General features: G+C 58.3%; 53 protein-coding genes and 5 pseudogenes (1 of these 58 only partly in view). 32 read left to right on the forward strand and 26 right to left on the reverse strand.

The annotated features are described in order from the left end of the window. Window positions 1-81: 81 nt before the first annotated feature. Window positions 82-285, reverse strand: a complete 204-nt coding sequence (locus XH85_RS10655) for a hypothetical protein (protein WP_420837874.1) — start codon at window positions 283-285, stop codon at window positions 82-84. A gap of 178 nt (window positions 286-463) precedes the next feature. On the opposite strand from XH85_RS10655, the gene XH85_RS10660 reads away from it, so the two are divergent. The 3 genes from XH85_RS10660 (at window position 464) to XH85_RS10675 (ending at window position 4,811) form a co-directional block, all read left to right on the forward strand. Next, window positions 464-1,204: a glycoside hydrolase family 12 protein gene (locus tag XH85_RS10660; protein ID WP_128931851.1), complete on the forward strand. Its 741-nt coding sequence runs from the start codon at window positions 464-466 to the stop codon at window positions 1,202-1,204. Between the two features lie 104 nt (window positions 1,205-1,308). Then, a complete protein-coding gene (locus XH85_RS10665; RefSeq protein ID WP_276485998.1) occupies window positions 1,309-2,514 on the forward strand; it encodes an MFS transporter in 1,206 nt (401 codons plus the stop codon). A gap of 1,601 nt (window positions 2,515-4,115) precedes the next feature. Next, window positions 4,116-4,811, forward strand: a complete 696-nt coding sequence (locus XH85_RS10675; protein ID WP_128931853.1) for a GntR family transcriptional regulator — start codon at window positions 4,116-4,118, stop codon at window positions 4,809-4,811. Here XH85_RS10675 and XH85_RS10680 read toward each other — a convergent pair. The 4 genes from XH85_RS10680 to XH85_RS44895 form a co-directional block, all read right to left on the reverse strand. Next, window positions 4,720-6,417 (reverse strand): ATP-binding cassette domain-containing protein, encoded by a 1,698-nt coding sequence (locus tag XH85_RS10680; RefSeq protein WP_128931854.1) that lies wholly within the window; start codon window positions 6,415-6,417, stop codon window positions 4,720-4,722. The two genes, XH85_RS10675 and XH85_RS10680, sit on opposite strands and share 92 nt — an antisense overlap. Further along, a complete protein-coding gene (locus XH85_RS10685) occupies window positions 6,404-8,035 on the reverse strand; it encodes an asparagine synthase-related protein (RefSeq protein ID WP_164940730.1) in 1,632 nt (543 codons plus the stop codon). Before XH85_RS10685 ends, XH85_RS10680 begins: the two co-directional genes overlap by 14 nt. A 20-nt stretch (window positions 8,036-8,055) precedes the next feature. Further along, entirely contained in the window at window positions 8,056-8,613 is a 558-nt protein-coding gene (locus XH85_RS10690; protein WP_128931856.1) for a lasso peptide biosynthesis B2 protein, read from the reverse strand. Window positions 8,614-8,685: 72 nt separating this feature from the next. After that, complete coding sequence (locus tag XH85_RS44895) at window positions 8,686-8,832, reverse strand: hypothetical protein (RefSeq protein ID WP_164940213.1); 147 nt, start codon at window positions 8,830-8,832, stop codon at window positions 8,686-8,688. A gap of 797 nt (window positions 8,833-9,629) precedes the next feature. Here XH85_RS44895 and XH85_RS10695 point away from each other — a divergent pair. After that, window positions 9,630-9,845 (forward strand): annotated as a pseudogene (locus XH85_RS10695) (IS256 family transposase); the annotation flags it as partial. Here the strand turns inward: XH85_RS10695 and XH85_RS10700 are convergent. Then, window positions 9,842-10,267, reverse strand: coding sequence for an SET domain-containing protein (locus tag XH85_RS10700; RefSeq protein WP_245473455.1), 426 nt, complete (start codon window positions 10,265-10,267; stop codon window positions 9,842-9,844). The pseudogene XH85_RS10695 and the gene XH85_RS10700 overlap by 4 nt on opposite strands. A 192-nt stretch (window positions 10,268-10,459) precedes the next feature. On the opposite strand from XH85_RS10700, the pseudogene XH85_RS46270 reads away from it, so the two are divergent. From XH85_RS46270 to XH85_RS10720, 3 genes and pseudogenes are all read left to right on the forward strand, one after another. After that, window positions 10,460-10,839, forward strand: a pseudogene (locus XH85_RS46270) (integrase core domain-containing protein); the annotation flags it as partial. 803 nt (window positions 10,840-11,642) lie between these two features. Next, window positions 11,643-11,954: a hypothetical protein gene (locus XH85_RS10715; RefSeq protein WP_128931858.1), complete on the forward strand. Its 312-nt coding sequence runs from the start codon at window positions 11,643-11,645 to the stop codon at window positions 11,952-11,954. Window positions 11,955-12,086: 132 nt separating this feature from the next. Further along, window positions 12,087-12,812, forward strand: a pseudogene (locus XH85_RS10720) (transposase); the annotation flags it as partial. A gap of 670 nt (window positions 12,813-13,482) precedes the next feature. Here the strand turns inward: XH85_RS10720 and XH85_RS10725 are convergent. Next, window positions 13,483-14,847, reverse strand: coding sequence for a hypothetical protein (locus XH85_RS10725; protein ID WP_128931859.1), 1,365 nt, complete (start codon window positions 14,845-14,847; stop codon window positions 13,483-13,485). 669 nt (window positions 14,848-15,516) lie between these two features. Then, window positions 15,517-15,903, reverse strand: a complete 387-nt coding sequence (locus XH85_RS10730) for a hypothetical protein (RefSeq protein WP_128931860.1) — start codon at window positions 15,901-15,903, stop codon at window positions 15,517-15,519. 422 nt (window positions 15,904-16,325) lie between these two features. On the opposite strand from XH85_RS10730, the gene XH85_RS47845 reads away from it, so the two are divergent. Then, window positions 16,326-16,733 carry a nucleotidyl transferase AbiEii/AbiGii toxin family protein gene (locus tag XH85_RS47845; RefSeq protein ID WP_128931862.1) on the forward strand — a complete coding sequence of 136 codons (408 nt, stop codon included), beginning with the start codon at window positions 16,326-16,328 and terminating at the stop codon, window positions 16,731-16,733. Window positions 16,734-16,927: 194 nt separating this feature from the next. On the opposite strand, the gene XH85_RS10745 is transcribed toward XH85_RS47845, so the two are convergent. Continuing rightward, on the reverse strand, window positions 16,928-17,161 hold the full coding sequence (locus tag XH85_RS10745; protein ID WP_128931863.1) for a hypothetical protein: 234 nt from the start codon (window positions 17,159-17,161) through the stop codon (window positions 16,928-16,930). 429 nt (window positions 17,162-17,590) lie between these two features. Here XH85_RS10745 and XH85_RS10755 point away from each other — a divergent pair, with 429 nt between their 5' ends. The 3 genes from XH85_RS10755 (at window position 17,591) to XH85_RS10765 (ending at window position 19,400) form a co-directional block, all read left to right on the forward strand. Beyond that, window positions 17,591-17,875 carry a hypothetical protein gene (locus XH85_RS10755; RefSeq protein ID WP_128931864.1) on the forward strand — a complete coding sequence of 95 codons (285 nt, stop codon included), beginning with the start codon at window positions 17,591-17,593 and terminating at the stop codon, window positions 17,873-17,875. 745 nt (window positions 17,876-18,620) lie between these two features. Next, on the forward strand, window positions 18,621-18,986 hold the full coding sequence (locus tag XH85_RS10760) for a hypothetical protein (RefSeq protein WP_128931865.1): 366 nt from the start codon (window positions 18,621-18,623) through the stop codon (window positions 18,984-18,986). Between the two features lie 15 nt (window positions 18,987-19,001). Then, window positions 19,002-19,400 carry a helix-turn-helix transcriptional regulator gene (locus XH85_RS10765; RefSeq protein WP_128931866.1) on the forward strand — a complete coding sequence of 133 codons (399 nt, stop codon included), beginning with the start codon at window positions 19,002-19,004 and terminating at the stop codon, window positions 19,398-19,400. A 510-nt stretch (window positions 19,401-19,910) separates the two neighbouring features. On the opposite strand, the gene XH85_RS10770 is transcribed toward XH85_RS10765, so the two are convergent. The 3 genes from XH85_RS10770 to XH85_RS10780 all read right to left on the reverse strand — a co-directional run bounded on the left by XH85_RS10770 (window position 19,911) and on the right by XH85_RS10780 (window position 21,501). Next, on the reverse strand, window positions 19,911-20,132 hold the full coding sequence (locus tag XH85_RS10770) for a hypothetical protein (RefSeq protein ID WP_128931867.1): 222 nt from the start codon (window positions 20,130-20,132) through the stop codon (window positions 19,911-19,913). Between the two features lie 46 nt (window positions 20,133-20,178). After that, complete coding sequence (locus XH85_RS10775) at window positions 20,179-21,216, reverse strand: hypothetical protein (protein ID WP_128931868.1); 1,038 nt, start codon at window positions 21,214-21,216, stop codon at window positions 20,179-20,181. Between the two features lie 81 nt (window positions 21,217-21,297). Further along, window positions 21,298-21,501 carry a DUF2188 domain-containing protein gene (locus XH85_RS10780; RefSeq protein WP_128931869.1) on the reverse strand — a complete coding sequence of 68 codons (204 nt, stop codon included), beginning with the start codon at window positions 21,499-21,501 and terminating at the stop codon, window positions 21,298-21,300. Window positions 21,502-21,778: 277 nt separating this feature from the next. Here XH85_RS10780 and XH85_RS10785 point away from each other — a divergent pair. From XH85_RS10785 to XH85_RS10825, 9 genes and pseudogenes are all read left to right on the forward strand, one after another. Next, a pseudogene (locus XH85_RS10785) lies at window positions 21,779-22,830 on the forward strand (methyl-accepting chemotaxis protein); the annotation flags it as partial. Window positions 22,831-23,406: 576 nt separating this feature from the next. After that, window positions 23,407-24,780 carry an ABC transporter substrate-binding protein gene (locus XH85_RS10790; protein ID WP_128931870.1) on the forward strand — a complete coding sequence of 458 codons (1,374 nt, stop codon included), beginning with the start codon at window positions 23,407-23,409 and terminating at the stop codon, window positions 24,778-24,780. 70 nt (window positions 24,781-24,850) lie between these two features. Beyond that, a complete protein-coding gene (locus tag XH85_RS10795) occupies window positions 24,851-25,813 on the forward strand; it encodes a carbohydrate ABC transporter permease (protein ID WP_128931871.1) in 963 nt (320 codons plus the stop codon). An 11-nt stretch (window positions 25,814-25,824) separates the two neighbouring features. Next, window positions 25,825-26,685 carry a carbohydrate ABC transporter permease gene (locus XH85_RS10800; RefSeq protein WP_128931872.1) on the forward strand — a complete coding sequence of 287 codons (861 nt, stop codon included), beginning with the start codon at window positions 25,825-25,827 and terminating at the stop codon, window positions 26,683-26,685. 14 nt (window positions 26,686-26,699) lie between these two features. Beyond that, window positions 26,700-27,623 (forward strand): ribokinase, encoded by a 924-nt coding sequence (locus tag XH85_RS10805; protein WP_245473956.1) that lies wholly within the window; start codon window positions 26,700-26,702, stop codon window positions 27,621-27,623. Next, window positions 27,620-28,390: an SDR family NAD(P)-dependent oxidoreductase gene (locus XH85_RS10810; RefSeq protein ID WP_128931874.1), complete on the forward strand. Its 771-nt coding sequence runs from the start codon at window positions 27,620-27,622 to the stop codon at window positions 28,388-28,390. Before XH85_RS10805 ends, XH85_RS10810 begins: the two co-directional genes overlap by 4 nt. Further along, complete coding sequence (locus XH85_RS10815; protein WP_128931875.1) at window positions 28,383-29,210, forward strand: HAD-IIA family hydrolase; 828 nt, start codon at window positions 28,383-28,385, stop codon at window positions 29,208-29,210. The genes XH85_RS10810 and XH85_RS10815 overlap by 8 nt, the downstream gene beginning before the upstream one ends. Then, on the forward strand, window positions 29,210-30,322 hold the full coding sequence (locus XH85_RS10820) for an ABC transporter ATP-binding protein (protein WP_128931876.1): 1,113 nt from the start codon (window positions 29,210-29,212) through the stop codon (window positions 30,320-30,322). Before XH85_RS10815 ends, XH85_RS10820 begins: the two co-directional genes overlap by 1 nt. Before the next feature lie 20 nt (window positions 30,323-30,342). After that, window positions 30,343-32,124: a phosphoenolpyruvate hydrolase family protein gene (locus XH85_RS10825; protein WP_245473958.1), complete on the forward strand. Its 1,782-nt coding sequence runs from the start codon at window positions 30,343-30,345 to the stop codon at window positions 32,122-32,124. A gap of 4 nt (window positions 32,125-32,128) precedes the next feature. On the opposite strand, the gene XH85_RS10830 is transcribed toward XH85_RS10825, so the two are convergent. After that, window positions 32,129-32,680: a hypothetical protein gene (locus tag XH85_RS10830; protein WP_245473960.1), complete on the reverse strand. Its 552-nt coding sequence runs from the start codon at window positions 32,678-32,680 to the stop codon at window positions 32,129-32,131. 822 nt (window positions 32,681-33,502) lie between these two features. Here XH85_RS10830 and XH85_RS10835 point away from each other — a divergent pair. The 10 genes from XH85_RS10835 to XH85_RS10880 all read left to right on the forward strand — a co-directional run bounded on the left by XH85_RS10835 (window position 33,503) and on the right by XH85_RS10880 (window position 40,044). Beyond that, the gene (locus tag XH85_RS10835; RefSeq protein WP_128931877.1) at window positions 33,503-33,955 is read left to right on the forward strand and encodes a hypothetical protein; all 453 of its coding nucleotides are present in this window, start codon (window positions 33,503-33,505) and stop codon (window positions 33,953-33,955) included. Window positions 33,956-34,205: 250 nt separating this feature from the next. Next, the gene (locus tag XH85_RS10840; RefSeq protein WP_128931878.1) at window positions 34,206-35,315 is read left to right on the forward strand and encodes a COG3904 family protein; all 1,110 of its coding nucleotides are present in this window, start codon (window positions 34,206-34,208) and stop codon (window positions 35,313-35,315) included. A 218-nt stretch (window positions 35,316-35,533) separates the two neighbouring features. Beyond that, entirely contained in the window at window positions 35,534-36,550 is a 1,017-nt protein-coding gene (locus tag XH85_RS10845) for a hypothetical protein (RefSeq protein ID WP_128931879.1), read from the forward strand. Next, entirely contained in the window at window positions 36,478-36,816 is a 339-nt protein-coding gene (locus XH85_RS10850) for a hypothetical protein (protein ID WP_128931880.1), read from the forward strand. The genes XH85_RS10845 and XH85_RS10850 overlap by 73 nt, the downstream gene beginning before the upstream one ends. 1 nt (window position 36,817) lies before the next feature. After that, the gene (locus XH85_RS10855) at window positions 36,818-37,081 is read left to right on the forward strand and encodes a hypothetical protein (protein WP_128931881.1); all 264 of its coding nucleotides are present in this window, start codon (window positions 36,818-36,820) and stop codon (window positions 37,079-37,081) included. Window positions 37,082-37,274: 193 nt separating this feature from the next. Continuing rightward, window positions 37,275-38,150 (forward strand): hypothetical protein, encoded by an 876-nt coding sequence (locus XH85_RS10860; protein ID WP_128931882.1) that lies wholly within the window; start codon window positions 37,275-37,277, stop codon window positions 38,148-38,150. A gap of 88 nt (window positions 38,151-38,238) precedes the next feature. Then, window positions 38,239-38,538: a DUF4376 domain-containing protein gene (locus XH85_RS10865; protein ID WP_276486008.1), complete on the forward strand. Its 300-nt coding sequence runs from the start codon at window positions 38,239-38,241 to the stop codon at window positions 38,536-38,538. A gap of 215 nt (window positions 38,539-38,753) precedes the next feature. Beyond that, entirely contained in the window at window positions 38,754-39,017 is a 264-nt protein-coding gene (locus XH85_RS10870) for a hypothetical protein (RefSeq protein WP_128931884.1), read from the forward strand. An 88-nt stretch (window positions 39,018-39,105) separates the two neighbouring features. Beyond that, window positions 39,106-39,450: a hypothetical protein gene (locus XH85_RS10875; protein WP_128931885.1), complete on the forward strand. Its 345-nt coding sequence runs from the start codon at window positions 39,106-39,108 to the stop codon at window positions 39,448-39,450. 102 nt (window positions 39,451-39,552) lie between these two features. After that, window positions 39,553-40,044, forward strand: coding sequence for a hypothetical protein (locus tag XH85_RS10880; protein WP_128931886.1), 492 nt, complete (start codon window positions 39,553-39,555; stop codon window positions 40,042-40,044). Here the strand turns inward: XH85_RS10880 and XH85_RS45805 are convergent. Further along, window positions 39,969-40,571 carry a hypothetical protein gene (locus XH85_RS45805; protein WP_208758102.1) on the reverse strand — a complete coding sequence of 201 codons (603 nt, stop codon included), beginning with the start codon at window positions 40,569-40,571 and terminating at the stop codon, window positions 39,969-39,971. The two genes, XH85_RS10880 and XH85_RS45805, sit on opposite strands and share 76 nt — an antisense overlap. A gap of 200 nt (window positions 40,572-40,771) precedes the next feature. Next, window positions 40,772-41,971: an IS256 family transposase gene (locus XH85_RS10890; protein ID WP_128931887.1), complete on the reverse strand. Its 1,200-nt coding sequence runs from the start codon at window positions 41,969-41,971 to the stop codon at window positions 40,772-40,774. 646 nt (window positions 41,972-42,617) lie between these two features. Here XH85_RS10890 and ltrA point away from each other — a divergent pair. Next, on the forward strand, window positions 42,618-43,928 hold the full coding sequence (gene ltrA, locus XH85_RS10895) for a group II intron reverse transcriptase/maturase (protein WP_245473963.1): 1,311 nt from the start codon (window positions 42,618-42,620) through the stop codon (window positions 43,926-43,928). 193 nt (window positions 43,929-44,121) lie between these two features. On the opposite strand, the gene XH85_RS46275 is transcribed toward ltrA, so the two are convergent. From XH85_RS46275 to XH85_RS10945, 11 genes and pseudogenes are all read right to left on the reverse strand, one after another. Next, window positions 44,122-44,445 carry a hypothetical protein gene (locus XH85_RS46275; RefSeq protein ID WP_245473461.1) on the reverse strand — a complete coding sequence of 108 codons (324 nt, stop codon included), beginning with the start codon at window positions 44,443-44,445 and terminating at the stop codon, window positions 44,122-44,124. A gap of 901 nt (window positions 44,446-45,346) precedes the next feature. Beyond that, window positions 45,347-45,844, reverse strand: a complete 498-nt coding sequence (locus tag XH85_RS10905; RefSeq protein ID WP_128931889.1) for a hypothetical protein — start codon at window positions 45,842-45,844, stop codon at window positions 45,347-45,349. 15 nt (window positions 45,845-45,859) lie between these two features. Further along, window positions 45,860-47,338: a hypothetical protein gene (locus tag XH85_RS10910; protein ID WP_128931890.1), complete on the reverse strand. Its 1,479-nt coding sequence runs from the start codon at window positions 47,336-47,338 to the stop codon at window positions 45,860-45,862. A 110-nt stretch (window positions 47,339-47,448) separates the two neighbouring features. Further along, window positions 47,449-47,934, reverse strand: coding sequence for a hypothetical protein (locus XH85_RS10915; RefSeq protein ID WP_128931891.1), 486 nt, complete (start codon window positions 47,932-47,934; stop codon window positions 47,449-47,451). A 3-nt stretch (window positions 47,935-47,937) separates the two neighbouring features. After that, window positions 47,938-50,469 (reverse strand): S8 family peptidase, encoded by a 2,532-nt coding sequence (locus XH85_RS10920; RefSeq protein WP_128931892.1) that lies wholly within the window; start codon window positions 50,467-50,469, stop codon window positions 47,938-47,940. Then, window positions 50,372-51,448: an AAA family ATPase gene (locus XH85_RS10925; RefSeq protein ID WP_128931893.1), complete on the reverse strand. Its 1,077-nt coding sequence runs from the start codon at window positions 51,446-51,448 to the stop codon at window positions 50,372-50,374. The genes XH85_RS10920 and XH85_RS10925 overlap by 98 nt, the downstream gene beginning before the upstream one ends. A gap of 1,249 nt (window positions 51,449-52,697) precedes the next feature. Continuing rightward, window positions 52,698-52,901 carry a Fic family protein gene (locus XH85_RS46280; RefSeq protein ID WP_338025663.1) on the reverse strand — a complete coding sequence of 68 codons (204 nt, stop codon included), beginning with the start codon at window positions 52,899-52,901 and terminating at the stop codon, window positions 52,698-52,700. After that, window positions 52,832-53,362 (reverse strand): Fic family protein, encoded by a 531-nt coding sequence (locus tag XH85_RS46285; protein WP_245473966.1) that lies wholly within the window; start codon window positions 53,360-53,362, stop codon window positions 52,832-52,834. The genes XH85_RS46280 and XH85_RS46285 overlap by 70 nt, the downstream gene beginning before the upstream one ends. Window positions 53,363-53,462: 100 nt before the next feature. After that, window positions 53,463-54,105, reverse strand: a pseudogene (locus tag XH85_RS10935) (DUF2130 domain-containing protein); the annotation flags it as partial. A gap of 1,586 nt (window positions 54,106-55,691) precedes the next feature. After that, on the reverse strand, window positions 55,692-56,255 hold the full coding sequence (locus XH85_RS10940) for a M48 family metalloprotease (RefSeq protein WP_128931894.1): 564 nt from the start codon (window positions 56,253-56,255) through the stop codon (window positions 55,692-55,694). A gap of 166 nt (window positions 56,256-56,421) precedes the next feature. Further along, window positions 56,422-57,324, reverse strand: coding sequence for a peptidoglycan-binding domain-containing protein (locus tag XH85_RS10945; RefSeq protein WP_128931895.1), 903 nt, complete (start codon window positions 57,322-57,324; stop codon window positions 56,422-56,424). 135 nt (window positions 57,325-57,459) lie between these two features. On the opposite strand from XH85_RS10945, the gene XH85_RS10950 reads away from it, so the two are divergent. After that, window positions 57,460-57,509 carry the start of a hypothetical protein gene (locus tag XH85_RS10950; protein WP_128931896.1) on the forward strand. 220 nt of this gene lie beyond the right edge of the window, so the window shows 50 of its 270 coding nt (coding positions 1-50); the start codon lies at window positions 57,460-57,462; its stop codon lies beyond the right edge, outside the window.

Consider the following 57,509-nt stretch of genomic DNA (forward strand, 5'->3'; position numbering starts at 1 on the left):
ATAAAGCTAACCCGGACGCCAACAAGAACGCCGGGTTCCAGCGTCTAACCCACTCCGTCGTGGCAGGCTCGACAGTGCGGTCTAATGTTCGGAGCAATCGGGGCAGATGTCGCCGATTGAGGCCAAAACGTCACGCAGCTCGGCGAGAGCCTCCTCGGGGGAGAATCTCTGCGGGTTATCGAAGCGGGTTAGACCGAAGGCGCGCTCGCGCGCATCTGGATCGGCTCGATCCTGCATCCAGCCGTGCTTCTCGGATTCACGAATGGCGCCGGCCTCCTTCAGCAAGCAGATCGCCTACCCACGGAGCGTGCGGATCGCGGGCCGACTTGCTTTCGTGCAGCACGATCGCGTCGCATTGATAGCTTGATCTGCGTTTTGAAGCCGTCGCGAGGCACGCGAACACTGGCACCACTTTTGCTCGCTTCTGGGGCGCTGACGGGCAGATCTCAGTTGGAGATTTAGAATGTCTGAGTTGTCGAAGCGGAACGTTGTTGCGCTGCCCTTTGTGGCCATGATTGGGTTATTCCCGGCATCCGCGAAAGCGCCGATCTGGAGTTCGAGCGATCGATACGGCACCTATTCGCTTGATGGCTATTCCTGGAATAACGACGTATATGGCCAAGGTGCTGGCCCTCAGACGATCTCTGTACATGCGGTCGATCGATGGAGTGTGTGGTCGAACCATCCTGATACCGGCGGCATCAAGAGCTATCCCCACGAGGCGTTCAATGTTGGTAAACGGCTGAGCGCGATCAAGACCCTGACTTCTCGCTTCGATCAGAGCGTCCCGGCTCGCGGCCGTTGGAACTTCGCGTACGACATTTGGGACAGCTCGAATGCCTATGAGATAATGCTCTGGACCAATTACACCGGGAATCCCGATGGAAGTGGCGATGTCAAGCCCATTTCTTACAACTACACTTCCACAGGGGGAGCCGCGATTCCAGTCTACATAGGCGTCGACGTGGGAGGGGCGACTTGGAATGTGTTTGAAGGCTGGAACAACCACAAGGTCATCTCGTTCCTGCGTACGTCCAAGGCCAACGCAGAGACCGTGGACATCAAGAGTATCCTGCTATGGATAAAGTCGAAAGGGTATTTCGGCGATATAGTCGTCGGCAGCGTCCAATATGGTGTTGAGATAACCTCAGCCCCAGGCGGCCTAAACTTCGACGTCAACCATTGGGCCGTGACCTCGAAGTGACTGCTTCGTGGCGCCATAGAACCCGAGCGCCGTATCTCCGCGCTCCGCGTAGTTCGCCGCTTCGGCAGTGTGGCTGACTCGCAATGCCTTTCCGAAGCGGCTTGATGCTGCGGCCCATAGCACAAACCCACTGCTGCGGTTCGATCGAGCAGTTCGTGTGTCGGGTTGCCTACATTGAGGTCTCGAATACGCTCCGAGTGGAGGGAAGGCAACCATATGAGAACGTCAGTCATTACCGCATATCCGCGGCACACTCCCTTCAACCGCGGGGGCCGCCGCGTCCTGCTCGGTGGCCAATTCCTTCGGCTTCACTTGTGGATCGATGGAGCCTCAATCGTCTCGGGCTGAGGCGTTCATGGATCCTGTTGACCCAAGTCGCCAGTACCATTGTGCTGGCAGCAATGGCATTCTTGAACCCGAAGACCGATTTCGCGTCGATTTTTCTGGTTTCTCTCGCGCTTGCAACCATTGCCGCCACACAGCGGATCGCAACTTTGGGCTACATAGCGGAAGCTCTCGATTCCGGCGAGCGGCCGCTCGGGGCCGCGTTGCTCGGTTGGGGCCGGGCTATCGGCCATGTGATCGGTGGGGCCGTCTGCCTCCAATTGGTCGAGATGGTTGGTTGGCGTCCAGCTTTGTTGGTTTTAGCGCTGCTGCTAGCCATTTTCGCTGGATGGGTGTTTGCGATTTCTGAACCGCTCCATCGTAGAGACCGATGGAGCTCGCCGCAGCGCCTGTCGATCTTCGGGGTCTTTCGTTACAATGGCCTGTGGACGACGGCCGCATTGATCGCACCCGGCGTTGTTGGGATCGCTGTGGCGTTCGCGACGGTGCAGTTACGGCTCGTTGACCTCGGCTTTGCCGCTGCAGACATCGGATGGATCGGAGCTCTCTCGAACGTATTGACGTATACGATCGTTGCGCCGCTGACCAGCGCCATCCTCGGCCGAATGGCGCCGCACCGGGGTTTGATCTGGGGCTGCGCAGTGATGGCCATCAGTTTTGGCACACTTGCGATGATCGACCGCTACGTCAGCGTTCGCGTGAGCGCCGTAGCGAGCGTTGGGATCGTATTCGCGGCACTCGCTGTTCAGCATGTTACATTCACGAACTGGTTTCTCGGGCTCGCCCGGCCGGGGAAGGCGGGAACAGATGTCACGTTCCTGACTTCAATGATGTCGGCATTCGCGTTAGTGGGCTTCGCAGCGAGCGGCTTTGTCGCGGCGAGATTAGGCTACGGGGTCACGCTGATATTGCCGGGCCTCGGCTATGCTTTATCAGCCTTGCTCGGTGCGGCATTGCTCCGCTAATCTGGCACCGAAGGACCTGGCGTCGGTTGGCTTCCCTGGGGCCAGTCGAACAAGCGTTGCTTCCACCTCGCGCAAGTCTTCTGGCTGATCCATAGCGCTGGTCGAGTGACCTCTCAGACCTCTTGAACGGCTGGTCAGAATGTCCGCTTTGCTGACCCGGTCATTAGAGAACATGTCCAATTCACTCGAATAGGAGCCACCGGTTCTTTCCAATTTTGGATTGGTGGCATTTATACCGTGGGCGTGGTTTTAGTGTCCAATCCGACGATGTGGGAGCGCTTTGGCGGATTCAGTGTGCACGCGCGTCTTGCTTCTGGGAAAGAGTCGTTCGGTGGATCGACCGTTGGGCGTTCCGCCGAAGCTGGCGGCGGTGATGCTGCGGGTAGGTAAGGATGATCTGCTCATCTTGCTTGACGACAAAGAACTGGAGTGAACTGCTCCGCAATCGGGACGGCGATCGCGCCAGCAACAAGATTGAGGGCGGCAGTTGCCCGGACTGAGCGGTTCGTTGAAATTGCTCCGTGGAGGAAAGGGGGGAGCCTACGGCGACCTGGCCCTGGCCGGGAAGCGATATCCGGCAACGGTCGAATCGGGAATCTGTGTCGCACTGTTTAATTTTTTCAAGTAGTGGGTCGCGAACTGGACCTTCTGGTAAGGGTGCAGCTTGGTGGCGTGCCTCTCTCGCGCGTTCCGCGATTTTGCTTGCCAGTTCCTCCGTTTCGCGATCCATCTGAACTGGCGGCACCTTCGGCAAATTTGTCGATTGCTCGGCCATAGCTTTCTGTGTCTCTGCGTGCCAGGTCAGGGCGCCCGCATCTTGATGCAGCCGAGGATGTTGGCAGCTTCGTTCCCCGCTTGAGAATCAACACCTTCTGGGTGTCGGAAAATTTTGAAGCCGTCATCGTCTGTCGCTCCTCCCAGCGGATTCGGCGGCGAAAACTCTAGCCAAAAATGGTCCAGTTTGACGGCCTCAGATCCCTTGAATCGCACGTAGCGTCAAGTTGTATCTCAGATGGGTGGGGACGGCCCCCGACCACGCCAAGGCTAGCCGAGTTAGTCCGCACATCGCCGAGGAGTCATTTGGAATATCTTCAGCATCTTCGGCGAGCGAGAAACTGAACTGGACTCCCGATTTTCGACCAGCGGATCGGGGGGCGGATGACGTTCCATTTTGATAACGGAGCAGGACCATGAAGAGGACCAGCGGAACTCAATCTCTCGATCGCGCCCGGCTCGCTAGTCATGATCAAGGAGGACCGCGAGTGCGGACGCAACATCGTGAAAAGCGAAACCAACATCTTGACGCCGACGTCGGCACCAGTGGCAGCGACGCGGCTTCTTGGGCGAGTTGCACAATGGCAGAAATGCCGCTCGATCATCGCCTCTACCCGTTCCGACCGCCTATTCCGCTTTGGACATACCCACCTCGTACTCGGCAGCAGAGCTTCGTGGCCCTGGCGGAGGGCCGCCACGGCGGCCTATCCTAGCAGCCATTTCGCCGCGGATCGGACCGCGCATGGCTTCCGGGGCGGCATGAGCTATGCCAAGAGGTGAGGCTCCCTTGGCCGCCTCAGTCGGGACGGTTGAACGGGCGAATAATCATGGCTTTTGAGACACAGCATCCAGTATTCCAGGCCTTGCGCGAGCGTCTATTACTGGGCCATTGGCTACCCGGCACAGCCTTGAAGCCTGCCGACATTGCCGACGAGCTTCGCGTCGGAATTTCGCCCGTACGAGAGGCTTTGATACGGTTGACTGAGCGCGATGTGGTGCAAAATGTCGACCACAAGGGGTTCAACGCCAGGCCGATCGACCCACATCAAGCCATCCTGTTCTGCAATATGCTGTCGCAAATGTATGTCGATAGCATCAGCGATTTCACCAAGGCGAAGCTGATTGACGAGGTGGCGGCAAGCTTCTGCGGTGAAATTAAGCCCATCTACGCAAGCAATGAGGATCCCGCCAAACTCTTCTTGAAAGTAGGCGAGTGCTATCGGCGCGCGTTGCTGGTCAAACAGCATCGCCACATTGCGGATCACGTCGCGGACGTCGTTTATGTCTACCTTTCACGCGCAATGGGAACACGTACGTACTACAGCGATTTGCTTGTCGAAAGCCAAAGTATTAGTGCGTTGATGGTCGAAGGGCAGCACAAAGGCGCAGCCCGTGCCATCCAGGACTTTTTCAGACGCCGGGTCACGGAAGTTATGCGAGCACAGGCGAGGCTCTCGCGGATGCCGACCACGACAAATCTAGCACGTAGTCACGTGGACTTATCACGCCCCGGCGGTGCGTGATTGCTATGATCGTCGTGTCCGACGCGAGTTGCCGAAGTTCGTCGAAGATTCCGCGCTCGGTCTGCTCGTCCAACCCGGAACTGGCCTCGTCGAGGAGCAACAGCCGGGGCCTTGCGATGAGTGCACGGGCGATCGCAAGGCGCTGCCTCTCGCCGCCGCTTAGCAATTGGCCCCGCTCGCCGACGCGGTAGTCCAAACCGTCCCGCAAGGAGGTCACCTTATCAGCCAGATGGACACATTCTAGGGCGTGGAACACGTCCGCATCGGAAAACGGGCGGCCCAGCAGAACGTTTTCGCGGATACTCAGATTCATCATCATAGGCTCTGGGGGCACGTAACCTACGTTCGCCAAGTAATCTTCCGGATCGATCGTGGCCAGGTCCAAAGAGCCAACGCGTACCAGGCCGCTGTAACCTTGATGCATTTTTAGCAGAAGTTGCATAAGCGTCGATTTGCCAGCGCCCGACCGTCCGATGATGAAGTTGATGACGCCGGGCTTGAACTCGCCCGTTATCCCCGAGAGAAGCGGCGAGGCGGCTCGCTCATAACCAAACGAAAGCGCGCTGATGGAAATGGTGAGTGAGCCCGATATCGGCATAGTACGCTTGAGCATAGCGGGTCGTGCCGCTGGGGCATGGGCATCAAGCAGCGCCTGCAGCGGCCGGGCCATGCCACGCGCAACGATGATGTCCCGAATTGACATGCCGATAAGCTCGAAGGGCCGGTTCAGTTGAACCAGGATCAGGCTCACCATGACGAGCCCACCTATCTCGCCTGACCGGTCATAGAGCCACAGCGAAAGCCCCAAGATCGAGGCATACTGAACGAACAAGAGGATCGCTTGCAAAGCGCCATAGCGCAACCGGGCACCATAGAACGAGAGCCAAGCTCGGCGCGTGGCGGCGGCCTGGCGCTCATACAACTCAGCTATCCAGGGTTGAGCGCGGAACACCCTGATCGAAATGATGTTTTCGATTGCATTTCCTAAAACGTTCGAGCCCTCGTTACTTGAGGCCTGCGCCTCAGCCTGATACACCTTTGTAACTCTATTGCTCTTCCACGTTATCAACACGAGGACGGCGCCGTAGGCTAGAACGAACAGCGCCACAAACCAATTTGCTGCTCCACCGACGGCAAGGAACGAGAACGCAACATCGGCGACCCCGCCCATCAGCACCATCAAATAGAGCTGGATGTAGATCTTATTGGACTGGTGCCAACTCTCTACCATTACCGAAATCTTGCTCGGATTGTTTTGAGCAAACAGCGATCCCTCGGCACTCACCAGAGCGGCCATGATCTTCTTGCTGGAGAGATTACGAACGTCCTGTTCCAACCTGTTCGACAGAACCGCCTTGACCTCCTGCAAGCACCGAGCAAGCGCGACCGTAACGGCAAACAGCAACAACAAACTGACCGTAAGAAGCGGCGGCGCGCTGGCCAGCCGGGCGACGGCCCGTGAGAACAAGAGCGGCCCGGCGACTGCGCTGGCAGACGCTGCAATGGTCGTGAGCAAGAAGCCGGCGACAAGAAGGCGGGAAGATTGCAGGCTCGTCTTGATGATGTCCCATTGGAGCGGGGGCAAGAGCGGCTTACCCCAGTTCATGAAGGTCCATCCAATCGGCAACACCGCAGAGACGAACGAGTGCAAACGCTGAGTCGTAAGACAAATTGTCGATAGCTGAACGGAGGAGATCGCGGGAGATCAAGCCTTGCCGATACAATGCACTACGCTCGACACGTGACACCAAGGCACCATATTCATACCGCATTAGCATGTCGCGCCCAGCACCTTTGCCAACCCGATGGTAGATCACGTTGGGCAAGTGTTCCCGGAAGGCCTCGCGCTCAAGTGCACGATCAATTCCGTTTGCGTGATGATGTCGGCGAGCCGTGACGAGACCTGCCTTGATGAGCGGCCAGAACACAAACGCCTTTCGCTCTTCTACCGCAATGTCTCGTAGCGCGATGCGATTGAGCTCCGCATGACGCATGCCGAAGAACTGAAACAGTCGCGTCGTCGGCAGGTGGCGTAGGGACCTGGCGCCTGGTACGAGCTCTGCACCGAAATCCGGCCGCACTGACGCGAGAGGCGACTGCGGCCGATGCTCACCGAGCATATGCCGGCGTAAGTCCCGGCCGCTCCGACCGGTAATCACCTCGCGAAGAACACGCCAGACAGACGCTCGAGCCTGAATCGCAAGGCCGGCGAGGTCGCGCAATGCCTCTTGTGGTGATCGGGATTCGGCAAGCAGCTCTCTGGCCATCGTCAAGCGGCGCATTCTGAGAAATAGTTGATCGCCTCCATCTCCTGTGAGCACCAGGCGCGATCCTGCAGCCTGCGCAGCCTCGTGAAGTTGAGCCGTTGTCGCGATCGTGGCCGCTAGCTTACAAGGTCGCGGCGTTGGAGCCAGCAATTCTGACGAAAGGTGGGTCATCGACGAGCGAGCATTCGTTTCGACATAGGTTGGCACGCCGCCCACCTGCTCGGCTAGCGCGGCAAAAAAGAAGCGTTCGTCACCATTGACGTCCGTCTCTGAGTAGCTGTTCAGGAGGGAAAGGGGCCTGCCTCGATGGAGGTCGGCCGCAGCCAGCGCCACTACCGACGAATCAAGGCCCCCGGAACATTCAATACTGAAAGCACCGCCATAGCTTCGCGTTTTGTGAGCGACGCTCGCCGAGATCAATTGGCGAAAGCTGGCCACGTCATCCTTGAAAGAGACCGCCGAGGTGTTGAGCCTGGCTACGGCGCCCGCCAGAAAATCGACTTGCCGAAAAGTCCCCCTTGAGACGATGAGCGCCGCGCCACTCAGTAGCTCAAAAATCCCACTCAACCCTGTTTCCGGGGTCAACCAGGACGCGTTGCATATCAGGCCAGTCAAATAGCCAACGTTGAAGGCGTGGCGTTGCGCCAAGGCGGCATCTGGCAGCTTCAGTCCTGCCCAGCACTCAATCTCATCATTTCTGACCTGGTAGAAGATGGAGATCTCTGAGAAGGGGGGGCGTACGATCGCGGTGCCACTTGGCGCGCGAACAATGAAAGCCGCATCGCCAGCGTACCGCTCCTGCAGCAAAGCGACAATCTCCGGCAGAGACGTGCTTTTGAAGTGTGTTGGTTCCAATTCAGTCGGCATGCCGGTCTCGGCGTCAACAATATCGTTGAGCACCGTGATTTCCACGCGGCCGTTTACAATGATGGTGGCAAGCTCCTTCGCTGAATCCAAGAGCCGGTCTACATTAAGTCTCATTTCTCGAATCTCAAGATGACGCTGTAGTCCTCCACAGCACGCTTCGCGTCGTTCAAAATGAGGTCGCCAGATTGCAGCCAGGCGTGGGCTTTGAAAGGTGGCTGCTTCACACCCACGAGGAGCTCGAGCGATGCGATGTAGGGATAGAAAAACAGATAGCCCCCTACGGAATCCTCAAGACAGCGCGGGCGGCGGAACCGAAGATTGCGCAGATGTTGGAATACGCTGGCGTAGTAATGGATTGTTTCGACTCCCATGGACACCGGTGCCGTACCCCGACGCGAGGCACGTAAAAAGTCGAGTTGACGAGCGATGGTCTGGCTGCGAATGAAGCGAGCAGCATGAGCCGCACGCGCATAGTGCCACACCAGATGGAGGGGTGGGAGAAAGGCTGGCGGTGAACTCAGGCAATCGCGCAACTTTGCCGTCGTCGCGGTTAGCCGTTCACGCTCCTCCGGACAAGCTGCAGATGTGCTCGCCATGCTGTAACGATTGGATTGCAGGTCGAGGCTGATCCAACGCCCGTTAGACCACGCATGAAATATATCGCTCACAGCAGCGATCCCTTGCCCACCGTCTCAAACTGATGGGATGGGCCTAAGCCCATCCCATCAAGACGGTCCGCGTCAATCGGACTCATCCACGAAATAATAATCGCCGGTCGTGTGTTCTGCGCGCCACGAGCCCCCAAAGCCTTTTGTGTGCTCGGTGGCGTCCCCGAGGTCCTGCACCGTGTCATTGATAGCGGTGTCATTGATAGCAATTGTATTCATCCACTTTCTCCAGAGTGACCGGCATATCGCCAGCGCGCGGAAGCTAGCATCGTGATATAGAATAGGGCTTTTATTTTTTGAGTATGATATCGATCGATTCAAAAAATAGTTTGACGTTGCGGAGAATGCGGGATTTGGGCGACGAGGCAATTAGGTGGCGCGTTTGCCGCCAGCGGCCGACGGGACGATGATGCAATCACCTATGATCATACGTACCCCGAGCCTTCCGGGATTAGTCCGAGGGGAAGGTTTCATCGCCGGGTTTCATCAATAGTCGCGTTTTACAGATTCCAACTGGCGTTTACCCCACGTCTCCCGCACCCTAAGGCTCGATCCAGGTTGAAGTTCGCTGGGCCTGACAACAATGACCAGAACATGAAGCGCAGCCGCTGTTCGGAATAGATGGGGTGTTCGGTCCTGATCGCCTGGCCTATTTGCCGAGTAGCCCCTTTTGCCTGGCGATCACGAACCCGTTCATTCGAAAGGGGGAAAGCCATGATCTACGTCGGCCTGGATGTTTCCCTTAACTCCTTGCGATATGCGAGGTCGACGGGACCGGAAAGGTTGCTCTGCACCTTCGATTGTGGGCACCTTGAGCCCTTGGACCAGTCAAGTTGAGCGGGTGGGCCTGGAAGCAGGACCGACTTCAGAATGGCTGACGCGAATTAATCGGACCGGGGCTTCCGGCCGTTAGTTTGAAAGCCCGCCTGGCAAGGCAGCGCTTTCAGCTATGCCGGTGAAGACCGAGGATCGCGCAGTTGGTAAGAACTGGTTGTTTCAAACCCGTCCATGTCAACGAGAGTGCGTTCGCGACCGTGCGCCACCACACAATGCGCGCCAAGGAATGTCTGTCGAACAAGATGGCGCTCGCTATGATCTTCAAGCTCGGGAGCTCGCCGAGAAAAGCTGGCGTCGTGTCAATGGCTACAACAAGTTGCCGAAACTCTCCCCCATGTAAATTCGCCCGCGGAATAGAAGTCGCCAGACCGCAAACTCAATCCGCTGCCGCCTAGCCTCTTGAGGCACCAACATTCGGCGATAGCTCTTTAACCCACGATAAGTCGCACCTTGGATCGAAAGACAAGTAATCGCAAGTCAGTTCTTCGCCCGGTTGTATGTCACGGGCTGTGAAAATTCGGCAATGATCGTCTTGGTATGTGTTTGGTTGACTGCTGTGATTCATGAAACGGGCGTTGTCAGCATTGTACTCTAGAACACCATCATCAACGTCGAGGTCTCTTGGATAGGCATGCTTGTCAAGTAAAGCTTGAAATGTTCGAGGTAAAGTTTCGTACTGTTCAGGTGTCACGGCAATGTCAACGATTGGGTTATGAATCCAAATCAATGCACCTTTAGGCAAAAGAGTAGCAGAGAAAAGTCCAATACCGCCAAACTGGTCTGGCTTCAAAATCGTTTCAACGATCAACACCGACATATCTCCCAAAGTCACTAGCACCTGTAAGCTAACCAACCGGAGCCGTGCGATCTCCTGCAAAAAATGGTGGGGTCGTTTAATCGCATCTCGTCACAACCTCGATTTTTCTTATCTGTGCATTCGTTTCGGTAGCGGCTGCTACGGATGAGGATCTCGGCTGTCGCTCCACGAGGAGATGCTGCAGAACAGGCGCCAGGGTTCGCCTTCCGCGGCACCGAGGTCGTGGAGGTGCTGGAAAGAGCCTGCAAGGAAGGGGATTGCGGGCAACGATCCGCGTCGATCAAGGCAGCGAGTTCGTGTCGCGATCTGGACCTATGGGTCTACCAATGCGGTATGACGCTGGATTTCTCCAGGCCCGGTAAGCCAACCGACAACGCGTTCATCGAAGACTTCAACGACGCTTCCGGACCGAATGCCTCAACACTCACTCGTTCCTCAGCCCTGCGGACGCCCAAGAAAAAGTGGCGACTTGGCGCAGATACGATAACGAAGAACGGCCCCATGGCGCGATCGGCAACAGACCGCCGATTTTGCTGCAAAACCACTCGGCGCATCCAGCCCGCCCAACGTGATCAAGGCGAAAAAAGCTCTAGTTCTGGATGGTCCCAAAGTGCGGTCTCACTGCAAAAACTCTGAGACTCTGACCGCTGTTGGATGAAAGGTGAGCGGCAGGTGCAGGACAATTTCGCGGCGTATTCAAAAAACGATGCGGCCAGGCGTGATCGATCTGCCGCTGGCCGCGCGGGTCCTGTAGCTCCTGGTGATCGCCCAGCGCAGTCTGGTGCTTAGCGGTCGACGGACAGAGCTTTGCAAAACGGCTGATGCTGATCAGTAAGCGAGGACACGCCAATGCGCTTTGTCCGACGCCCCAGCCGGTCGCAGGCCGATTGTCTCAAGGTCATCGGCAAACTCACCAAGCCCGGTTGGGGGCGGCGCATGAACGGCTATGCTCTCCCAGTGTCGAGACCACACAGCGGAGCTGAACGCAGGGTAAACTTAATTTCCCTGGATCGAAAGCTCACCTCAAGGGATCATGGCCAGCAGTTAATCGAGCCATCAACCAGTCCCTGCCTTACTTGTTCGGCCCGTTCCTTGGACAGCTTCTCGGCCAAGCTGTGGTCCTTTAACAGCGCCGGCCCCTTGCGTTCTCGATCATAAACCATCCAGCCGGTGGTCCCCCTTCGAACGAGGAACCTGGACTGTTCCGGAGATAATTCGTGGCTCAACAGTTCCTCCTACATTGACCCGTTACGAAATCGCATCGGGTGTCCCAAGGAAAGACGACACTCGTGTCACGAAAATAAGCCGTGCCCTTTATTCCTGAGTCGGGACACTGAAATTCCCACGCAACAAACGCACTGCACGCCCTGTGCCAATGGCCGAGGCATCTTTCGATGCGGCGTTCGTCTATCCCACCGCCGCAGAAGAGGCATGCAAACACCTCGTGAAATTGATCACCTCGCCCGAGGCCAGACGGGCCCATGACCCCGGCCGGCGTGACTGGATCGGCCGTGAAGGCTTGCACTATCTGCTAAGGCAGAAGATTGTTGCTGCGATCGTCAATCTAGGCCGGCAGGAAGTCCGAAACGCCTCGCCGGTTCGCGCCAGCGAGCCTTGGTCTACGACTTATCTCGGCATCAAGTGCGATGTGAAGTCGTTCACACATGATGATCGCGATATGAATTAGATGGAGGTAAGAGCTTCGATCGACTATCGCTGAAAGTTGGTGACGGCGACAATCGGAAAGGCGGCATATCGTGGGGTGCTTGACGCCTCCACTTCTTCACCGAAGGAGCGATATGCCGTATCCAAAGATAACATCATCAAGTTCCGCCAGGAACCGTCGCCGATAACTCACAGAAATCTTGCGTAGCGGGGCACGTATCTTTCTCGCGTAGGCGATCTAGGCTGAGGTCACGGACTTTCTCGGCAAGCATGCCGATCTGAAGCCCGTGGACGGCCACCAGCGCATCGTCCGGCAGGTCACCTGCCCGAGCAGCAGGTGATGAACAGTACCGGTCCGGTCGCTATCCGCTACTCGCGTCTGCGCGTCGCGAGGCGGACGCCTCCGAACCCGACCGTTTCCGGTTCTCACGTCGATCCTGCCACCCTACATGTTGTGTTCGAAGCGGATCGAGACACTGCTGCCGATCCTTACCTGAAGGGGATCTCGACTTGCGACTTCTCGGAAGGGCTGGCTGCGCTGCTTGGCAAGGATGCTGCCGGGTTGTCGGCCTCCGCGATCGGTCGCCTGAAGCATGGCTGCCTCGACGAGCACACGGCGTGGCAGAAGCACGATCTGTCGGCGAAACGCTACGTCTACATCTGGGCTGGTGGCATCCATCTCGAGGCCCGGCTCGAGAACGAAATGCAGTGCATCCTCGTGCTGATCGGCGCGACGCCGGAAAGCCGCAAGGAATTGGTCGGCTTCACCGATGGCGCCCGAGAGAGCGCGCATGACTGGCGCGGTCTGCTGCTTGATCTGAAGCGCTGTGGGCTCGACGTCCTTCGCGGCTCGTCCACCGCCGATGGCGCACTCGGGTTTCCGCGGAGGCGCTGAATGCAGATCTCAAGAGCTATAACCAGGACACGAGCGGTGGCGGCAACGTCGGGCAGCACGGGCTCAGCTGCGGAAGTCGTCGGTCGGCGCTGACGCGATGGAGATCGCGCTCGGTATCCCGACCATTGCTGATTCCGAAGATACGGCACTGACAGACTGGAGGCGGATCGACGACGCCGCTGCGCAGCGCGGCGTTGGCCAAAAGAGCTTTCTGCCGAAGGCCGCGACCAGGATGTGCATCTGGGCTAGTGGACGACCACACCCATCTGCAGCCAGCTAAGCTCAGCCGACGCGTGTTCAACGGGGCGCCGGAAGTAGCCTCTTTACTCCGAGGATGCTTCTCCTGACTCGGGACTTGAGGAGGCCCCGATTGATGGCAATGCTGTAAAACGCAACGGCAATAACACCGTAGGTGTTCTTCGCAGTTTTGGGGCCGCCGGCGCTTCGCAAAGATCAAAGGACGATGGCTGTGCGGCTCAACGAGGAGCCGCACAGCGATGATGCGCGCAAGTTAATCGGGCCGGGTAGCGCTCACCCGCACCGCTCTGAACCGCACCAAGCTCGCAAGAGTCGCTGGAGCAAGCTATGGTTCATTAACAAATCCAATACCGAAGCTATGTGGACGGGCTCCTATCTTGGGATTGCCCCTCGGCATCTACATTCTCGGGTGATGAATGAGCCGAACGTCGTTGGGCCCTCCCGGTCCCCGGACGGCGGTGTAGAGCTCGCCGCGAATGTCGTATTGCTTTATCGGCTGCGCCGCGTCCGGCAAGAGGCCCCAGCGGCCGAGCTTCGAGAGCATCGTGTCCGGGGCGGGTTGGGTGCCGTGCAAAAAACTCTCGGGAACGGCCCATGATGCAGCATAAACCTCGCGGGCCGCCGCGGACGTCCTCTCAGCCCTAGAGGACGCCGGAGCGGCTTGCTCCATCGAACGTCCAAGCAGCGCTGGTGAGGCTCGATTCGCAGGCTGCGCGCTGGGCTGCGGAACGTTTTCCGGTCGAGATGCCAGAGGAATGGCAGGGCCTGGCGCATTGAGTGGGGTGCTTGGTCTCATCGTCGCCGCGGGCACGAATAGCGCCGTGTAGCGGTCATTGTGAACGATAAAGCTGTTGGGTCGGCTGTCCTGGCTCGGCGGGATGCCGCTACCGTCAAGCGCAGCCGACGCGTGCTGGTCGCCCTGCCGGAAGTTGAAGGGACGAACGACCGCTCCTAAATTCAGGGTCTGCTGATGGCGCGCGGTTGGCTCGAGAGACGATGATGGGCCGGCGTCTTGCACCATCGCCCACAGCTGATCCTGATCGTAACCTTCCTCAGGAAGGACCAATGGCGAACTGTCCGCTGGCCCGAAAGGCGACGGTGCGCCGACGCTTTCCATCAGCACACGAGCCATTGAATTGCCCGGCTCGCTCAGCTGGCGCTCAATGGCATCCAGTTCCGGCTGGCTTAGCGTCCTCTGCCTCTTCGCAGGCCTCAACTGCTCGCTGTAATCCTCACCCATGAGGGGCGCGTGACTTGAAAGGGGGGCGCTCCCGGTCAGCTCGTTCGGAGTCGGCTGGTAGCCGTCGCTCCAGTTGAACTGACGAACGGCTTCTCGGGGATCCGGTGCTTGGTGGTCGTGCGCGGTTGGCTTGAGAGACGATGCTAGGACGGCTTCGCCGATCATCCCTCGGAGCGAATCCCGATCGTGACCTCCCGCACTCAGCTCGCTCGGCCAACTCGAAGCTTCCCGCGCGCTGTGCTGCGCAGCGACGTGCCCGACGCCTCTGGTGACTGCGTCTTCGGCATGAGGACCGCTGGCCCCAAATTCCAGCGCCTGGGTGAGTCTAAGGTCTTCGTCAGGCAGATGAGGATAGTAGTGATCTGGAGACACAGGAACCCCTGCGACGGCAGCGGTATCAAGCTGCGGGACTTCATGCAAGTACGGCTCAAACTCCGCTTGCTGCTGTTGCGGCTGTGGTACCGCGGCGTTGTGAGCAGCGAAATCCCGGTCGAATGGGTTGATCCTGTTAAATGGGTCCATATCCCCTCCGTTTGAGTCGGTTCGCAAATCCTGAGCAGATTCGCTCTCTGGTTCTCCCTCTATTAGGAACAGCTGTCGACAAGCTGACGTGCTTAGAGACTTGGGGGTGCGCCGGTTCACGCGGTAACCAGCAGGCGCCGTGGCGATCGCGCAGGAACGTCGTGGCATCGGCCCCACGGGGCTGGTCCAAGCGGCTCCTGCGGCCATTTGTTTTGTAATGTCCGGAAGTGTCCCAATTTCCAGAGAAACGATTTTGTGGGGCACTTAGGGGGCTGATAGCCGAACGACGGTGCAGCCGGTGCTGAGGCTATGGGCACGGTCTCCTAGGCACACCGGGCCCGCGTTGCTCAAGGCCGCCTCAGGTGGGCGCCGTTCTCTTGATCTAGTTCAAGCTATGCCTCCCTCTGCAGGCCACGCCTGCCGCGCCGCTGCCAAGGCGTTCGTGGTCGACGATTTCAAGACGGATCAGCTTCGGGCAGGGCGACCGAAACTGATACCGTAGTGGGCCATTACCGTGGTGGAAAAGCCGCCGCTCCTCATTGCCTCGACACTGGTTCGGGCGGGCCCCTAGTCGTCGGGCTTCAGAAGGGCAAATTCCACACGAAATAGAGAAGCACAGCAATGGCCCCCCAGAAAAGTATGCCGCGGAAGATGGAAGCGAGCGCCATGTTAATCGCCGTCTCGCCCAAGCCGCTGCGCCATGGCGATTCCATCGATCGCGTCTGCTAGCCCTTCTAAGAAAACCCGATACCACGCATCATCATCGGGAAGCTCCCATTCTCGTAGGCTGCCGACGTAACGGGTCAGAGCAATAACGCCCGCGATCGTGGTTGGCGCTGAACGGATGAGCACATTCGCATGCTCCGCGAGAGCATGGCTCCTTTGACTGCTGATTTCGTCGGCGGCATCAAACTCGGACCCCTTATCGAGCTTCGCCGATACGGACAAGGCCGCATCGTAATGCGCCGACAGCTCGCGATGACGCTCGATCACTACGAAGATAAGATCCCGATCGGCTGCAGCGGTCGACTGGGTGGAAATTTCCTGCGATGACAATGTTGGCCCCGAGCAAGTAGCAAGCCTATGTTAGCATCGCGGCCATGATGATAATCAGCGTAGAGGGTCCTTCATCTGCGGTATTTCTACTCGATCGGATTGGGCATTCAGACGAGGTCACCGGCTCCATTTGGAGGTCGAGGAGTTTCGGGGACGACGGCGCGCGCCTTTACTCGCGCCGGAAAACGGCTCCGCTCCAACTATTCCCGGCGTAAAGCTGCATATTTTGCGCGTATCAGAGGTTGTTATCCCGCATCGGCTGCGCTTGGATACGCTTCCACATTCGAAAGGGGCGGGCGAAATGATAAAGTTGATTGCAATAGTTGTCGGTCTGTTGCTGCTCGGCGTGATCGGACAAGCAAACGCACGCGGAGGACATGGAGGGCGCGTCAGCTACGGCGGCGGACATCACACTACCAGTCATGGCGGCAGCTATTTGGGCGGATCCGGCTCATCACACCGTGGCGGGACTTATCTCAATTCGAGAACTGGCAACCGTTACGGCACTCATCGATAACGAGCGAAGAGGCGGGACTCGAGGCGCAGCCATTCGATGGGACTTTTTACGCGTGGGCAACGATGGGAGCCGACGTTTCGGGCCGCCGCCGGTCCCCGCCGACGTCTTTCATTCTTATTCCGACATGGCTGAAGACGGCATCGAGGTACTGGCCTACGACTACGTTGAGGCCTTCGCAGAAAAGTTCAGGGCTTTGGCCGAGCGAACGCGCCCGCGCGATCTCTATGATGTCGCGAATCTTTATCGAAACGCCGATTGTCGAGCGGACAGAGTGTTGTCTCGATCAAGCGGCGTCCCCTTAGGGGCGCCATAAAATGATTTCAGGCTGATCGCCTGCCTCTTAGGGCGCGTGCCCAATACCGTTGTGAGGCAGACACTTATGGTGGCCGCCTCGCGACGTAACGAAAGGAATCGAATTAGAGGCTTTCACCCGTTCTGTCGACGTAAGATAATCTGGACTTCGGCATCGCGCTTGCCCAACTGCAAGCGCGTCGAGATCAGATATATTCACTCGACCTCATGGTATTCGGTCCGGTCGAAATCCGAGTCGAACAGCGCTGCTGCGGCGTCGTAGAGCACGACGGTATTGACAGTTGACTGCATGGCGTACCAGGCGCGCAATGCCTCGATCGCCGATGCATGGGCTCGCAACGATCGCGCCGAGGCTTGGCAATCGAGCACCTCCAGCTTGAGTGCCTCCCGCTTCGCGCCGCTCTCGAGGATATTCCGATCGACTGTCATTTCTCCGCCTTCACCGTCCTAGTTGGTCCGCCAGAATCTATGCGCTGCTACCAGCCTGCCAGTCTGCGCCGTATTGACGGATCATTTCGCGATGGGACCGTTTGATAAAGGCGCGCTCGACGCAAAAGCCGGCGGTGACTGAGCGGCTAGGGCTAGGCCGCGCGCGACGTAGTCAGCCAGCAAACTCCAAATTATGTTACTGCCGGCGACGTGACAAAAGTGAGTGCCATGACGGTGCTGCGAAATGCCTTAGCCATGGTTGTTCCCCCAGCCGATCGGCGAGGGATGTTAACATTGCAACCAAGACGTTCTGCGGCGTTTAACGGGCAGGATCCGTCGTATTTCTGCTGGATCAACTTGTGGTCGCGCGCGGTAGGCTGGTGAAGGAATATATGATGGCAACCAACCGCGTTTCGCAAAGGTGATATCATGGCGGGAAAACCAGACTATCTCAGCGGCCCGCTCGAAGATTGGGAGCCCGTGGATTCACCCCCGAAGGGGCTTGATTCTAGTACTCCGCCCCCCAAGCCAGACCATGTGGCGCAGGAATGGAGTAAAGTAGCCCGGAAATATGCCGCCGATTCCGGCCGGTCCGGCTCGTCCTCTGAACACTCCACGCTGGTGCGGGCGAAAAAGAAGGGATCCCGCGATACCGACGTGAATGCCAAGACCTTTGTCTTGTCTGGAAATAAGATCGTCGGCTCACAGGGTTGATGTTGCACCGCGGCATATCGCCGCCGCCTGAAACGGGGCGGCGGCTTTTTCATGCGAACTTCACGCGGACCGCGTCAGAAGTATCATTTCGGTAAGCCAGAGCGGTCTCAAAGACAGCCCAAAGACGCCAGAAAATATCAGTCGATCCGACTTACATCGGCGAGCTGGCTGTGGCCGCTGTCGTTTGGGCCGGCGGGTTGCAAGCAGACTGGCAGGGGCCGCTCTGCTCTCAAGCATGCTGCTGGGCATGATCTCTCGAGTATGGACGGCTCCGGGTTGGCAAGAAGAATCTTCACTTTGCAGCACTGGTCGGAGCAGCCATGTGTTCGGCCTGTTTACGCGGTACCCATGACCGCTGGCCATAATGCCCTCCGCGGATCAGGTCCCGGTCAATAGCACGCATTCGACGATGCTGTGGCCCAAGTGGGTTGTCCTGATCGCCGGATCGACCCGGCGCTGCACCGTCGCACTGGATCGATGCCAGGCGATGATGCGTCGGTCGAACTCCAGGATCTGGGGTACATCTGCACAAAGTTCCGGCCCCTTCAAGGGCATGACGGTCAGGGACAACTTTGGAACTGGAGGCGGTCCGGCCGGGAATTTTATCTTATCCAAGATAGACGCATTTTTTGAGGCGTCCTCTGGTTGCATCCTGCGAGGAGGTGTATTTTCTGGTTCCTCCCTGCAACCTCACACGAAGCTGCCGCGGCTGGATGGGGTTGACAATTCATAAGGAATTCCTTATATGCTGGTTTCGTTCGAAGATCCGCAATTGGGAGATGCGGCTGATGAATTGGAGCAGCTCGGGCATGATTTCGCCTGCGAGGTCCTGCTGTACCTTCAGAAGATTCACAGCGGATCGGTGGACGCAAGGAATTTGTCGCCCTTCTATACTTATAGGGGCGTTGAGATGTTCCAAATCTTCGGAGGAGACAAGTTCGCCATCTTCGCTGTCGAAATTGATGGTGATGGCGACGTGACGGTGACGCTGATGCTTGCGGCTGAGCATGGCGTGCTGATGTATGCTGGAGGGTCTTCCTGGAATGGCAACGACTATAGTGCCTTGAAGACCGGAATACTGAATGCGCGAGCTTCAGTTTGGTTTGTATGAAGAGTGGAGGCAGCAATGGTCAAACTCAAAGTCGAAAAAAGCAGCGAGCGTCGACCGCAAGCCGTTGCTGAGGTTAGCAGCAACGGGCGCGGTCGTTCGCTCGCTGACCTTGTGGAAAAAATCGAACATGCTGATCCAAACCTTTCAGCCGAAAAACAACTGTCGAGTGCGGCGATGCGTGCTGGTGAGCTAGTTCGAGCCATGCGCAAGGATGCCCGTCTCTCACAATCCCAATTGGCGGAAAAGTTGGGCGTAAGCCAGGCTCGGGTTAGCGAAATCGAATCGGGTGTCGGAATCCAGGGACCCACTTGGGATTTGATGGAGCGAATTTCAGTTGCATGCGGCAAAACGCTTGGGGTTGCTACGTCCAGCGATGATCTAGAACTCGCGGCTCACATGCCTATGACTATGTAGTCTGATCTGTCGATGAGAACCTGAAGTAGATGGGTTACTCGTGGTGGGACGCACTCAAAGATCTTCTGGGCGTCGCGAGTCCAATATTCATTGCAGTCCCCTGGCTGAAAGACTTCTGGCTGCGTCATCGGAGGTCGCGGGTCGAACAAGTCGAAGCAACCGGACGCCTGGGTCGGTTAAAGCAATCGATTGAAGGTGCAATCCGCCAAAAGATCGAATCCCCGAAAGTCGCAGACTTCGTGTGGACCATACTTGGTCTTGCGCTGATCCTCGCGAGCTTCTTGATCGCGTTTATTCGAGGTCTCAGTGATCTCCTCGGACAAGAGAGCTAAATCCCGCGATGGTGTCTTCGCATTGAGTGGGTGTGACCCTTCACTAGGACCCGGGAATCTCCCATGAGCTCACCACCGCGAGGTCTCCCGCCATCTGAATGGCCTCATTTCGGCGCCCTTTCAGGGGCTTAGCGGCCCCTGAAGGGCGTTGGAGGCCTGGATTTCGATGAAATGAATGTCATCGTCGAAGGCCGAATGGCGCGTCCGAACGAGAAGCAGATACCGGTCCTCCGGGATTGATCGAGACCACCGTCAACCCAGCGTGTAGCGTCGGCTTGGCGAGCGCGCAGGACGCCAATGAAATCGTGCGAAGGAAGATGAACGTGCGGCCGAAAACGGTTTCCTCGACCTCCGCATCTCCCAGCGGTATTTCCTGCGATCCCCTAAACCAATCGAACATGCGGATCGCTGCATCCTCGGATTTCGGCGGCCGCAGCAAAAAAGACCTAAGCCTTCGTCGCTTCAGGACCTTTCTCTACGAGGTGACGAATAAGGTTGGATAAAAAGAAATAAACGCTGACCAGACCCTGCCGGGCCTCGGCGACGGTAACCTCGGCATGCACACCCTTGGAGGCCAAGTCATTCAACCGACGAAAGAAGACCTCCAGATGATCGAGCTCAGCCGTCAGCAACTCACGCGCCGTCGAATCGCGCAGCTTGACTCGCATGAACTCTTGCAGCCGATTGAGGTACTGCTGGTCGCCCAATTTGCGCTCTTGCCCATCCACACACCGAACAGGCGCCTCGCTGACCACTGGCCAGAATAGATCCGCAGCGGCTTTCAAGGCGCGGCGCACTTCCGTCAGGAGCAGCGCGCTATCCTCGCTGTCACCGGGGGCCGCGAGCTGGTTGGCCTTCATCAGCTTCTGCAAAACGTCATCGGCCCGACCTTTGAAGTAGTTGTGGACCTCATTCTGCACGCCGTGAAGGAAGGATCCCTGCTGTTGCTCGGCCTTAAGCTGCTGCTCCATCGCGATCGCATAGTTCAGGCATCGAGACTTCAGCCGCGCCTTGATGGTGTGAAGCCCGGCGATGCGCTCGCGGAGGTCGGCCTTCTGCGGAAAGGCGGCAACCGTAAACGCTGCCACGTCATCAGGGGGCAAACCGGCAGGCGTCTTGAGATCGTCCAGGGCGCCCTGCCAACGCACGATTTCGGACTCGATCTCGCCAGCCGCCACCATCAAGACGTTTTCCGGCTCGTTCGTACCGGGGTCCGCGAACCGGTTGATCGAATGAACGTCGAGATACCGATCGAGCGATTTTTTGTAGAGGAACTTCTTGGTCTCATCATTCAGGTGCTTCGTTTCTTCATGAAGGACTCGAGCGATCTCACGCTTGTCTGGATAGAGCTCGCGAAGAAAAATCGCGGCATGGAGATAGTCTTTTGCGGTTCGCGCCACGCGCAGGCAGGCCATCACCGCGTTTTCGACACGGTCATGCTCGACATGGTCATGAATACGGGCGAGCGCTGCGGCAACATCCATGGCAATGACAATTGGCAGATGAATCGGCCCTATCACCGCATGGGCGATGGCGTTTGCGCGAACATGTCGAAGAGAAAGAAGCTAAAGCTTGCGCCACTTGTCGCGCCCGGGGCCAATGTCCCGCACGCGCTCAACGTGGATCGTGGCATGCGGATCGATGGCCCTGGCCCTGTCGATCGCCTGGCCTTGCGTGTCGGTGGTCGCGCTAGCGCGCTCTGCATTGGGCCGCAACACGTTGTAGCGACCATCCGGCCTCTGCTCGATGAAGAACTCGTTCTTGGCCATAAGGCCTCCTAAATATGAATTTCGCGCTAACGATGACGCACCTTGGGTATGCGCCAGTTATGTGTGCATGGTCCATCTTGCGATCAAGGGTAGTTGCGCAAATCACGCGGCCATGCCGGAACGCGAAGCGGTGGAATCAAGACCGCTCAGATGACGCTACTTGCTGATGGCGCTCATGAGGTGGAAGCGGGTCTATGGCTGCTGAGAGTGACGCTATGGGGACTTCTCATCGCTAGAGTGACGCTCGGGATTGTGATTGCGTCCCTGACCGCGCGCCATTGCAACTCCCATTCAGGCAATGACAGCCGCGATAGGCAGGCTGGCGGCTGGTGATACATCCACACTCGTGCCTGGGATTGGACGGCCTGACGAGATCGGCGAAATGGCAGATGCGGCCGAAGTCTTCAAGAGGGGCATGATCGAGGCTGATCATTTGCGAGCCGAGCAGGCGGAGGCCGAGGCTCGTGCACTTCATCAGCGCCGCACGGAGCTGCTGCAACTCGCGAGCCGCTTCGAGAGTGCGGTTGGAGAGATTGTACATAACTTCTCGTCGTCCTCAACCGAATTGGAGGCAGCCGCCAATACGCTCAGCAACACGGCCGAGGCGACGCAAAAGCTTTCTGCCCAGGTGTCTGTCGCCTCCGGGGAGGCTTCCGGCAATGTGCAAGCGGTCGCCTGCGCGACCGAGGAAATGAGTTCCTCGGTGACCGAAATAAGCCGGCAAGTTCAGGAAGCCGCTCTGATCGCGAGTGGCGCGGTTCGACAAGCCCATCAAACCAATGAGACCGCGTGAACGCGCTCTCGGCGGCGGCAACGCGCATCGGGGATGTCGTTGCGCTTATCAACAGTATTGCCGGGCGGACCAATCTGCTGGCTTTGAATGCCACGATCGAAGCGGCACGAGCGGGCGAGGCGGGCCGAGGGTTTGCTGTCGTGGCAAGCGAAGTCAAGGCGTTGGCAGAGCAGACGGCAAGGGCGACAGGCGAGATCGCCAACCAGATCGATGGCATCCAATCGGCAACGCAGCAATCTGTTTCGGCGATCAGGGATATTGGCCTCACTATCGGCAGGCTATCTGAAATATCGTCGGCAATTGCCTCTGCGGTTGAAGAGCAGGGCGCCGCCACGCGGGAAATTTCGCGCAACATCCAGCATGCAGCGCAAGGGACAGAGCAGGTCGCCCCAAGCATTGTTGACGTGTAGCGCGGGGCCAATGAAACTGGCGCGGCTTTAGGTCAGCTCCTTGCTTCAGCGCAAATCCTATCCAGCGACAGCTCGCGGCTGAGGACTGAAGTGGAGAAGTTTCTGCAGACTGTTCGCGCCGCCTGAGTCTTCTGTCGCTCAATGCAAATAGGCAAACGATTTTGGATCGATTGCGAAACAAAGCCGGCAGGTACTCCGAGGAAAGCAGATCTGGCAGTCTCACAAGCTGCGGGCACAACAATTATCGCTCCGCCGTTTGGCCGGCCGAGACAACAGATCGTCGGCACGATAGGAGATTGCGAAAGGTTGCGGCAATGCATCGCTATTCTGCAGCGAGCTCTCGTCTCTCTTGAAAGAACCACTCGAGAACAAGATCGCCGCATCTGCGACGAACGGCGAGATCAAATAGAACATTTGAACCAACTGCTGATACAAAAGCTCGAGCAGTTGGCCCGGATCGACAAGTCGTTGTGGGACTGGCTTCGCGGGGCCTGAGCATGTGCCTGCATTTGATCATCTCCCATCGTGGCTTCTTGAAACGGCTCCTGTGATGTTGTTGTCTTGACTTACCCAATGTTACCCAACTTCGATCTGAATGGGTGCATATGGGCGGAAAATGACGGTTAGCGTTCCCAATACTCGCGGCCCTGGAAGAAGAGGGGCACGTGAACTTGCGGGCCAAAGAGCCCAGAGGAGGGACTGATGCCAAGGACGCTAGCCGCTTTGCGCGGCCATTCGGCTCATTTCGCCAGAACCGCTCTGATTTGCTCAACTCTCTTGGCCGGTGCGGCCGCGGCCAAAGCGGAGGATATCAACTGGCGCCAGTTCGAGGGCGCTTCGATCGTGTGGGCTTATGATATCCATCCGTATGCTGACGCGGTTGCAGCACAGCTGCCCGAGTTCGAGAAGTTGACAGGTATCAAGGTGACGCCCGAGCTTTATCCGGACGACGCCTACTGGAATAAGCTGACCATCCAGCTAAGCACAAAGTCGCCCTCGTGGGACGTGGTCGGCACGGGGATTCAGCCGGCTTGGGATCTCGCGCCAGGTCAACTTCTTGAGCCGCTCGATCGTTATCTGAACGACCCCAAGCTCACCTCGGCAAGCTACGATTACAAGGACTTCTTCCCCGCACTACGTGACGCGCTGACATGGGAGATCAAGGGCGGGCAGATCGAGGCCGGCCGCGGTCAGGTGTGGGCCATCCCCCACGGTTTCGAAAACATCCAATTGTTCTACCGCAAGGACATTCTGGACAAGCACGGCATCAAGGTCCCGACGACTCCGCCGGAAATGTCCGCCGCTTGCGAAAAGCTGAAATCTGCCGATCCCGGGATCACACCTCTGGGCGTGCGGGGAGTGCGCTTTTGGAGCAGCATCCACACGGCCGCAATCTCGATCGCCAAGTCCTATGGTGTGCACGACTTCGTCGTCAAGGACGGCAAGTTGGAAACCGGTCTCGATTCGCGCGAGTCGATCGCCTTCCACAAGGACTATGTGGAGATGATCAAGAAGTGCGCTGCCCCGTCCTTTGCCAACGACAACTGGTACCAAGTGGTCGATGGTATCAATTCGGGTCGGACCGCGATGGCGATCGATTCCAACATGTTCGGGTTCTGGAACAACGTTGCGGGCAAGCCTGCTTCGGGAAAGATCGCATTCGCTCCCCCGCTGCGCGCTCCGAACGGCAAGAATTTCGAATCGAACATCTGGATCTGGTCCCTGGCCATGAATGCTGCCTCCCAGAAAAAGGGAGCGGCCTGGCTGTTCATTCAGTGGGCTACGTCAAAGCAGGTCGAGCTGAACGGCGCCGTCGCCGGGAAGCTCGTCAACTCTCCGCGTGCTTCGACCTGGAGCGACAAGGTTTGGCTCGACTATGCGGCTAAACCGGAATTCACGAACTTTGTGGATACCTTCAAAAGCGTGCAGGACAGGGCGGCGCTCGCCTTTACACCGCGCGTAGGGTTTGCCGAGGCCATGAACGCCTGGGCAGTCGCCATGCAGAAAATGGTCAATGGCGCGGACGTGAAGGCGACGTTGACCGACCTCGCCTCCGAGATCCGCTCTTCCATGTAAGGCGGTCGGGGGGGCCGCATAAGGGTTTGCCGGCCCCCACCACGCCCGAGTATCTTTTGAGAAGTGAGCGATGGACCTTCGAGGCACCGACGCAACCGTGACGTTACAATCATCGGCAGGCCAACTGGCACCATCCAAAAACGAGCAGGTGCAAAGCGTCGAGCAGCATGCGCTTGACTGGTGGAGCCTTGCTGCGATTGCGCCCGCCATCATCATCCTGCTTGGATTTCTCTTTCTGTTTTTCTATGGGGTCTTTCAATCGCTGACCGATCTCAAGTTTGGTCGTCCTCTGGTTCGCTTCATTGGATTCACCAACTATGAAGTGGCGATCAAGACCCAGGATTTCTGGAACAGCGTCCGGGCGACTATGGCGTATGCCTGCTCCGCGGTGCTCGCGGAAGCGTTGTTTGGGCTTGCGCTTGCCAAATTGTTCGCGAGTGGGGTGTTCCTTGCCCGGATGATGCGACCCGTCATTCTCCTTCCGTTGGTGCTGCCGCCAATGAGCGTCGCCTTGATGTGGACCACAATGATGGATCCGCAGAATGGGATCCTGAACTATTTGCTCTCGCTCATTGGGATCGGCCGGTTCGCATGGATTTCAGACGCCAGCACGGCGATGTTCTCGCTGGTTCTCATCGACATATGGACTTATACGCCATTTTTCGCGCTGATCATCTTCGCCGGCTTGCAGGGCATCAACGATGAGGTCAGAGAAGCTGCGCGGGTCAATGGGGCGAAGGGTTGGGCAACGTTCCTCCATATCGAGCTTCCGCTCATCGCGCCATACATCCTGATCGCCGCGATATTTCGGCTGATCGAATCGCTCAATCAGTTCGATATCGTCTTCGGAACAACGCAAGGAGGCCCGGGTGACAGTACCTCCGTGCTCTCGGTCCGTGCCTATATCACGGCCTTTCAAAATCTTGCCTTCGGGCGTGGTGCAGCACTCATGGTCGTCAACTGGTTGATCGTGCTTCTCGGGACTTTGGCCATGGTGAAATTGTGGCGCTCGGTCCGGCAGCGTGTAAGCTAGAGGAGGCTGAGTTGCGGCTAAATCGCTCAACGCCTGCAAGCGTGCTCCTCAATTTTCTGGTTATCGCCTGTACGCTGATCCTGACATTTCCGCTGGTCTGGATCGTGATGATGTCGCTGAAGCAGCAGGCGGAGGTCATGACCTGGCCGCCGCGCTTCATATTCAAGCCGACTTTCGAAAACTTCCGCGTTTTGTTCGATGCAGCCGAGGCCGGGGCAACAAGCTACGGGACCATCAAGGTTGATTTCCTGACGCCGGTCACCAACAGCGTTGTGATCTCGCTTGGCGCGGTGCTCGTATCGCTGATCGCGGGCGTGCCTGCGGGCTACGTCCTGGCGAGGCGTGATATCCCCATGAAGGAGGACATCGCATTCTTCATTCTGGGCTTCCGCTTCGCGCCGGCGCTCCTCGTCGTCATACCGCTGTTCAGCGTGTTCCAGACAGTCGCTCTTTATGACACCTATTTCGGTATGATCTGGGTCTATCAGGTCGTCACGCTGCCGATGATCATCTGGCTGAGCCGTTCATATATCGAGGACATCCCAAAGGACATTGAGGAGGCGGCCGCCATGGATGGTGCAAAACCATTCCGGGTTGTCTGGCATATCGTCCTTCCGCTTCTAAAGCCCGGCTTGATAGGCGCTTCGTTGCTCATTTTCCTGCTTGCGTGGCATAACTTCGCGCTCGGCCTGATCCTCAGTTCGACGAAAGCACCGGTCACCGTCGCCCTCCTCAAGCTGCTCAATCCGGGCGTTCAGTTCTATCCGGTCATGGCTGCGGGTCTGGTGGTGACCATGATTGTGCCGGTTGTGCTGATCATCCTTGGCCAGCGTCATCTCGAACGTGGTCTTACCTTCGGGGCCGTGAAATGAGCCCGAGGCCATTGATGTTCTTTGGAACGACCAATCTCGACCTCTGCTTCAACGTCGAGCGGCTTCCAACGCCCGGTGAAAGCCTGATGGGAAGCTTGAAGCGGCATGCGGGAGGCAAGGGCGCCAATCAGGCGGTCGCCGCCGCTCGATTGGGCCTTCGGCCGAGCTTTTACACCCGGCTTGGCGATGACGACGACGGTCGATCGTTGCTGCAAGCGCTGCGTGAGGCAGGTGTCGGTCTCGATGCGGTGGCGGTGTGCCCAGGGGAGATATCGGGTTCAGCTCTCGTCCTGGTCGGTGACGATGGCTCCAACATGATCGTCATAGACCCCGGAGCCAACGCAAATGTCACACCAAGCATGGTCGAAAAGGCCGCCGAATTCATTGAGCGGGACGCAATTGTCGTTGCCGAGATGGGCATGCCGGTTGGCGCGCTCAATCACCTCTTTGCAATGAAGAGCGTCAAAGGATTCGAGCTCATTTTCAACCCGGCCCCCGTGAGGGCCGGCCTATCGGCGGCGGCGTGGAGGAGTGTTGATTTCGTCACGCCAAACCAGACCGAGGCTTTCGAGCTCACCGGCGTCGAGGTGCACGACTTCGACAGCGCCGCTCATGCGGCCGGAAAGCTCCTTGATCTCGGCCCGAGAGCAACCCTGATCACGCTTGGCGCGCAGGGGGCCTACTACGCCGATGCCAACGCAACTTTTGCGCTCCGGGCATTTCCTGTGAAGGTCGTTGATACGACCGCCGCAGGCGATGCCTTCAATGGAGCCTTCGCAGCCTCTCTTGCTCAGCGGCTGCCGATACGGCAAGCGGTCAAGAAGGCCCTTGCAGTGGCAGCGCTGTGTGTAACGCGACGCGGCGCGCAAAGCGCAATGCCAAGCAGCGAAGCCGTCGACGAGTTTCTCGAATCTCAAACTATCCTGGAGTTGGAATGACCGAACAGTTCTCAGTTGCGGACAGGACCGTGCTCGTGACCGGTTCGGGTGGAGGCATTGGCTCAGCCATTGCCAATGCTTTCCGTCAAGGCGGTGCGAACGTCCTGGCCACCGACGCAAATGTGGAAAGCCTCCGGGACATTCTAACGCGCTTGCCGTACGGCAACGGCATCCTGCCGATGAGCATGGATGTGTCACGAGAAGACGATGTCGGCAGGGTGCTTGATGAGATCGCCAAGCGCTTCGGCAGGCTCGATGTCCTGATCAACAACGCCGGGATAAAATCGGCTGAGCCGCTTCTGACCGGAAATGCCGACAGAATCGAAAAAACCATCCAGATCAATTCCGTCGCGGTGCTGCGCTGTGCCAAGCTGGCGGTCGAGCGCTTCATGAAGAGCAAGGGCGGCCGCATCGTCAATGTCGGGTCCTCGTTGTCATCTCAAGGCGCGGTTTTCAACTACCAGGCTGGCGGCGCCGACTATTGCTTGTCAAAAGCCATCGTGCACGATGTGACAAAGCTGCTCGCTTACGAATGTGCTCCGCTCAAGATCAACGTCAACGCAATTGCACCCGGGATTATCGACACGCCCATGCACGGCCGCCCTAGGGAAGAGACCGAAGCGCGTCATAGTGGACGGATTCCACTGGGCCGGGTCGGATTGCCGGAGGATATCGCAGGGCTCGCGGTGTTCCTGGCTAGCCCCGCAGCCTCCTACATGACCGGGCAGATCGTCCATGTGAATGGCGGGATGCTGATGAATGGCTAGCACCGGCTCCAACATCAACTGGCCGCCAATAGAAGGGATTATCTCCGACCTGGATGGCGTCGTCTATCGTGGCAGCACCGCAATTGCGGATGCCATAGAAGCGTTCACGCGATGGCAGAAGGTCGGCGTGCCGTTCTGTTTTGTGACGAATAATTCGACGCATACTCCTGAGGACGTCGTCCGCAAGCTGAGAGGATTCGGGCTTGCGATCGCGCCGTCAGAGGTCGTGACAAGCGCCATCACGGCTGCAGAACTCATCCGAACGAATTATCCGCAGTTGACGCGAGTCTATGTCATCGGTGCTCCTTCGCTTGTCACGGCCATGCGCGATGTCGGGCTGGAGGTCACTGAGCGAACCCCCGAAGTTGTTGTCATGGGGCTTGACCGGGATATTACTCACGAGAAGATGCGAATTGCCGTTGAGGCGATCCTCAATGGCGCTGTCTTCATCGCAACCAATCCCGATCTTCTGTTGCCGACGGCCAGCGGGTTTGAACCTGGGGCTGGTGCGACGATTGCAGCTGTGGCTGCCGCGACGCAAGTACAGCCTTCGATCGTCGGAAAGCCGCAAGTGCCGATGATCGAGACAGCGCTCTCACGCCTCGGTACGAACCGCGCTTCGACGATTATGATCGGGGATCAGATTCCGACCGATATTCAGGCCGGAAAGAGGGCGGGGCTTGCCACGGTGCTTGTTACAACCGGTGTGCCAATGCGTCAGGATCCGTCCCTGATGGCCCCCGACTTCATCGTATCGAGCTTGCGCGACGTTGAGGTAAGTGCCGCTTGCGCGGCTCGCCCGCAACAGAGGAGGGCATAATGGCCGATGTTCGCCTGGAAGGTCTGAAGAAGACCTATGGGACGATCGAGATCCTGCGCAATATCGACCTTGCGATTGATCACGGCGAATTTGTCGTCTTCGTCGGTCCATCCGGGTCAGGCAAGTCCACGCTTTTGCGCATGATTGGCGGGCTCGAGCCCATCAGCGGTGGGCGGCTCCTCATCGACAATGAGCTCGTCAACGACATCGATGCTGCCGATCGCAACCTGGGTATGGTCTTTCAAAGCTACGCTCTCTATCCGCATATGACGGTCAGGGAGAATCTGGCCTTTCCTCTGCGCATGGCGAAAGCCTCGAAAGCGGAGATCGCTACCAAGATAGCCAAAACTGCGTCGCTCTTGCAGATCGACCATTTATTGGATCGCAAGCCTCGACAACTTTCAGGAGGGCAACGCCAGCGCGTCGCAATCGGGCGCGCCATCATGCGCGAACCAAAAGTTTTCCTGTTCGATGAGCCGCTCTCCAACCTCGACACCGACTTGCGCGTGCAAATGCGAGTTCAGATCGCCAAGCTCCACAAGCAGCTCGGAAATACTATGATCTATGTGACGCATGACCAGATCGAGGCGATGACCATGGCTGATAAGATCGTCGTGCTCAAGGACGGCAACATCGAACAGGTCGGCAGCCCGCACGATCTCTATCACAATCCAGCCTCGCGCTTTGTGGCAGGATTCATCGGCTCGCCCAAGATGAACTTCCTGGGCGGCAACGTCGAGGCAGCTCATGAACATGGCATGGACGTCCGGTTGGACGCCGGTCCCACGATCTCCGTTCCGGTCCAGCCGGACCAGATGCTGGTTGGCAAGCCGGTCACTGTTGGAATTCGCCCGGATGACTTCTCCTCGTCAGTGCCCCGGCAGCAGGAGATCTCGATTGAACTACGGGTCGAATTCGTCGAGCATCTCGGCAGCGTCACGTACATCTACGGTAATGCCGGAAACGAAGCCGTCGTCGCCAGGGCGCTACAATCCGGTTGGCCCAAAGGCGCCAGCAAGCTCATCCTCACCGCCGCTTCAGCCGATTGCCACTTGTTCATGAGCAATGGAAAGGCGGTACGGCGGTTGCACGGACCGGCGAGTTGGAGCTAGTCTTCACGTAGAGCCGTGCGATGATGCGCGGCTCAGGATCGACACAGGTGAAGGGAGCCGGTATCAGGCAGTTCTTCCGCAATTCCCGTTCGTTTGTCCTTGGTGCGGGGATCGGGTCGGGCATGACCGCCAGGGCCGCTGAGCGGGCTGGGGCCGATTTCGTGCTCGCGCTCAATGCGGGCCGTTTTCGTGCCATGGGCGGGGCCTCGCCCGCCTCCATTCTTCCAATCCGCAATAGTAACGAATTCGTGGCAAGCTTCGGACGGACCGAAATCCTGCCCAGCACGAAATTGCCAGTCTTCTTCGGCGCCTGTACCTTCGACCCCGAGCTCGATCTTGATCGTTGGCTCGATCGGATCATCAAATGGGGATTTGCCGGTGTGACCAACTTCCCATCGGTCATACACATCGACGATGAGCGCAGGTCATTGCTCGAGAAGTGTGGTCTTGGTTACTCCCGGGAAATCGAGCTCCTCGTGAAAGCTGCAAAACGCGGCCTGATGACGATTGCCTATACGCGCAGTCAATCCGAGGCGCGTCGAATGGTCGAAGCGGGCGCCGAGGCCATTTGCATCAACTTCAATCTAAACCGCGCGGTTGAAAGCGGAGCCGATCCGTCGATCAGCCTATCTGAACTTGCCGCGCGTACGAGCGCCGTTGCGCGCGTTGCTCAATCCGTCAACAAGAGCACCATCTGCCTGCTTGGGGGCGGCCCCATTACGAAGCCGGACGAACTCCTCGACATCTGTCGCGAGACCGGAATCCAGGGGTTCATCGGAGGCTCCTCGCTGGACCGCGTGCCTCTGGAGATGTCGGTCCTCGAGGTGACGTCGGGCTTCAAGACCATCCACCTGTTGCGCGAAAAGGTGGATCTGCTCGAAAGGAAGCTGCAGTTGAGTGGCTTCAGGCACGGCGTGATCGCGCAGTCCTCGGCAATGAAGCGCATCCTCGAGATCACCAAACGCGTTGCGGCGACCCCCCGCCCGGTCCTCATCTGGGGGGAAGCTGGCTCTGGCAAGCGTAGAATAGCAACCCTGGTTCACGCGTTTAGCGACCGCAGGCACGCCAAAACGGCGTTGTTTCATTGCCGCCCCGGTCCGGCGATGGATATGCTTGGCCCGTTGTTCGGTGCCGAGCGTCTTGAGAGCGGCAGACGCCAATTGTCGCTCCTGGAGGCGTCGAGTGACGGTGCCGTCGTGCTATTGCATGTCGACCAACTTTCGCGCGATGGACAGGAGCGCCTTGCCGATTACCTCGAGACAGGCGGATTTACCCCTCTGAACGGGGTAACTGTCATGCGTTCCAATGCCCGGATCATTGCGACAGCGACCGTGGCCCGAGGCGCTAGTCTTGAAACGGTTCTGTGCGCGCGGCTTCTCGACCTTTTTACCGGGCTGGATGTCCAATTACCTTCGCTACCCGACAGGCTTGAAGATCTGCCGCAACTCGTTCAACACTTCACCGTCGAAGCCAAAGGAGATTCCAGCGCCCAGACGCTCACGATAGAAAACTCTGCATTCCTTGCGCTCGCCGGCCACGATTGGCCAGGCAATTTGCGCGAGTTGCGGCAGGTCGTGAACCAGCTCGTGACCCTGCCATCAAGTCACATCACCGGTGAGGTGCTAAAGCCGTTGTTGGAGCCACCTTCAGGCGCACGGCCCGCGACCTCGCTGTCCGAGCGAGACTGGATTATCGAGGGCCTGAAGAGAAACCGGCTTCACCGCGGCAAGACTGCTCGCTCTCTCGGGCTTTCGCGCAAAACCCTCTACAACAAAATCAAGAAACTGCGGATCCTCGAATAAGGCCTCAGGCCCGTCGTAGCGGCTGCTTGGCCGTGGCGGCATGCTCTAGGGAGAACTTCGGTACCGACGACGATCCTTGAGAGCCAAGGCTTACGAGCCCGATGTCCGATCCAATCGGCAGCGCAAGCGCCTCGGGTCGCAGATAGACGGACCCATCCAGCTGCGAACCTAGCCGTTGCTCCGCTGCTGTCATCTTTGCCTCGTCCGCCGCGACAAACAGGACTTTGAACCCTCGGCTTGCAAACCACTCCATACGGCGAAGCTCGAGCTCCTGACCGCGATCGAGCGGCACCCCTGCCGATGTCCGTTCAATCATGCAGGCTGGCGGAAAGTTCGTCACTCCGGTTATCCTTGCATCTTCCAACAAATCACCAAGATCTTCCCAGCATGCAAACGGGTCGATCATGACGACCGCCGCATAGCAGGAAGGGGGCACTTTGGGCCCCGCTTGCAAGTCGCGCAGGAGACAGTCGTTCCAGTCGATGACGGGAAGCGTGGCCATGACCAGCATGGCGTTCTGTGGAAGGGTCCGCAGTGACGGCGCATAGATCGTCATCTGATCACCGCGAGACGAGGAGAGACTTGCGGCAAGGCGACCTAAGACATTGGCGCTCACGGTTTCTACCCAACCCTACCCAATTGATGCTTCCGCCGATCTTACACGTCGCTTCATCCAGGTCTAGACCACGACGTCAATCGTTATGGGAGCACCGTCCTGTTTTATTTGGCGCAGGAGCCAGGTTCGGCTGGGAAGGGATAGTCGTCGGCGCCGTTTCCTCCTGGCTGCTTAACTGGGCTCTACGCGCCCGTCCTGAGTGCCGGATGCGATTTGCTGCAGGGTACTGAGCGAGCTCCGCTCGCGGTGAAAGGGAGCCCGCGAAGCGTCTCGGGTAAAAAAAATTTGGGCGAGCTATCTGCGCCCTACGGATCCGCTAGCAGACCGGCTCGTCTGCTTCCTCCCTGACTGGCGCCGCTGCTGGAAAACTCCGGCAGCGGCATCTTTTTGACTCGGAGCGCGCCTCGCCGCGCGGTGGAACTGGTGTCGCGGGATTGGACGACTCGCGACCATGCGGGAGCCCAAATCCATCAAAGATCCGCCAGCTACGCTTGCCCCAGTCGGTTCAAATGGGGAGGCGGCTTCCTCCACACGGGTGGCGCTCAATCACCTCGTTGTACCTCATCGGGCGCCGTCATCGAGAGGGCCCCGGCAGGTTGCTCCATTGCGAGCGATCCTTTGCGGCAGGCCCCGGCACGCTCTTGGCTGGCTAAGGACCTCGGACCTCTACGGCCACGAATGCCGCTGCAAGAAAAATATAAGCTGATCAAAAATTTTTGGAGCCATGTAGGTCCGAGGTCTCGAAAGGTTCTGAAGGTCGGCGTGGACGGTGATATCCAACAAATCGTCGATGCAATACGACGCCACATGGACGACGTAGTGGTTCGCTTCGTCATACCCACCTCGTTAGAAAAGCGCTTCGAATGGCTCTGTGCGGGCGACAGCAAAGCAAAACAAGACTTTCTCAATCACTTCTTGGAGCACGAGAAGACGTTTGTGATCGAAGGCGCGAGGCAACGCATACCGGTTTTGCTCGAACATCTGCGCAGCAACACGGGCGCGAATACGCATAAGACCGCTGAAGTGTTGAAGATTGGGAACCATGAGCTTGAAGTAGCTGTCGACCGTAGCGCGTCGGGGGTGCGTTTGGAGGAGCCATACGTCGAGCATGCTTGGGCGAGGCCCTTGACGACGCTGGACACCGGAGCGTCGTACCAATGGGTATTTTGGGTGCTCGGTGCAATCTTCGTGCTCTTCCTCTTCGCCCGCCACTAAGCTGCTCACCGCGCCGGGGTAGAACGCTGCACTTGTCACCTCAGCGGCAGCACCAGCCTTTTAAGTCGATTATTTGAAGTCGCGGGGGCCGGCGAGGTTTGCGCTCCGCATCAGGACTGAAGGCAATTGCCTGTCTTGAAAGACGCTCTGAAGGCCATCCAAACGCGCCACGACCTTGAGTGAACTAGAAAGGCAGCGTATGTCCGCTACCGATCTTCAACTTTGAGCATCTGGATCTGGTTCAACGAAAATGATTAAGGTCGGAACGACGACGGCGATAATGCTCGCGATATTCTCCTTTGCCACGGCAGTTGCCTCTGCGGAGCCGATGAAGTTTCAGCCAGGCGGAAATGACACGCGCTGTCGCGAATGCGCCTTTATAGAAGCTTCGGGGGAGATTGCAGATGATACACCGCAAGCGTTTGAGCGCTTCCTTGGTGCGGCGCCTGACTACGTTCCGAAACGGATTCGGCTGAACTCTCTCGGTGGCAGTCTGCAGGCTGGAATTAGATTGGGTGAAATGTTTCGCGCACGCGGTTTTACAACAGAGGTGGGTTCCGACAGAGCCGATCCCGAAGGGATGCCATATTTTGGGGGCCGCGCATCGTTGAGAACTCCCGGCGTTTGCGCGTCTGCTTGCGCCTATGCATTCTTGGGTGGCATTGAGCGCGTTCTTGATGAGGGTTCGAAGCTCGGGGTCCATCGTTTCTATAGCAAAAATGCCCTAGCCCAGCCTGCTGAGAAGATTTTCTCCGGTCACGACCTCGACGATACACAAAGAATTACGGCTGCACTCGTTCTGTATCTCGTAAACATGGGCGTCGACGCAAAAGTGGTGGCCCTCGCCGCGACCGCTGGCCCCGATGAAATGTACTGGATTACACTTGAAGAAGCTCGTGATCTCCGCGTGACATATGAGCCTCGGGCGTGGAAGCCTTGGCGACTTGAGCCATTCCACGGAGGTGCAATTGCTATCTCCGAGACGAATGATGGCACGAAGCGGATGGTCGCATCGTGCACCCGCCGCCTCGGGCCACAAGTAGTGCTAACCAATTCTGATACTTCATCGGATGTCGCAAATTGGTTTGGGCAGTGTCGGACAAATCTCTTTGGCGGTGCCCATCCGGTGTTCGGCGCTCAAGTTGATCCTACTCACGTTCAGGTAATCAAAGGAAAAGAAGGCGGTGCCATTATAAGATTCCGTCTCTCAACCGCCGCGCCGAGTCTAACGTCTCCTGCGCTATTCAGCTTCGGTTCGCCAGCCTACCCATCTGCATGCATGTCTGATCAATATGAAGGAAGCAAAGCGAATTTTGAGCCGACAGTTCGCTTGGCTTTCGGCAACTGCTTCCAAGATTGATGCTATCTGGGGTGCGCCTCAGCAATGATGCCCGCAAGCCCTTTGCGTACAGGAAAGGTGGCCCCGATTGGGTGATGGCGTGCGGCAGCGGGTGTGAGGTCGGAGCCGAATGTGGACAGGGGGCAATTGATGGCGCCGTTGAAGACGGTAGTCGGGAGACATTGCCGCAATTGCAGTTTCGCGCAAGCGCCAAAAGCCGTGAGTGGCCGTTGCGATGAATGATGCTGAATTCAAACGCGCACGAGAGGCTGGCGAACAGGCACGCCGCGGCGAAGGCGTTCGTCCGCTACGGGCTCGCCGACGAAGCGGACTTCGAAAAGACCAAGACGGGCGAACTGAAGGGCCTGAAGGCCGGGAAGCACGTCAAGGACTGGAAGAAGGCGATGGCGAACCCGGATCAATGGGTCTGGGAAAACCTGATCCCGGAATTCGAGAAGCGCGGCGTCACCGACCCGGTCGAACAGATCGCCGAAGCGAGGAAGATGTTCCCCGGGACGTCGTCCGACCTTGTCGCCAAGCTGATTACGCGAAAGCAGTCGCTGCAAAACCACGCGACGCTGTATCAGCAGGCGCAGGGCCTGAAGGCGGCCGAAGGCAATCAGAAAGACCCCTTCGTCGCGCTCAACTCGCTGACGACCTCGCTGTCGAACTTCACGGGCGCGCTGACGTCGCCGGCGATGGAAAGCGCTGCCGGCGTCCTGTCCAGCATGGCGAGTTGGATAGGAAGATGGGCCGAAGCGCTTTCAAAGTTTAGTTCTGAAAACTCCACGGCTTCAAAAGTGATTGGCGGGGGCGCTCTCGCCGGAGGCCTGACCGCTGGCGCGATTGGCAGCGGTATGCTGGCGAAGAACCTCTTCAATGGCTTTGGGCTGGGGACGTCAGCTGTCGCGCTGGATGGATCCGCCGCGGCGCTCACGGCGGCCGCTGCGGAGTTGTCGGCGGCCGCCGGCGTCAGCGCGGCGGCCAAGGGCGCGGCCACACTACGGCGGCCGCTGGCGGGGCTGGAAGCGCCATCTGGACGGCAGGCGCCGCGGCCGCACCTTGGGCCGCGGTCGCAGCTGGGATCGCCGGCGGCCTCTGGGCCATGCACAAGGCGGTTGGGGATGCCGGCTATGACGGCCTTACCAGCGGCGAGCGGCTGCGGCTTCAGTGCGGCGGGTCCATGCGCGACGTCTATCGCCGCGCGTTCGGCTACGGCGACAACGCGCTGGCGCCAGAACTGTCACCGACCATGACTTACGGGACCGGCATCGCCGGGGACAAGGCCGGGTCGCAGCATGTCGACGTTTCCGGTCAAGTTACAGGCGACGGAAAGCTGGCGGTCGAAGTGAACGCCGGGTCGTCCTTGCTGGACGTCGTACGACGCGCCGAAGCGGCGATCCGGCTGGCTGGGACAATCAATTCGAGCGGCCCGGGATCGCTGGGCCATTCGTCGCCGGACGCATCGGCGCCGTCGCCGCGGCCGTCGACGGGAAGCACCGCGGCTGGCGGCGGATTTTGAGATGGCAGCACGTGACATCCTTGACGAAATCAGCCGCGTCACAGCGAGGTTGGCTGCCGCTGAAGCCCTCGTAGTGCAAGTCACCGCCCCGCTGTTGGAAGTCTTAGAGCCAGGACTGGGTCGCGAACTGATCGAATGCGTCAGGGCTGGCCTAAGCATGCCGACGCACGATGACTTTCAAGCGCTCGCTGTCGAGGAATATCTACAGCGCCTAGCGGACAGCATTGAAGCGCGGGTGCGTAAAAGGATCGCCGCCGTGCACTGAGCCAGACACTTCGCATCACTCGCGCCAAAATCTACATCATCTATGAGGGACATCATGACTAACACCGATCTTCTCGGCCCCGCCAGCGCTTCGGGCGCCGTCACCATCCGTCCGGGCGATACCCGGACCTTCGGCGTCGTCGACAGTTGGTTCAAGGATTGTAGCGACGCCGTCACGGATGACGGGACGGCCTATGAAGCGTCGTTCTTCAATGCGCTTCTGGCGAACGTCCGGTCGGTCGTTCGCGGCAACGGTCAGACCGCCGGCCGCGGTCGACATCGTCACGCAGAACAACGGGGCGGATGATCTGATCTGGCAGGCGTGCCAGCGACTTTATCAGCGCGCGCAACCGGCTTGGGCCGTCGACAGCAGTGTGACGGCAAACCAGATCATCGTCGCTCTAACGCCGGCGGCCGCCGAACTGAAGGCTGGCATGCGCGTCCGGGTGAAGATCGCCAACAACAACACCGGCGCCACGACGATGACGGTCAACGCGCTGAGCGCTCCTTGTAAAACCGCCGCCGGTCAGGACTTGCAGAAGGGAATGCTCGCTGTCGGCCAGATCGCGACCTTCGTCTTCGACGGCACGAACTGGCTGCTGACCTCAGTGTGGTCGGAGAAGGTCGTCTTCACCCCGATTGCGACGATCGGCGGCGCCGCGATCGGTTCGCTGGCGATGGGCGTATGGGGGACGCACACCCTTTCGTTGACGTCCTCCGCGAGCATGGCGCCGGTCATGAGCGGATCAAGTTTCCAGCTGCCGGACGGCAAATATATGTTTGTCGCGGGAAGTCTGGGCGTTCGGCACAACAACGTCGTGAACGCGACGCAAATCGCACAGGGCATTCGCCTGACGAAGAACGGCGTGTCCGTGCAGGCTGACCTTGAAAGCACCTATCTTCTTGCGGGACAGGACGCGACGACCTACCCGCAATTCTCTTGCGTTGCTTCGGTTGTCGCGGCGGACGTTCTGTCAGTTCAGAGTTACGCGGCCGTGACGTCGCCCGGCGACTTCAACGGCGCAAACAGCACCGGCGCAACACTGACGATTGTTCGCGTCGGAAACTAACCGCGCAATATCCTTCCTTTACGGACGCCGAAACGGCGTCCGCCGCTGTTCGCGCTTTGCCCGCCGCTGACGCTGACCTTGGCAGTGAGTGGCTTCGCTGTCGAAACCGGGCGGACGACGGAATGTCGATGCGACCGACCGCCAAAGCCAAGCGATGCTGAACGCAGCCTTCAACCTGGCGCCGCAAAGCCCAAAATTCTTCACCATGTGGAAGGGCGCCGACGGCAACTTCACGCAGCTGAACGCGGAACAGATCGTCGCCGTCGCCCAGGCGGTCGGCGCCTTCGTCGCGACTTGCTTTGCGGCGGAAGCCGCGGCTGCAAGCGGCATCAATTCCGGCGCCATCATCACGCGCGCGCAGGTCGACAGCGCCATCGTCGTTTCCTAAGGGGGTGCCCTTCTCATTTTGGAAAGAGAGATGCCTCCGACTTTGATCAGGCGCACGTTCGGACCAAGATCGCAGAGCGTTGAACCGGGACAATTCCCGTTTAGAAGCCGGGAATGCTCACTCTGGTGTCCCGGCATGGTCTTCTGCTAGCCTAAGGCGGATCGCCGTCAGTTGGCGCTGACGGCGATCCTAACCTGCAACAGATGGATGATATCATGTCGCAAGCTGCCTTTAGCTTACCCCAATTCTCCCCAATTGAACTACTCTCGGCCGACTACGAAGTAGCGATCGCAGAAAAGATAAGTGCCTACAAAAAGGCCGATCGGGCTCGCATAGCCGCCTATGACGTGGCCGAAGCTGGCTGTTCAGCCGCTTATGATGCCGCGGAAGGTGTCGCAGACATGATCCTTGCGCTTCCGGCAGGATCGTTGAAAGACCTCGCGATCAAGGCGCGCGTTCTACCTACCCACGGCTCCTGACCCGGCAGACTTGCTCCATTACCGGCCCGACGAACTTTCGCTCTTTGTGCAGGAAGTCCGCAACCTCGCGCGAATGTAGGAAGCAAGCATGACCACTGACCGCACCGACCGAATGAAAGCCCTAAGCAAGCTGGTGCTTGGCATCGTTCGCAGGTGCAGCGATCGTTGCAACGTCGATCGCGCGGGCGGCCGTTGCCGACTGTCGGAAGTCCGTCACAACGAATTCCGCCTAACGTACTCGCGATGTGATGACGACGACCAGACGTCCACGCTGGGCGTCCGGTTCGACGGGAAGACCTTCCTGCACGTTGAATGGACCGCGGAGAAAGTCTTACGCACGTCATACCGGCCGGGCGATTGGGAAGCGCTTCTGCTTCGCTATGACCGCGCGCCGGTTCTGGCCGGCTCAACTGGTAGGAAAGATGCTTGTTAACCTCTTCGATCGCCCATGCGGGGCAATGTGCAACATCTCTGCTACTATGCGGCACTACCATGGAATGAGCCGGGTACGCACAGCCGGCCCGGATAGGGGGGAATGGCAATGATACGGAATATTTTGGCCGCCACGTTGGCGAGCGTCATCATGCTCGGCTCGCCAGCTTCAGCGCAATCGGCGACCGCCGCGCCGGCAGAAAACAAATCAACGGAAATCGATTACAAGATCGTTGACCCCAGCGACCTTTTCATTGGCACTCGAAAGTACCTCGATAAGCCAATCCTGCTCCGTAAGATGCGCTGCTACTACGCGGACGTGGACGACTACCGATGTACGGCGAGCGGTCCGGTCTTCCTTGCCGTCTTCACGGCCACGGTTGAGCCTGCTTCCGCGCGAGCGTGGATAGAGAAGAACTGCGACCAGTTGAGGGGCGCGGTGACATCGGACAAATGCCTGTTCAACCCGCAATTCGTCTACGGAGCCAAGGACGTCAACGACGATATCGTCTCCGGATTTCAACAGCGGAAAGTGATCCACCCGCCGGCGGGCGTCACTATGATCCCCAGTAAAGCGATCAAGAGCGAGCGATAGCCTACTGGCACCGACGTGATCGAATTTTTTCGATTTGCCGTTCTGGCCATCCGCGCAGCGGCTGCTCGCTTGCGCGAGATGATCGCCTCCACCTTCTTCAGCGTCTGTGCAAACTCAGATCGGAGATATTGTTTGTGGTCGCGGTCTTTCGGCTCCGAGAGGAATGCGACCTTCACGAGGAAACGGTTCAATAGCGACGCAATTGCAAGATTGTCGGAATGTTGCGAGCGCAGGGCCGTGAGTTGCCGACGCATCTCCATGAGATCAAGAGCTTCGCGGTCTGGCTGCCTTTTCAAATGAAACTCGCGCGAGAGCCCTACAGTCCAATCGAAGCCGCCGCGACGAGTATATTGGCGCGACGGCTTCGCCAGTTGGGTGACCCGGACCAAGGGCAATGTCCGGCCGTGAGAAGCTAACGCTCCGTAGCTTCGCTGCAATCGCAGTCTGAAATTAAGCTTGATGTCACGATGGCGGGTTAATTCTGGAACAGCCGTGCTGTAGGCCGCCGAATGTCGCGGCACCGCCATTGCGGGGGTCGTGAATATAGCGAGATCGAACCAAAGCCATTCCGGGCCGCCTGCGGGGCTTGAGGGCTGACCTCAAAAAGGGTCGCGATCGCCAACCGGGGACGTCGTCAGACCTTGGTTGGAGAGCGTGTCAGATCGTGTCCCGTGGCGTGGTGTAGCTGAGTGCGGGTCACCACGTTCGCCGGCATGGGCCGGATCGGTCAGCTGGCGATTGCCGGGAAGCTGACGGCGGGATCATCGCCCAACGGGGCGATGGTTTCCAGTGTCATGTAGCGGCCGCGCTGAACCGCCCACTCGTCATTCTGCTCGAGCAGGATCGCACCGACGAGGCGGACGATGGCGTCTTCATTGGGGAAGATGCCGACCACTTCGGTTCGGCGCTTGATCTCGCCATTGACCCTTTCGAGCGGATTGGTCGAGTGCAGCTTGGCGCGGTGCGCGGCGGGGAAGCTCATGTAGGCGAGCACGTCGGTCTCGGCCTCGTCGAGGAAGGCGGCAAGCTTCGGCAGTTTGGGGCGGAGCTGGTCGGCGATGCGCCGCCATTGCGCCCGCGCCGCCTCCGCGTCGTCCTGGGCAAAGGCGGTGGCAATGAAGGCGGAGACGACGCGCCGTCCGCTCTTGCCGGCATGCGCCAGCGCGTTGCGCATGAAGTGCACGCGGCAGCGTTGCCAGGTGGCGTTGAGAACCTTGCCGACCGTGGCTTTGATCCCCTCATGGGCGTCGGAGACGACGAGCTTGACGCCGCGCAGACCGCGGCGGGCGAGCTTGCGCAGGAACGCGGTCCAGAACGTCTCGGCTTCGGAGGGACCAATATCCATGCCGAGCACCTCGCGCCGGCCGTCACTGTTGACCCCGACTGCGATGATCACTGCGACCGAGACGATCCGCCCGTTCTGGCGCACCTTCACGTAGGTGGCGTCGATCCACAGATAGGGCCAATCGCCCTCGATCGGGCGATTGAGGAAGGCCTTCACCTTGTCGTCGATCTCACTGCACAGCCGCGACACCTGACTCTTGGAGATGCCGCTCATGCCCATCGCCTGCACCAGATCGTCGACGGAACGGGTGGAGACGCCCTGCACATAAGCCTCCTGCACCACGGCGGTGAGCGCCTTCTCGGCCATCCGCCGCGGTTCGAGGAAGCCCGGGAAGTAGGAGCCTTTGCGCAGCTTGGGAATGCGCAGCTCGACGGTGCCAGCACGCGTCTCCCAGCTCCGATCGCGGTAGCCGTTGCGCTGAGCCAGGCGTTCCTGGCTCTTCTCCCCGTAAGCCGCTCCTGTCAGGCCTTCGACTTCCAGCTCCATCAATCGATGGGCGGCAAAGCCGATCATCTCGCGCAACAGATCGGCATCAGGGGTCTTCTCCACGAGCGCGCGCAGGTTCATCATGTCGTCGGTCATCGGTGGTTCCTCGAATCAGGTTGGTGTCGCAACCCAAACCTTACCGACGAATCATCGGTGACCACCCGCAAAGCCGCTCGCTCGCTACGGCGCTATGTGGGGCGCGCGTCGCGAGCGGCTTCGCTAACCAGCTACACCATCACCTGGGAGTACGTCATGCCAAGCTGATGAATGCTTGTGGGTGCAAGTCCCATCCGGTCAAAGCCCTAGCAGGCAAGCCGGGACCGAGTCTTGCGGGCGTCGCGGCAACGCGGGGTCCGAAGTGTAGACAGGAGTCATGCGGGGTGCGGGAATGAGCCTCGAAAGGTGGATGTTCGCGGAGGCCGAGTGTGTTCCCTAAGCACGAAGGCTGCATGAGCATCGTCGATATGCGAGACGATGCCGCTCCGTCGGGGTCGATGGCCGCATCACGCATGGAAGGTAATCATCGGAACATGAGAGGCCCGACCGGGTCCGCTGGATTGGTCTCCAGCGGGGGACAGCGGCAAGGCACTGCCAGAGCCGTTGTCCGAGCTGAGGTCGGGAGTCGGACTGGTCCATACTACCTGTGAAGTCGTCGAAGGTAACGAGACGCATGGAGGGAAGGGACCAGCCCGAGGGGAGCCTGCGCGAGGAGGCCAGGGTACGGACACAGAGCCGGGTTACCTTGCCGCCGAACCTCAAGCGGGTGAACGCGGCAGCCAAGCAAGCTGCCCAAACCCGGTTCACGGCCCTGCTGCACCATGTCGACGAAGACGCTCTTCTTCGGGCGTTTCGACGACAAAAGCGGCAGGCCAGCGCGGGGGTCGATGGGGTGACGGTGGCGAAGTACGAAGAGAGGCTGACGGATAACCTCCGCGACCTCTGCTCACGGGTCCACACCGGTCGCTACCGGCCACAGCCGGTGCGGCGTGTCTACATCCCCAAAGCCGACGGCGGTAAGCGGCCTCTCGGCGTGCCGGCGCTAGAGGACAAGATTGTCCAAAGCGCGGTGGCCGAGGTGCTGAGCGCCGTCTACGAGGCCGACTTCCTCGGATTCTCCTACGGCTTCCGGCCGGGGCGGAATCCTCATATGGCGCTTGATGCTCTGCATACAGCGATCATGAGCCAGCACGTGAACTGGGTGCTCGATGCCGACATACGCAGCTTCTTCGACTCGGTCGACCACGAGTGGCTGTTGCGGATGCTGGCGCACAGGATCGCCGATCCTCGCATCTTGCAGCTCATAGGGCTGTGGCTGCGAGCCGGCGTTCTTGAGAGCGGCGAGAAGCAAGAGACGGACAGGGGCACACCGCAAGGGGCGGGCATTAGCCCGCTCCTTGCCAACATCTTCCTGCACTACATCCTCGATCTCTGGACCCAGAAATGGCGTCGTCGCTGCGCACGCGGTCGTATCGTGATCGTGCGCTACGCGGACGACTTCGTCATGGGCTTCGAGAACAAGGCAGATGCGCGGGAAATGCTCTTGGCCCTCAAGGCGCGGCTGGCCGGCTTCGGCCTGAGGCTCCATGAGGACAAGACGCGGCTGATCGAGTTTGGCCGGTTCGCGGCCCTCTCGCGTCAGCGGCGGGGCGAGCGGCGGCCAGAGACCTTCGCCTTCCTCGGCTTTGTCCACTACTGCGGGCGGACCCGAGATGGCCGGTTCATCGTGAAGCACAAGACGGAAGGGAAACGCCTGACGCGCAAGCTGACGGCGTTGCGCCAGGAGGCCTGGCGGCTCATGCACGCGCCACTGGCAACGCAGCACGAGTGGTTCGCCGCCGTTCTGCGCGGGCACTATGGCTATTATGGCAGGCCGCACAATTATCCAGCGCTCAACGGCTTCTACCGCGAAGTGCGTCGGACCTGGCTGCGTTGTCTGAGACGGCGTAGCCAGAAAAGTCGGCGCATGGGCTGGCCGGAGTTCGAGACCCTGACGGCACGCTTCCGCCTGCCAACTCCACGCATCACTCGCACATGGGCGCAGGCGCGGATATGACGCGGGTTACCCTCGGGAAGAGCCGGGTGCGGGAAAGCCGCCCGCCCGGATCTGTGAGGGCAAAAGCCGAATGGCTGAGCTACTCGACCACGACCGCGTGTCATAAACGATCTCGCCCGGACCGTGGTCCGTGTGATAAATGGCGAGTACGGGAATGGGGGAATTGATGTCTGCGAATACGCAAGCAAACCTTTTAGCTGTGGCATTTTTCGTGGTCTGCGCTGCCTTGATTTATTGGAAAACCGAGCATGTGCGGCAGTTCGCACACGCTCCGCGCACAGGAAAAGATTGCGTCGAAGTGATAGGGCGGGTGTTTTCTGCGCGCAATACTAGGCCGCCGACCGAAGCTGAGCAGGCCGACCTGGACGATTGCGATGACGATACGCGACCGCGTAACAACGGTCGCAATTGAGATATCGATGCCCCACAATCGGATGCGCGTGCCGTGGATTTCGATCGTGTCGCCATCGATCACGCTGGCGCGACCGGTTTTCAGCACCCGCTGCAACGTCGGCATGCAACACAGCTAACGCTCTCAAGAACGCTAAGAGTTGCGCGCGAGCCAACGATCCTTCTTTGTGCCGGCTGTTCGACAAGCGATGCATAGATGCCGGCCGTGCCTCTTTGACTTTGATCCACGCCGCAATGAGGCCAATCAGAGACCACTCAGAACGAATTGAGCTTTTTCCGCCGCGTTGGCGTGACGGTCAAATGCGATGAGTGCGCGTCAAGAGGGCTAGCGATCGAAAGGCGATGATAGAATGCATCAATGAACTTGACGCTGGTGGTCACGGACCAGCTCGCGAGCGAAGCGCTCAGGAATCGATGTGGAAAGAAATTTGCGTGCTGAGACATGAATATCGGCTTATCGAAGCTGAGTTCTCTAGCGCGGAAAACAGCCTCTCTGCATCCATCTCATCGCCCTACTTGGATTTATAGTGGATGAGTTCGTTCCGCAGCCTAACAAGCAGCGCCGCATCTTGGTAGGTGCTGCGCACCCTTGTCTAACGCGGGTTTTCGAATAAGATGAAGGACAAGATCGTATCTGCGAAGTGTTTGGTGGGCGTCGATTGTCTCGGCTAACGGGAACAGAAAATCGCGGGCAGACGCATCAAGTCCATTCGAGCCCAAGTGGTGCCCGGGACCGTGAACTGCGACTTCGGAGATTTCGGCCTCAAGCGCTGCCGCCGCTTGCGTGACAGCTCCTACAACGCATGCGACATATTCAGAGCGATCCGCTTCGGAGATGGAAGCGTCGGCCTGCTCGTTCGTCTCGTATGGCCGTTCTACTCCATATGCACGGCGGGCTAGGATCGCGGCCCCACATAGGAACTGGGCGGTAAAGCTGTATCTTGTGGTCGCTGCGACGCTCATCAAAGTCGTTCTCGCTTACCATCCTATTGGCTGCCGCATCGCGGCTACAAGTGCGATGCCAGTTTGGCGATAATATCGACAATCTGGATTAAGGTTGGATTGTGAAACATTTGTTCCACGAAAGTCTTAATCGCTTCGGCGTTCTGTGCGATGAACTGAACGATGGGGACGCTGGATACAGCAACTGTAGCAGTACCAACAGCCCGATAGACGCCAGCTCGGTATTCTTTCCACGCAAAGCCAGGCTCTGATCTTATGCGATCGTATGCTGATCGCACCAAGGTGATGACGGCGTTTCCCGATGTCTTGCGGGCCAGATCGATCGCTTGATCTCCATCGATGCCGGGCGTTGCGCTTAGCGCCGCGTTGAGCTGTTCTTTGAACGCCTCAACGGCCGCGGGCGTTGCGGGGCTTCCTTCATCGCTAAGTGCGTCGACAACTGGTATAGAGGCTTCAATAATCGCCTTCGCGGGGTCTCGGTCTTGGGGACCCAGGCGAGCCAAATCAAGCTCTCGTCCCTTGGCGTCACCGACAATAAACACATTATAGCATTCGACCTAGTCGCGAAGCGCCTCCGCAGTTTGGTGCGTAAGAATTGCTGGGTCTGCGGGATCATTGGCGGAAATCGCCACGTCGTGAGCTTTGAGGCGCCGTCGAAGCGAGTTTCCTCTGGACCACAACCGAGTAATCGATACGGCCGCCATCGCCGCCGGCGCTGCTTCCAAGAAGCGTGCAACCGGATCAACCATATCGGCAATCTGATTGTGTCCGAGTGCTAAGAAGGCAATCGCCTTGTCTCTCACTTCAACGTACAGCTCGGCCTGCATAGTTGTGGCGGCTGGCGGATCATCAGCTAAATCTAGGTTTCCGTCTTGATTGATTGCAAACTGGGTTGCTATGTTCGCTTGAGGCGGGATCGCGTCGGGCGAAGGTAATCGCTCCAGCGAGTTGCTTACCTCTTCTGAGCGTACGTCGAAGGGCGAGTGTTGCAGGGCGAAGTTAACCGCCTTGGCGCCAGCATTCCATACATCCTCAGGCAAGCCAGCGCGAATGAGTTCAAGGTCGGCGTTGAGGGGCGCTCCAGCGAGAAGTTCATCATACCAAACGGTCCACGCGTCCCAGCCCTCGTTTCGCTTGAGGAGTTCCTGCTTCAGCTGTCGCCAGCCCTCTGCAATTGAAACAGGGATTTCACCTGGCCAGAGCTTTGAGGTCGCAACAGTAACCGCGCTAAATCTTTCGCCAAACAAGCCCGCATCTACCGTGAGCGCGTTGAGCAGCTCGTTTTTTGGGTACTCGGCTTCCACCGCGTTGATTGCATATCGAGCCGCTACTATTGCATGTTCCACCACGCTTGGTTCATGGGTTGCCGCGGCTGCCGCGTAAGCGGCTGCCCGAACCGGGGCAGGGGCCCTAAGATCACCAAGTCCACTAAGGGCGGCGCGAGCGTCACGTGACAATCGACCCTGCTGGTTTGGATAGGCGGATACCGTCCGTGCTGCTGCGAGTGCGCGGAAAACCCGAACTAGATAGTCGCTTTCGAGGTATCTGTGTGGCCCGACTAGTTCGATCATCACGGGAAAGATACGCAACGCCGCTCGGCTCACGAAGACAATGGCGATGTCGATCGGCCGCTGTTTCAGCCAATTAGTAACCCCGTCGCTGTCGGAGAAGATAGTTAACTGCGGAGAGCCAGAATGGTCAGATTGTGCTTTGTCGGTTCTGCCGCCGGATAACGGTGCTATGTGTCTAGGCCGATCGTCGGAATTCGGCACCCTTCCTTCCGGAGGCATAGGCCCCGAAACAGCCTCGACCACAACACCCTCGCAGACTATCCAGCGCGCGGGCCGGCCCTCAAATTCCGTCCACATCAAATTGAAGATGAGTTCATCGTATTCGGGTGATACTTCGCCGAGCTGGACTGGCCGCGTTTCGGCAGTCGCCGAGAGAGAAATTGGCCTCCTTTTATCTGACCGATCCCACTGGGCCTTTCCCCGTTCGAGCCATGCCGTACGGATCAGTTGCTCCCTGTCGATCATGTATCCCCCTGAGCCGCTGTGAGCACTCAAATGATGCCAAAGGTAGTAGCCGCAACATCGAAGCGACCGTGATTTGGCGGCCGCCCGCGATAGAATGACAGCTTCTCATATCAGTTCTTTCGCACAGGTATTCCAATATCTACGACGACGCCTCCGCCGTTTTTGGCGAATGCCTGACACCCAACCGTTGCCTTGGGAAGAACGATGCCAGCTTGTTCATCGGTCTCCTTAAGCGCTACGCGGTGGCACCGGCGAGCGGCGGCTTCAAGTTCTTTTCGGTCGACACCGGTGACCGCGCTGCCAGCCGCCGCGGCCAACACGAACCATTGGTTCGAAGGAAAGCTGCTCGCGTCCCAGCTCAGCGAGATGTAGGTGACGAACTTAGGATCGCAGATCAGGACCATGTCCGGCCGCTTGAAGAAGACGCTGCCGCCGGAAGGAGAGAAATGATCAAAATGCGTGTTCGTTCGCTCGATGATCCGGGCTGTTATCTCTTTGCACTCCGGCGTCTCGGTTGAATGCTCGCCGGCCCAACTTCGAGGGATAAGCGCTAGCGCAAACAGTACCGTTAGGTAAGAAGAGTTGAGGTGGCGCATAATCTAGCGGGCACGAACCGGTACGGCAGGCGCAATGCGCGCTCGGGCTTGATCGTAAATTTCGACGATGCCGGGCATCGCGATCGTCACTGCTAGTCCGAAGGGCACTAGTTCATCGATCTTCGTTCCACGATCAGGCTCCCGTTGAACGACGAACTCGATGGCAGAATTTGTGGCCAACGCTGGCGCTCTATCGCCGTCCCAATGCCGAGAAAACACCGTGCCCTTGCTGGCCTGATTGATGTCAGGCTGGCTCTTGCTGGGCAGAACGCGAAATCCACCAAGCTCATCAGGAGCTATAAGCGAGAGCTTGACCGCGCGATACGACTGTCGTCCCGGTAGAACGGGCGTGAACCAACCAAGCGTTGCCCGAACAGAATGAGGCAGGGCCTGTCCGCTCATGCAGGCGGGCAGCGGAACGGCGACCGACCGCCTTTGCTCGGCCCCTAGCGTTCCCACAGCCCAGAATGTCGCCCGATCGGCGGCGCAATAGACTGCATCTTCGGCGTTGACAATCCCATAGCCTAAGAAGCGTCGTATGTTATCCTTCTGCCGCACGTGCTGTCTTGGGTCGGCAGGACCTAAGACGCTCTTTATGAGTTCTGCGCTGTCCAGCGGCCAAGCCGCAGTGTGGACAAGCAACGCCTTTAGAATGACGGCGCGGTGAGCGTGTGGCAGGGAGATGAACGTCTCGCCGTATGTGGCCTCCAACGCATCGTGAATTCTATGTGCCGTTCGTGACCCCAAGGCCGATGCGGCGCTCGTGCCGCAAGTGTAGTGTTCCCAATTGCTGGTTCCGTCGCGCGGCGGTGCTGCGACTTTCAAGCCATGCGGGCGGGCCCCTCCTGTCGGCCTCACCGCAAGTGCTGTCCCGCTCGCGACCATCGTCAAGTGCTCGCGTGCACCCGGCATAAGGATGTCTGGCTTCACGCTATTCGCAAAGCCCGGCCCTAGGGCACTGGATGGGTTGGCGGTGACCATCAACTGAAACGGATCAACTCGTCCGATCGCGCCGCGACGCTCGGCGGCGCTAACTGCATCGATGTTTGCCGAGCCCACTGTTATTCCGTTGACTGTCTCGGACGGCGAAAGGAGGCGTCGATATCCTATCAACTGCGAAAGCGCGGTAAGCGTTTGGGTCCCACGCTCCGGCTGAACTGTGGCCTCGTACTCCATCATCGTTGAGTAGGGCGGAACATCAAATTGCTGGGCGTGATTGCCCGCACTGACACAGAACAAAATCCCATACTTGTGGGCAAGCCGGTCAATTAGTCGCGCCCAAGCCGATAGCCTGCCTTGGAACGTCTTTCTGATGTTGCCGAGGGAGAGATTGATGATCAGAACTGACGGGGCCGTCGGATCGTTGTCGCGACGCATGCTCGTAACGGCTCGGTAGATTAAGTCGACAACCAATCGATCTCTGGGAAATTGATCATTTGAACCTAGTACAGGCACAAAGTGAATGCGGCGGGGCAAGGGCAACTCGGAGAGGTTCCGGTCTCCATGCGCGATCAGTGACGCCATCGCCGTGCCGTGAATTCTTTCAGCCACGAGAGCGGAGGGCTCAAGTCCGAACAGATCGTCGATATTCAATCGATCGCGAAGGAGAGGATGCTGAGAGACAGGTACGCCGTCGAGTATCGCTAAGATTGGCTCGCCATTGGCCGGCGGGATCTCTTGTTCTCTTGGCGGTTGCACAGCATCTTCCGACTTTTCCGGTGGAGCGACGCTCTGAGGACGAATGTGCATCACGGCATCCAGGCCGCTGATGCCTTGATCAGAGCGTTCCACGATCTGTCGAACTGCAGGTACCGGCAATCGCGCTAAAAGTGCGTGATAGGCAATATCTGCAATCCGGCTTTTGGAAATCAGTGCGCCGCCTAGCGCCGCAATCGCCTCGACGACCTTTAGTTCGGCCGCAGCCGCATGCTCGTCAGACGATCGAAATACGAGTTCGATTTCGATGATGAGTAATTCATCATCTCTCATCAACTCGATTTCCTCTTCGAGGATTTCCCTGTCTTCTTCGTGGACACGGTCGCTTGGGCCCCATGTCCTTATCTCGCGCAGCGTGGCGAACACATCGCGCCACGGCGTAAACCCACTGGCCAGCTCCTGCCCGGCCGTCCAGCGCTTCCAAAGCGTCAGAATGTTCTGTAGAGCGGCCGCGTCCGGCACCAAGAGATAAGCCTCGGGGGCCGTATCTTGGTCATCGCCCTCAAGCTCTTCCTCGTCGATCAGCTCAAGCCCCGGAACCTTCTTGATCGCATTGGCGAAGGTGCCCACGGCGCCGCGTACTTCAAAGACAAGCAATCGCTCTGGCGCAAGTGCGGACTGGTCGGCGCGTAGGGTCAGTCCGGAGGGGTCACGACGCAATGCTTCGTCCAGCCGCCGAAAACGTGGCCCGAACGTAGCGTTTTGTGCAGCAGGGGAAAACTTAGTCGGCCTTGGGATGTTTCGCTGACGACCGGTCGGCCTTGGCGTTTGCTTGCTCGGCTCCAGTCGCAACAGTGGTTTGGTCGGATCGCCCGCCATAAATATTCTCTGGTTTTACTCGGGCTGACCAATTTTCGAGTTCAGCCGCAATTGCCGAATTGATGGAAACCTCACCGAGACCAAGAATTTGGCGGCGCCGTACATTCTGACAGAAGTCTAAAACCTCAGCGTAAGATGTCGCTTCGATCCTTCTTGCCAATTCTTGAGCCGTTACGGATGGCCGATCCGGCCAGCCAACAAAAATTCGGTCGATGAAATGTGCAATTTCCGCAGCCTGAGGTGCGGGCAACGATAGCTTCAGCTGGAAACGCCGCCAGACCGCTCGATCAAGCAGCTCGGCATGATTGGTTGCCGCGATCGTCACAACATAACTCGGCAGCTTGTCGATCTGCATCAGCAAGAACGAGACAACTCGCTTTATCTCACCAGTTTCGTGATCGTCGCCGCGTTCTTTCCCGATGGCGTCAAACTCATCAAAGAATAGAACGCAAGGCTGGGTGCGGGCGTAGTCAAAGAGCGCGCGAAGGCGCGCGTTCGTTTCACCGAGATAGCTTCCCACCAACGCGTCGTAGCGAACGACAAAAAAAGGCAACGCTAAGCCATCAGCTATGGCCTCAGCGAAAGATGTCTTGCCGTTGCCGGGCGGGCCGGACAAGAGAATTCGATGCCGTGGCTCATACCCGCTCGCTCGAAGCACATCAGCGCGCAGATGTTCTTCGATTAGCTGAAGCCCCTCAGTCCGTGCTGGTAGGGGCAGGACTAGATCGTCGAGGGAGATACGTGGCGTTACTTCAAGAATTGTATCGCGCCCCGCGAAGTTTGCAGCGCGTTGCGAGGTGACCAAGCTGGGCGGCGTGACAGCGACGGTTTGCAACGCGCGTTCGAGCCGGTCGGCGTAGGCGTGATGGCTCTTCGCGCGCTCGTCAGCCACGATCGCTTCTACCGTCGAGCGCAGCATAGGTTTATCGCCGGCAACGCCGGCGCGCACTAGGGAGATGAGGAGGTCGCTCTTGGCCATAACAGGACAACCTATACGAATATTTGGGCGCGATGACACTGCTACGAAGGACGCTTCCTTGTGAACAACGGGGTGCTGGCCAGCGTTCCAGCTAGCCACTGCCCCCGCGAAACCTGCCGGTCGAAGCATCGTAGACCCTGATTAAGATATTGAAAACGGTAGAAAAAAATGTCGGCAGTCCTGGGCGGCGGCCTCCAGGGTAAATTTAGCTCGCGGAAGCCGCTTGGACGCACTCGCGGGGGCTTCGCTGTCGAAGCGACGTGTCGGCCGCGGAGTAGGATGTCAGAGATGTCCCCCGCTTCCGGCGCCGACGGTCTTCGAAAGGGCAGTCGGGCGGCCCCGCCGGCCGAGGCCGCCCCCCGAGGGCGTCCCGAGCGTCAACAGCGCTTGCGATGTTTCATTTGCTTCCCGCAGTCCGGCTCCCCTCAGGCAGCGAGCCGGACAATCTCAAACCGGAGGGGCTTTTCCGGGGGTGGGCCGTCAAAACGGCCCCCCGCTACCAAATAGCCATTAAATATCGATATTTTAGATGGCGACCGAGGTCTAGTGATTTTCGTCGCTTTGGACCCGTAGCAAATGCGTAGAGCCGAAGGCCGTGCGCGTAGTTGAATCCTTGCAGTGTTGGCGTAGCCCAAGCGAGCTCTAGTCGCGAGGACCGCCAAGGATTCAATGTTCTCGCGACGGAGCGCTCTCGATCCAAATTCTCCAGCTGGATTCCCCGATGGGGCGCGCGAATCCTTAGTGGATGACGCGTCGTCGCATTCGGGTTTAGGCAAACTCGGTGGCTTGCTCGAATGCGGAAGATACCCGTGACGTCGATCTCTTGTCCGCAGGACATACGGGTCTCTCACGAGCCCGACGCACTAATCAGCGAGAGAGTCTCGTCATGACCAGCAGACGGACATTGGCATTCGGTTGCGCGCCGGAGTCACGTGCTGTCGATGGGCGCGATCGCAATCGGCATCATGGCATCTGAGTGATCGGCACCACGGAATGCCGATCGCGCGACACCTAGCCACCGTCTTCCTCACTATCGCGCGGGCGAGAAGCCCGTCCTTGCCGCCCACGATCTTCAAGGAGAAGGGCGGGGACCGGCGCCGACTTCGGTGACTTCGGCCTGCACCTCGCCTGGCCGCAATCTCCTGGGAGGCGGAGGTTCCAGACGGCGCAATCGGCGACGAACGCCGCGAACGGCGTGATATCGCCTTTCACACTCGCAACCTCCAAAGCCTGCATATACTCAGTTCGTCTATCGACCGGCAAGATGGTCCATGGATACCCACCTTCGGCAAGCATTTACATTCATGAGGAAGCGGCCCGAGCGGCCGTTGCCGTCCGGCAACGGATGGATGAAGGTGAATAGGAAATGGCCGAGGACGGCTCTCACACGAGGATCCTTCTCGGCGTGCAGGCATTCGAAAACGTTTCCTTGGCGTCCGGTAGTGACTCCCAGGCCGTTGGAGCGTGCCCGGAATTCGTAATGAACAGGAGATGTTGTCGATAGCCGGCAAGACGCTCCGGCTTAAGCAGGCCCGCGGCGACAGACGGTTCGAACATGGAGCGAAACCACTTGAGATGGTCCTCTTCTGCTACTGTCGCTGCATCTGCCCCGTCGAGCACGCTCCTCACTGACTTCACCACTTCGGCGAAAGCCAGTTGGTAGCCCTTCGCGGCCATTGCACCGGTTTGCTTCTTATCGTTTTCGTTCGTTTCCGGGCTCCACTGACCGGATTTGACCCGCTCGATGAGCTCTTCGCTTACTGAATAGCCTTCGATCGAGAGGGAGTGGTAGGCGTCGGAGGTGTAGCGCTCGTTGACGGCTGCGATGTAGGCGTCGGCGTCCTCGACCTTGCTAGGTTCGGCGGGAAACGCGGCGATGCCGAGCTTTAGCACCCTGCCAAGGCGCTCGAACACCTAGGCAGCGGCTCCCTGACGACGCCCCGGAGACTAATGGCGAGGCTCTTCGCGAGCGGCCCAACGCAGGATCACCCTGAAGCTTCTGTGGCTCGGCCGATCACCCGGCCTTCCGTTCGAACTCGGTCGAGTTTTCCAGCAAGGGGATATCGAGACTCGAGATCTCCGGCATGGCTTTGCCGGCGATCGCTTGGAGATCACCAACCATCCCGACGGTAGATTCAATCACGGATTGGATCTGGGTCTCGCGCTTAGCCCACAGGCGGCTCATGAACTTGCGCTCTTTGTCGAGGTCCTCACGCATGTCGTTGAACTTCTCGACAACAGCTTCCACCCGTTGTCGGAATTTGATCCCGGTCAGATACTGGTAAACCTGCTCCATCTTGGTATTCTGTCCCTGTTGCGCCAGGCGTGATCCGCTACTTCGATTAGGGTCTGGCGGAGAGCGACAGCAACGGGCAGGGCGTAGCGCGGATGCGCGACCCACACTCCGTCTACCAAATCGAAGTGCTCGATATGCTTTGGAAGCGCCTGCGAGATAATGAGAGCAACGTCGGCCCCACAACGCCGCTGATCGTCACGCAGCTTTGCGAGCCAACCATCGCTCCATGCTTTAGTGCGTTCGACTCCCAAAGAATGATGCCAACGGCTTGGCCGATCGACCCGTTGACCTGTTGCACAACATCGGCCCCGAGCTCACCCTTTCCGACAGGATCGACCAGGTCGGTGGGAAAGGCCATACGGTTTCTGTCGATCACCATGAGACCGCCCGCAAGCACTTCGACAAGTCCGACCTCAATGCGATTTTTTGCTCGCCGGTGTATTCGAGGTGGTGCAGAGGCGGCCTTCTGGTCCGCTCATTGGCCTACTTTCTGGAATGCGTTTAGACGAAATCGCTCAATTGCGCATCTGCGACCTTCGTCAGGATGAAGACACCAAGCATTGGTTTTTCGACATTGACAGGACGGGCGGAAGGTCAACCAAGAATGTCTCTTCAATCCGCCATGTGCCCTTGCATCGAGATTTGAAACGTATTGGTCTGCTTACGTTGAATGCGCCCGCGGACCATTCCTATCGGCCTCCCTTCCTGGAGTGGAGGCACCCCTACAACAAGACGGAGCAGAGTCCACCTATCCAGCTCTGGGATGGGCGGCACCCACTCCCTGGACTCCGCCAGAGCACCCCACAGGTCGCGATCTGATGGATTTCGGGCAGAGGTCCCGGCGACGCAAAGGGAGCCCGCGCAAGGCAAGAACGAGGGGGCACTGCGAGCCGCGCAGCAGCTGGATATCGGCACGCCCTTGGATGAGCCATCGGCTCGGCGGCAACAGTATACGAATAGGTAATTTAGCGCATCGGCTACGCACAGACTGAAACGAGAGCAGGGAACTCGGCCCGGACCCAGCTACTCGGACGCGGAAGACGCTAAAACCAGAACCCAGGCATTCGCCTGTCCAGGCCAAAATAGGTACGTACGGCCAGTTGTTGCCTTGATCGTCTTATTTTCCTTTCCGTCGTGGTATGAGACTGAAACCGTCTCACCGCATTTTGCACACGAAAAGTCTATCGACTGCTTAGGCTCAATCGATAGAGTTTGCCATGCAGACTGCCCGTTCCAGTAAGAAAACACTAGCGTGTAAGGACCGGGATTCCTGATGCGAATATCACCAGGTTTAGGTGGCGAGTTCAAAATAAGAGACGGAGGAGCTATCTGAGCTATTCCTCCTTCCCGAGGACCGATCGGCGCCCTCGGCGTTGCAGCATCCCCAGCGGCGGCATGCGTCACTAGTCCTATTGCGACCAGAAAGTAGACCGGAATGCTCGCGCCGACATTCATGCTGCGCTCCTAACTTCTTCGGTATTCGGACGCCTTCCCGACGATTGGGGAGCAGTGCTTTGTTGAGAATCACTTGGGGCAGTAGCAGCCGCAGATTGGGCAAAACGGCCAAGCATGTACCCGATGATCGTTCCGAATAGTCCAAAAGCGGGTGCAATCTGTTCGTTGCTGTAGCCGACAGTCACCAAGATGAGAGTCCCGGTAATAACGGTAAGAATAATTACCGGGCGGGCAATATCGTCAGGCCGAGCATTGGTGACTTTCCGTAGTGTAAAGATAAGTGCGCAGATAATCGCTAGGCCTAGAATACCGATCAAGCAAGTCAGCCAAAACTCGTAAGGCGTCTTCGACGAAAAGAATCCCGCGAGAGTAGCCCCTGAACTCGGCGGATTCTGGAGTATAGGTGGAGGAGGTATAGATTCCTCGCAGGCACCTGGCGAAATCAGGCAACTCCACATTCCCATGGCTAAAAGGAGCTGGGCTGAATTCTTTCTATAGTCCTCGGACATAGGATGCTCCCTCTCGCGCTGAAGCCTCGAACGTTTGCCCACCTAATGACAACGTATATCCCTTATCCAATGCCGCACATCGTTGCCCCGGAGATCCATGATCATCCGGTGACGCGTTCTCGTAAGCGCCTAAGGCAATGAATGCCCTCAGTACATCGCGCATAGCGCCGGGATCGGATCCCATTTTTTTAGCCAAATAGTATCCGGCGAGGACGTCTGCATGAAGCTCGCGCAAACGCTCCGTTGGACCGCTCAAACGTTCATAATATTGATCAGCCGAGAAGAATTGGAAGATGTGACCGCACTCGTGCGCTAACACACAGGCAACCGTAATTCCTCCTCGGCTCGGCTTGAGAAGCTCATTAACCAACCTGAGTCCGATCAAAACAGTCCCCTTTGTTCCATTGACGATAGTCTCAGGCGTAGCTCCTGCGTTCTTGGCGTTGACAAACTTGAATCCAGGGTCGACCGGAATCACTGTGATGATGCGCTTCAATTCTGCTATCAGCGCTCTATCAAAGGCCGGATCACCCGATTTGGATTTCATGTCATTGTAATCGGACGGAGGACTTCGAGAAATGCAAGCAACGCGAGTGCTGTCGATCGCATAGGAAGCGGTTTGACTTGACATCAGAATCGAAATCGACCCGACGATCAAGGCGCGTCGCGAGCATGCAACACACATGACAGCATCCCTTAATGCTGAGGCCCAATTACTTAAACGCAGCAACCGAAGCGGGGGTCATAGCAGCCGGACAATCTCCAAGTCCCTTATAGCAATCCAAAACGCTGACCGCGGATTTGCTCGTCTGAATTACAACAGGAGGCGGATTCACAACGGTAGGTGGGGCCCTGCCAACCGTTTCATTCGACGAGGCGTCATTCTTTCGGTCAGTGTTGGATCGAAAGCTAGAGAGCATCGCTGGAGGTATTGCTTGGTACTCGGCGGGCCGATCCTTACTCATCCAAACTGAAAATCCGCGTATCTCTGATGGCTGGTTGGGTGGCGTTACGACATCGGCGCGGACATAGACAGCGGCTTTCCCCTCAAATGCAGCAATCACGAACCAAGTGTTTTCAACAAAGCGTTGATATGCGACTTTCCTGTCATTGATTTTGAGGAGTCTGTCGAAAAGGTCTTTAAGCGACACTTCAGTCCCGAACCGCAGGGTCTCAACAACGAGTCCATTTTTCTTGCTGTACCAGTGATTGCCCCATTTCGTCTCTGTTGGTCCCTGCACCAAGCCCAAGGGAATACCGACTGATACCCCTGCTTCATTGTCTGTAAACTGCCTAAACCCCGCTTGAGTACGACGAGCCCGCCCCTCCTGCAGAAGTTGGCCTTCTTCCAGTGAAGTCAATTGGCCCGTTACAGGATGTCCGATGCGAGCTTGGAATTTCTTGATAGCCGCAAGCGTGCCTTCACCGATCTTTCCGTCAACAAGACCTTCGTAGTCGGTCGTCCAAATCAGGGCTTCTTGTTGCTTTCGGATCTGGGAGGCTGTTTGGGATTGCGCAAATGCTGGTCCGGTGCAAAGCGACGCAACCGTTGCAACTATTAGTATGATGTGGTTCGCATTCTGGATGCTGGATATAGTCCGTCCGCACGTACTCATATCTTCCCTCCGGAAGAAGCGCGTCCGACTTAATGCCAGCAAAGCTAGTGCTCGCTAGAGAGCGAGAATATGAACTAGCTCACATTCGGAGGAAAGAGTGCGCAAAAATTACGAACCGCTGCCGCTCAGGAATTGGTGCATCCGGCGGCGGCGCACGCGGAAAGCTGTGTTCAATGCGAACGAGT

Source organism: Bradyrhizobium zhanjiangense (genome assembly GCF_004114935.1).
In the GTDB taxonomy this organism is placed as follows: domain Bacteria; phylum Pseudomonadota; class Alphaproteobacteria; order Rhizobiales; family Xanthobacteraceae; genus Bradyrhizobium; species Bradyrhizobium zhanjiangense.

Coding starts and splice junctions, on each gene's coding strand:
- XH85_RS10920 (WP_128931892.1), bottom strand. CDS start 50,469: ATGGCGGGCGATCCGACCAAACCACTGTTGCGACTGGAGCCGAGCAAG.
- XH85_RS10775 (WP_128931868.1), bottom strand. CDS start 21,216: ATGGATGTTGCCGCAGCGCTCGCCCGTATTCATGACCATGTCGAGCAT.
- XH85_RS10840 (WP_128931878.1), top strand. CDS start 34,206: ATGATTAAGGTCGGAACGACGACGGCGATAATGCTCGCGATATTCTCC.
- XH85_RS10805 (WP_245473956.1), top strand. CDS start 26,700: ATGTTCTTTGGAACGACCAATCTCGACCTCTGCTTCAACGTCGAGCGG.
- XH85_RS10860 (WP_128931882.1), top strand. CDS start 37,275: ATGAAGCGTCGTTCTTCAATGCGCTTCTGGCGAACGTCCGGTCGGTCG.
- XH85_RS10745 (WP_128931863.1), bottom strand. CDS start 17,161: ATGACAGTCGATCGGAATATCCTCGAGAGCGGCGCGAAGCGGGAGGCA.
- XH85_RS10755 (WP_128931864.1), top strand. CDS start 17,591: ATGGCGGGAAAACCAGACTATCTCAGCGGCCCGCTCGAAGATTGGGAG.
- XH85_RS10890 (WP_128931887.1), bottom strand. CDS start 41,971: ATGACCGACGACATGATGAACCTGCGCGCGCTCGTGGAGAAGACCCCT.
- XH85_RS10850 (WP_128931880.1), top strand. CDS start 36,478: ATGCGCGACGTCTATCGCCGCGCGTTCGGCTACGGCGACAACGCGCTG.
- XH85_RS46275 (WP_245473461.1), bottom strand. CDS start 44,445: ATGCCGACGTTGCAGCGGGTGCTGAAAACCGGTCGCGCCAGCGTGATC.
- XH85_RS10940 (WP_128931894.1), bottom strand. CDS start 56,255: ATGAAATCCAAATCGGGTGATCCGGCCTTTGATAGAGCGCTGATAGCA.
- XH85_RS10795 (WP_128931871.1), top strand. CDS start 24,851: ATGGACCTTCGAGGCACCGACGCAACCGTGACGTTACAATCATCGGCA.
- XH85_RS10845 (WP_128931879.1), top strand. CDS start 35,534: ATGATGCTGAATTCAAACGCGCACGAGAGGCTGGCGAACAGGCACGCC.
- XH85_RS10700 (WP_245473455.1), bottom strand. CDS start 10,267: ATGTCGGTGTTGATCGTTGAAACGATTTTGAAGCCAGACCAGTTTGGC.
- XH85_RS10870 (WP_128931884.1), top strand. CDS start 38,754: ATGTCGCAAGCTGCCTTTAGCTTACCCCAATTCTCCCCAATTGAACTA.
- XH85_RS10910 (WP_128931890.1), bottom strand. CDS start 47,338: ATGATCGACAGGGAGCAACTGATCCGTACGGCATGGCTCGAACGGGGA.
- XH85_RS10715 (WP_128931858.1), top strand. CDS start 11,643: ATGGCCGAGGCATCTTTCGATGCGGCGTTCGTCTATCCCACCGCCGCA.
- XH85_RS10825 (WP_245473958.1), top strand. CDS start 30,343: ATGATGCGCGGCTCAGGATCGACACAGGTGAAGGGAGCCGGTATCAGG.
- XH85_RS10945 (WP_128931895.1), bottom strand. CDS start 57,324: ATGAGTACGTGCGGACGGACTATATCCAGCATCCAGAATGCGAACCAC.
- XH85_RS10790 (WP_128931870.1), top strand. CDS start 23,407: ATGCCAAGGACGCTAGCCGCTTTGCGCGGCCATTCGGCTCATTTCGCC.
- XH85_RS10680 (WP_128931854.1), bottom strand. CDS start 6,417: ATGAACTGGGGTAAGCCGCTCTTGCCCCCGCTCCAATGGGACATCATC.
- XH85_RS10665 (WP_276485998.1), top strand. CDS start 1,309: ATGCTGCGGCCCATAGCACAAACCCACTGCTGCGGTTCGATCGAGCAG.
- XH85_RS10675 (WP_128931853.1), top strand. CDS start 4,116: ATGGCTTTTGAGACACAGCATCCAGTATTCCAGGCCTTGCGCGAGCGT.
- XH85_RS10770 (WP_128931867.1), bottom strand. CDS start 20,132: ATGTTCGATTGGTTTAGGGGATCGCAGGAAATACCGCTGGGAGATGCG.
- XH85_RS10760 (WP_128931865.1), top strand. CDS start 18,621: ATGCTGGTTTCGTTCGAAGATCCGCAATTGGGAGATGCGGCTGATGAA.
- XH85_RS10765 (WP_128931866.1), top strand. CDS start 19,002: ATGGTCAAACTCAAAGTCGAAAAAAGCAGCGAGCGTCGACCGCAAGCC.
- XH85_RS10875 (WP_128931885.1), top strand. CDS start 39,106: ATGACCACTGACCGCACCGACCGAATGAAAGCCCTAAGCAAGCTGGTG.
- XH85_RS10855 (WP_128931881.1), top strand. CDS start 36,818: ATGGCAGCACGTGACATCCTTGACGAAATCAGCCGCGTCACAGCGAGG.
- XH85_RS10880 (WP_128931886.1), top strand. CDS start 39,553: ATGGCAATGATACGGAATATTTTGGCCGCCACGTTGGCGAGCGTCATC.
- XH85_RS10725 (WP_128931859.1), bottom strand. CDS start 14,847: ATGGACCCATTTAACAGGATCAACCCATTCGACCGGGATTTCGCTGCT.
- XH85_RS10810 (WP_128931874.1), top strand. CDS start 27,620: ATGACCGAACAGTTCTCAGTTGCGGACAGGACCGTGCTCGTGACCGGT.
- XH85_RS10915 (WP_128931891.1), bottom strand. CDS start 47,934: ATGCGCCACCTCAACTCTTCTTACCTAACGGTACTGTTTGCGCTAGCG.
- XH85_RS44895 (WP_164940213.1), bottom strand. CDS start 8,832: ATGAATACAATTGCTATCAATGACACCGCTATCAATGACACGGTGCAG.
- XH85_RS47845 (WP_128931862.1), top strand. CDS start 16,326: ATGGCGGCAGCTATTTGGGCGGATCCGGCTCATCACACCGTGGCGGGA.
- XH85_RS45805 (WP_208758102.1), bottom strand. CDS start 40,571: ATGGCGGTGCCGCGACATTCGGCGGCCTACAGCACGGCTGTTCCAGAA.
- XH85_RS10925 (WP_128931893.1), bottom strand. CDS start 51,448: ATGGCCAAGAGCGACCTCCTCATCTCCCTAGTGCGCGCCGGCGTTGCC.
- XH85_RS10820 (WP_128931876.1), top strand. CDS start 29,210: ATGGCCGATGTTCGCCTGGAAGGTCTGAAGAAGACCTATGGGACGATC.
- XH85_RS10815 (WP_128931875.1), top strand. CDS start 28,383: ATGGCTAGCACCGGCTCCAACATCAACTGGCCGCCAATAGAAGGGATT.
- XH85_RS10830 (WP_245473960.1), bottom strand. CDS start 32,680: ATGACGATCTATGCGCCGTCACTGCGGACCCTTCCACAGAACGCCATG.
- XH85_RS10780 (WP_128931869.1), bottom strand. CDS start 21,501: ATGGCCAAGAACGAGTTCTTCATCGAGCAGAGGCCGGATGGTCGCTAC.
- XH85_RS10660 (WP_128931851.1), top strand. CDS start 464: ATGTCTGAGTTGTCGAAGCGGAACGTTGTTGCGCTGCCCTTTGTGGCC.